The following is a 53,740-nucleotide window of genomic DNA, read 5'->3' as shown; positions in this document are numbered from 1 at the left end:
TTCCAGCTTGTTTTCGCTAGTAGCCGAATACAGCGCGATCGGGATATGCAAGAGGCCAAAGCTGACGGACCCCTTCCACAGTGAACGAGTGGAAGTAGGCGCCATGCCTTTGACAGCCACGGTGACACCTATTTGCCATTGGCAAGGAATTTACGCACTGCCTCGGCTGAGTTGCCCACGGCTTTCACAGCCGCGCGCAGTTGCTCTTCCGTGCAGCCCAGGCTCTTGGCCCAGTCGCGCACTTCGTAGTCGTCACTGAGGGAGATCAGCTTTCGATCCTGGCCGGTTTGGGATTTGTCGTCTGCCATGATGCCTCCTACGGGTAGCGTCATCGTAGGCAGACGCGCTGGGCGGCGGTGTAGGACGGCAGCGAATCGCGTAGGGCCTAGGTTTCAGGCATCGCCCCTTCTGCCAGCACGGCGCGCCCCTTTTCCGTGATCGAAAGGACGCGCGCGAAAGGGGCTGGACTGTCATTGCTGGACATCATCACTACAACGAGATCCGCAGCTCTGAGCACGCGCAGCTTGTCGATGTTGGCTGGGTCACTCTCGGTCAACGGGAGTTGAGTGTTGGCGATTTCTCGTAAGTATTCCCACGGCATACCAGGCTCCATTTCGGTGGAAAAGCGGATTGTGAACAATGTGTCAAATGGTGCATCTTTAAACGTAACACCCCTGGGCATTTCCCGGGAAACCCGGGGGCCCGGCCAGCACGTTGTGATTGTCAAAATTTGCAACGCTGCTTCTTGAAAACCATGCGGTTGCTTCCAGTTCAGGAACCGGAAGCGCTGGAGACTGGAACACCACCGCCTTCGGCGCTCCGTTTGTTGAACCACTTACGGAGGTTTCGCCATGTACCGATCCCTATTCCCACGCGACATATTCGCCGAGATGGATCGCCTGCAACGCGAGATGCAGCAGGCCTACGATCTGTCGCCCAGCATCCGGGGACTTGCCCGCAACGGTTTCCCCGCCATCAATGTGGGCGGAACGCCCCAGAGCATCGAGATCTACGCCTTTGCGCCTGGTGTCGATCCGGCCACGCTGGAGGTCAACCTCGAGCGTGGCCTGTTGAGCATAGCCGGCGAGCGCAAGAGTCCCCTGGGCAGCGCCGATGCTAAGGCCTCGGTGCACATCAACGAACGCTTCGACGGCCGGTTCAGGCGCGCGATCACCTTGCCCGACGATGCCGATCCCGATGCGGTGAATGCCCAGCTGCGTGACGGTGTGCTGCGTATCACCGTACAGCGCCGCGCTTCCGCGCAGCCCCGGCGCATTGCCGTGCAGTGAGCGCGGTAGCGCGCAACTCCCTCGCGGAAGTTCGAGAAAGAGAGAACTTGCAAACCGAAAGAACCAGGAAAGGAAAACGTCATGTCCAACGATGTACAGACTTCCAGTGCCGCCCCTCAACGCAATGCCGCACGGCCGGGTGCTTCGCGCTACAGCGATGCAGCTCTCACCCCGCCAGTGGATGTCGTCGAGGACGCCAGCGGTATCACGCTGTATGCCGACCTGCCGGGTGTAAGCCGTGAAAAGCTCAACCTGCATGTGGAGTCCGACACGCTGACCATCGAGGCCGAGTCGGACCTCAGCGTGCCCGAGGGCCTGAGCTCCAGCCACACCGAGGTGGGCCTTGCGCGCTTTCGTCGTGTGTTCACGCTGAGCAAGGAGCTCGACACGGAGCGGGTGTCCGCCGAGCTGGCGCAGGGCGTGCTGACACTGCGCATTCCCAAGGCACAGCACGCTCAACCCCGGCGCATCGAAGTGCAGGCGGCCTGACCCGCCTGACGCTGGTGCGTACCCCGACAGGATGAGGAACTGCGCCTGTTCCCATCCTGCCGGCCGCCGATACTTCGACGGAAACGCCGCCTATGCCGCGTGAGCGCGCAGCCAAGCCACGCTATCGGCAGTCACCTCGCCGCGGCTGGTCTCATGAGGATTTCGTGGCGAGCTTTGTGGGGCAACATCGACAGTTGAATAAAGTCTCACCGTGGGGCAACCAGCCTGGGCGGAATCACTGGCCAGGCTTCCCGATGGGTTCGGACATCACTTGCGTGCCCATCAGCTTTTTCGACCATCCCTCCATACGCGGCGCGGCAGTCGTTGAATACGGCTCCGAGGGCAGTGGCGTACTCAAGGACGGCGGCGGGGGGAGCTGCAGCGAGTCGGCGGGCGGCTTCGGCGGATTGGTCCCGCAGGCCGTCAGAGACAAGGCGCAGATGGTCAATTTCAGTGCGCAATAGCGCTTCACGGGAACGGGCAGCATTTAGGGCCTCCTGATAGGTTTTGTTGACGGCGTGTTCTTCGTTCCGCGCGGTGGTCACTGCCTTGCGCTTGTCCTCGGAGGCCTCAAGGCGTACCTCGGCCAGCTCGGCGGTGTAGCGGTTGTCCTGGAAGAACCAGGCGGCCAGGGCCGCGACAATCGCGGCGATCAGATGGGTGTAGATCACTGACTTCTCCCGTTGAGCCAGTCGCGCAGCGCACTGCGACGCCACTTCCCGCGCACGCGCAGACCGGCTTCCCACACGATGAACAGCAAGGTGCCGGCCCACTTCAGGGCCCAGTCTCTCACCGCACACCCCCGGTGTTCCAGCGCACGGTGCCTTCGATGCACAGCTGGTATTCCTTCCAGCGGCGGTTGAAAAGGCCCTGGCTGTAGGCGCCCCCGGCCCTCACCCACTGCAGCATGGCCAGGCATGCCCCGCCCTCGTCGCCCACGTTGAAGCGGCGCACCAGGGTCGACTTGCGGCCGGACTTGAGCCAGCACCAGCCATCGGCCTTGCCCGGAGCGCCCAGGCCGGTGTTCACGGCCATGAGCGTCCAGCCGTCGTACTGGCCCTGCGTGGGCTCCCGGTCCAGGCAATCGAGCACGCCCTGGCCGAAGACCTCGGTGTGTCGCTTGAGCGTGGCGCGGGCCTCGGGCTCGGTGACCGCCTTGCCGGGCACCACGCCATGGGTGTTGCCGTAGCCATCGGTCCAAACCCCCGCGATGTCCTTGTACGGGAAGGCCATGAAGCCCTCCAAGGCCATCAACAACACCAACGCCCCCGCACTCAGTGAGCGGCGGGGGTTGTCGCGGATGTATCGGCCGACCGTCACTCGTCAGCTCCCAAGGTGCCCAGATCGGTGTCACTGTCCATGCCCCGGCGCAGGCGGACCATGCGCAACTGGTGCTCGTCGGCGTGGCGCTTGTTGGCCTCACGCTTGTAGTACCAGGTGACCACCAGGCCGCCGACGGCAACCAGTGCGCCCACCAAGCCCAGGAACTCATTCGAGGCGAGCCAGCCCCAGCCCGTCATGCCCGCCCCGGCCAGCGTCACCTTGTTGGCGGCGCCGCTGACCTGTTCAATCGTTTCTGTTTTCATGCTTTCCCTTCGGGCAAAGAAAAACCCGCCGAAGCGGGTTGTTGGGGGTACATGCTGAGCAGCAGCGCAGCCAGGCCGTTGGGGCCCAGTCGCCAAGGCTCCAAGAGCCCCAGCGCCGCACCTAGGGCCTCGCTGCAGAACCAGCCCTCGGGCGCCTCGCGCACCATCCAGCACACAAAGTGCAGGTTGCCCGGCAGGTCGTAGCGCTCACCCCGATGCCGATCAAACCATTGGCGGGCCGGCCCCTCAAGGACCGGCGGCAGGTCAATGAAATCCCAGTGGTCGGGGTTGTAGTCAATGGCCTTGATACGCACCCCGCCATCGATGAACGATGCGGAGCCGCTGAGGCCATCTGAAAACAGCAGTTCACAGTGGCTGTAGGGGCCACGGTCCACCACGCGCACGGCGTGGCTGTAGATACCCTGCCAGCCTGGGCGCGTGGCCTTGTAGAACGCGGCTTGCATTGCGCTCAGGAAAAGTAGAGCTTGCGCAACGCAAGGTTTTCAACCGGCAGCACGGGCGCGGTCAGGATGTCCTCCTGCAGCGCGGCGGTGACCGCGGGCACCACGCTGCCCACGTACTGCAAGCCCAGGAACACATCCTCCCGCTGCAGGTCAATCCATTTGCGCACCTGCAGGTCAGCGAGGATGGCGCGCACACCCGGGTCGTCGCTGGTCAGCACCGACATCTTCGCCAGCTCAAAGCGGTCAAAGAAGGGGCCGATATCAATCAACCACTCCCATGCCGGCGGAACGTAGGGAGTGGGAGGCGGATCCACGAACACGGGCTGGCCCGCCGCTGCGCTGGCGCTTGCGTCGTAGATCTTGCCGAGCACAGACTCGTGCAAGCCAGAGATCTCGATGATGTTCGGCCCTTCAATAGCGCCGGTGGTTTCGGACACAGAGGTGACAAATCCCGCATCATTGGTTTGTGCGTAGAAGGGCATCAGTAAAACTCCACGAGTTGATAGCGACCGCGCACACCACTGGCGGAAGCGGCGGTGTGTATGGATGCCGTGATGGTTGTTGCGTTCGTCAGATCCAGCTCGGGGATCACAGCGATAGAGCCGGTTGCAATGCCAAGGCCGCCGGCCCAAAGCAAGAGGTATCGGCTTGTGTTGACCGCCGAGACGGTGACAACCGCCGAGGTAGACCCGTTCGGGATCGTGATCGCACCCTTTTGGATCGACTTGATCCCCCGGCCTCCGAAAGGCGCGTAGTTTGTCGTGTCGGATGAGGGATCTGTTGCCCCTGATCCGGCCGCTGCAATGCGCACGTACTGCTGGTATCTATCGGCCGGGCTAAGAACAACGGTACCCGGCTGGTACACGCGGCCGGACACCCAGGGTTTTGCAGCGCCGCTCCCCAAGATTTGCGAGAGTGAGTTCATTGGACGGCCCTCCAGATGCCGTTGAGCAGTTGAAAACCCATAGAGCCAGTCGAGAAGTCGAGCAAGGTGGGGCCCGTTGAGCCCTCAAGCTGTCTGCCATTGGGGTCGATGACGTTGTAGTCAATGCCGTTGCCGACATGGACGGACACGAACGAGTTCTCGACACTTGTGTCGGGGAAGATCAGACGTTGAGCAGGGATCTGTCCCGCAGCTCTGGTGCCTTGTGCTGCCAGGGATTGGATGTAGCTTGTAGGCGCCGCGCCCGATTCAATTTGCGCGCCCCACGCAAAGATGGACTGCCCCACTACCCCGCTGTTTGGTGTGAGGAGCATGATCATCGTGGTCTTGCTTGCCGAGGCGTCGCGAAGCACCTTGTAGCCCAGTCGCCACCACCCGGCACCGTAGTATTCGGCGATGTACTGCCCAGCGTATGCGCCCCCTGAGATCACCTGCGTGTCAAAGTCAAAAAGCAATGGGGACTGGGTGTTACCTGGGTAGTAAAGGTCAATCTTGGCCTTGCTCGATGTCCCCTTCTTCAAAAACACACTGCAGTAGTAGTCAGCCACCGCACTGGCGGCAACCGCTATGGATGTATACACACCCGCCGACGCGCCGGTAGTTGTGATCGTGTCGGCGAGCAAATCGCCATCCGGGCCAATGGCCGTATTGGCAGCGACGGTCGCATTGCTCTTCGTCCAGGCTGCGTTGTCGAACTGCTCCGAATACAACAGCAGATTGGTCCCTGCCCCCTCCGTGGCGGTCTTCTGGAGGCTATAGCGGCCGCCATTCTGCGCAAGCTGCGTGGCGGTGATCACCGGCTCGAAGGGCACCATGGCATTCACAAGCGTCCAGTTCGCGGGGTCCGCGCCCGGGTCGATCACCGTGGCGCTGCTTGCCGTGGTCTTGCGGTACAGCCTTTGATTGACAGGGCTGAAAACCACCACATCCTTGGCATACACACCGGCGACCCACGGGGCAGCGCCGGCGTAGTTGGCAACCAGGGCGGTGTTGGCATCCACCACAAGCTTGTTAGCTTCCACAGCGGCGGCCGCCGCCTCTACTTCGCCAGCATAGGTTTCGACGGCAGCGCCCAGTGCGTTGGCCTGGTCGGTCCAGACGGGCAACGCGGCGTAGTGCGCAAACGTCCGGGCGGTGAAAGTCGCCCGGTCATTCTCGGGCGTGGGCGCTACGGGTAGCGACCCGATGGGGACTACAAACATCAGGGGGCTCCTAGTAGGTCCAGTTGCAAAATGGAGTGGTCCAGGTGCTTGAGCAGCACCTCGGTGTCACGGTAGACGCCGTAGACCACGGTGGATTCAAACCCCGCAGGGCCAATGAAAAGACACACGGTGGCGTCGATGTCGTCCAGGTAGTCCATCAGTGGATCTACCTCTTCGTTACGGATGAGCACCTCGAAACTGGTGCGCTTCGATGCCGGGCGCTTTAGAAGTACCAAATCACCAAAGTCGTTTTCTTCATTGCGGCTGTTTCGCTTGCGGCCCACGCGGCCGCCACGCTCGATTCCCAGGCCCCACTCCCTGAGCTGGCCGTACATGAGCAGCCCCAGCGCAAGATCCGGGCCGCCCACCAGTTCAACATGCAAGGCCGCGTTGGGATAGGACTTGAGGCCGTCAAAGATTGCCAGCTTCTTGCCCCCCGCCCATTCGCCAAAGGCGAACTCCCACGGGTCAGCCTTTACAGGCAATGGCCCAGGGAAAAACCAACGATCAGTCACGGTGCCGAAGACTGGATCGATCTGGCGCACGCGAATGCTGTTGCAGTTGCGCAGGTTGAGGGCCGCCACCGTGGTAACGGCCGTGCCGGGCGCGAAAACATAGCCGATACCACCGGCCTGTTCCGTGCGGCTGCTGTTGGTGCCGTCAAAACATCGCCAGCGGTTGGTGGCACGGATGCGGGTCCACTTGTCCGGATGCAAGTCCGGGCTGTTGCCCACGTTTGCCGCCAGCGCGCTTTCGTACACGCTGTGCGTGGATACCAGCCGCACCTGGTCACCCACCGCATAGCTGGTGCCAGCGGCCCAGGCCGGAGGGTCAGTCTCGGGCACCGTACTGGACACCAGCGTGGCGTCCGTCACGGGCAATGGCTGCATGATGAGTACGCCTTGGCTCATGTTGTAGTGCCCTCCTTTCTTGGTTGCGGCATGCCGCCGTCTTCCCACTCTTCAAGCACCTTCACGCCCCGCACCGCCACGCGCTGTTGCGAAAGCGCGTTGGCATTGGCGTCGGCGCGCAGGGCTTGCACTTCGGCCCGCAAGGCTTGCAGTTCGCGCGCGGTGTCGTCCGCTCCACCACCGAACGCGGCGGGGTTGAATGCCTTGGGCACGATGGCTTCACCCTCGTGCACCATGGCCAGCATGTCGCGCGGCACACGATTGGTACCCACGTCGAACTTGGGAACATCCAGCTTGAGCACCTTGAGGGTGTCGGTGAGGCTACCCGCCAGCCAGCCACGCATGCGCGCAAGTTCCACGGAACTGACAGCGCTGAGCGTGGTGGCTTTTTCGATGGCCTTGCTCAGCTCTGGCAGGAGTTTCATCGCATCCTGATCGCCCGCGCGGGCCTGCGCGGTGGCAACGCCGAAGCGCGCGAGCAGCACATCGCGGCTTTGTTCCGAGTCGTCCACCATCAAACCCCGCAGGCGCTTGACTTCGTCCTCCAACGTGTTGCCCAGTGACTTCAACGCCGAGGCAAGGTCATTCGCGCCGTCGGCTGGGCCCGAGAACGAACCCGGGCTTTTGAAATCGCTGCCGCCGCCGCTGGCCGAAGCGCCGCCGCCATAAGCCACCCCAGCGACACCACCGACCAGGCCCGAGATGTCCCCGATCAATCCCTGGATTTCCGGGTCGGCAAGGATCTGCGAGTAGGCGGCCACAAAGGCCCGCGCCTGGTCCAGCACGCTGCTGACCATTCCCCCCACGCCGGCACCGCCCGCCAACATCGCATTGGCAGCCGCACCACCGCCCGCCGCCATTTGCCCTGCGGCCGCAGCGCCGCCAGATGCGTTGGCCGATGCACTGATGGCTCCGCCAGCGGCCAGGCTGCTCGCAGCCGCAGCGCCGCCGGCCGCAAGTGCTGCGCTGGATGCGGCAGCACCGGCAATCATCTGATCGACCATCCCCGAAATGGCGCCCATCAACATGTTCGACAACCCTGTGGTCATCGAGTCGTTGATGTTGTCGTACACCATGTCCTCGAACGCGGTGCTGGCCATGCGGGCCGCCTCCTCGGCGCTGCTGGCGTTTTCGATGGCGTTGTCGAGGATGCCCTTGATGCTGTCGGCAGTGATGCCGAATGCGGAGGTCATGTTCTCGACCGTGACATCCAGAGCGTCTTGCATGAGCGCAGCAGCGCCCGTGATGCTGGAAAAGGCGACATTCACGCTGAGCAGGGCGGCCACAGCCTCCGTGCCCGCTTCGCCCAGCGCAAGCTGCTCCTCGACCAGCGCCTTGAATTCGTCGCGGGTCTTGGGCATCTGCAGGCCCACTTCTGCGAGCGCCTCCTCGACCATGCGCGTGGTGTTCGCGGTCTTTTCGGCCTCGGTGTAGTAGTTGTCGTAGTAGCTCGCCAGGTTGGACTGCAGGTTGTCGAAACCGCCCGAGGCGGCAGCAAGGCCTGCGGCCACGTCAAACGACATGTCGGAAAACTGCCCCAGGCCCATAGCGTCCAGCGAGGCACGAAACTGCGTCACGCCCGCGATCTGGGCGTTGATCGAGGTGAGCAGCGAGTTGGCAGCTTCGTCGGTCAACGCCTCGGCGTCCACATCCTTGATCTGGTCCTTGATGGACTGTGGGATGTCCTTGGCAGCCTGCAGGGCCTGGATGGTGGTTTGCTTCAAGTCGAGCGTGAACTCTTTCACCGCTGTCTCGAAGTCCGGGCTGTTGGAGCTGAACTTCTCATACAGCGTGCCCGCATAGTTGTCGCCCTTGCCGCTTTCGCCAAAGGCCGTGCCATCAGAGAGCATGCCGCCCGCGAACACGCCACCACGGCCTTTTCCCGAGGTCTCCAGGCCCGCGCTGAAGCCGGTCAGGGTTGCAGCACTGCCCAGTGCCTTGAGCATGTCGTTGATGCCCGTTGCGGTGCCCGCAACGGCGTCGCGGATGGCTTGCTCGTTGTCAACCTTGTCGCCTTCCAGGCGGTAGGCTTGGCCGTCCACCAGCGCTTCGCGCCGCCTCCCTGAAAAGTCACGGTCGTACTGTTGGCCCTGGTAGTCGTACGTCTGGCCCCGGCGGTTGTTTTCGACTTGGCCATTGAAAGCCACCCCAAACTGCCCCCCCGTGCGTGTCTCGCCCTTGCCCAGGCCTGCCAGCAACGCCACACCCGCCAACGCCCACCCCCACCCCGGAATCGCTGCCAGCGCCCCACCAATGCCCGCACCGCCCGCAGCTGCGCCGGTGCCCAGGCCTGCGCCCAGCGAGCCCGCCCCCAGACTGCCCGCCGTCATGCCAAGGCCCCCGCCCGTGGTGGCAAGGCCCAGGCCGCTGCCTACACCTGCGCTCAAGCCCAGGCCCGTGCCGGCTCCTGCCAGCGACAGGCCCGCGCCCGTGCCGGCCGCCAAGCCCAAGCCCGATGTGGCAGCGCTGCCCAAGCCCAGCCAGCCACCCACGGTGCTCAGCGCGTTGCTGCCCAGGTTCGCCAAACTTCCCAGGCTTCCAAGGTTGCCCAAGCTGCCCGCACCGCCCAGCAACGACGAGATGCCGGTGTTGATCACGCCGGATATCGCTTGCGAGATCGGGTTGACGATGAAGCTGATGACAGGCCTCAGTACCAGCGTCTTGAACATGTTGACCACGGTGTCGCGGAAGTTGCGCGCAAAGTCCTTGCCGCTTTCAAACCCGCGCAGCAGCGCATCGGTCAGACTGCCCTGGATGGATTCCGCCATCCGGCGGTTTTCCTCCATAGCCACACGCGTGGCGGCGTCCACCTTGGCCTGGGCGGCAGCGGCACGCGCCAGCGCGCGCTGCTCCTCGCGGTCGGCCTCGTTAAAGCCGCTGTTCTTGTCGATGGCGTCCAGCTGCTTCTTGAGATCCAGCTCGATGCGGTACTGCTCAATGGCTGTCTTGCGCGCTTCTTCGCTCAGGCCCATCGTGGAGACTTCGAGCTGCAGGGCTCGGTTGCCCTCCTCGATGCCGCGCACGTAGTCGCCCACGGCCGCGCGCCCCACCTCGCGGGCTTTGCTGTCGGCCACGTAGGCGGCATTGAGCTCGTCCTGGATGGCGACCTGTTCCTGGTACACAGCCACGAGGTGCTTGCGCACCTCGGCCTCTGCCTTTGCCGTGGCGGCCACAATGGGCTGCTTCGTGAGCAGTTCCGCCTGGGCGACAGTGAGCGCCTGGACGTTCACCACACCCGAGCTGTCGGTGAACACCTTGGTGAGCCGGGCCCAGTCCTCCGCAAAAGAGCCGGTCAGGCCCGACAGCTCAGCCATCAGCTTGGCCTGTTCCGCCAGCTCCTTGCGCTGCTCCTCGGCCGCCGTCTTCGCGGCGTCGGCCTGGGCTTTGATGGCGGCGGTATTGGGGAGCTCGCCCACGCTCTCGCGTGGCACGTCCGCCACCGGCGGATTCACGACACCCCGGCCACCACCAGAAGACGGGTTGAACTTGTAATACGCCTGCTGGGCGGCCTGCAGCTGGGCGTTCAGGCTGTTAATCCTGTTCTCCAGACCGCCACGGACGCCAAACACATCAACGGTGATTGCGCCCGCTTCTTCATTCAGCGAAGCAATGTCCTGCTTGAGGTTCTCGATTCGCTTGCGTTGCGCGTTGCCACCCCAGTCCAGCAGTCGATCTCCAAATTCGTCAATGGCTCCGCGCGCACCGCCTTCTCGCATCTTGGCAAGAATGGCGTTCATCGCCGGGAGCATTTCGGACAACAGCGAGCGCGCCGCATCGGTGGAGTTCTTACGCAGTTCGGCGAGCTGCTTGTTGAATTTTTCTGCTTCGGCGGCTTGCTCGGCGGTGACCTTTCCAACAAGCGCGCCCTTTTCTGCCAGGTCGTTCAAGAAGGGGGCCACCTCCTTCAGGGACTTTCCGAACAGTTCCTGTACCAGGCGAGCCTTGTTGCCATCGTCAGCGAACCGGGACAGGGCGACTGCTGTTTGGCGCAGGGCCTCGGCCGGGTCCAGCTCGCGCAGTTCCTTGGCGCTCAGGCCGATAGCCTTCAGGGCCAACTCTTGCGCACTTCCCGGCTTGGCATCCCCCAGCACCTGGTTGAACTTGACCATGGCGGTGCTGACCACATCAATGCTCGCACCCGTGCGCAGCGCGACATCTTCCAGAGCGCTGATGTTCTCAATGCTTGCGCCCGTGGCGTCCTTGATGTCATTGAGGGCGTCCACGCCGTCTGCAATGTTGCGAACAAATGCCGATACAGCACCAACGCTCAAGCCTGCCAGTGCCGAGGCCACGGCCGTCCGTACGAGGCCAGCCGCTGCCCCGATGCCGCCGAAGGAGCCTTCCAGGACTTTGTTTGCACCAGCCGCCTCCTGCGCCTTGCGCTTGGCGGCATCGAGCTGGTCGAGGTAAGGCTTGAGGGCGCCCAGGTCCGCGCCCCGCATCCGCGCGATGGACTCCTGGTACTCGCGGGTAGCGGTGCCGCCCGACTCCAGCGCGACAATCTGACGCTGCAAGCTGGACACCATGTTCTTGGTGACCGAGTCCAGTTTGCGAGCGGCTGCCTCGCCACCGGCGCCTATCTTGTTCAAGCCAGCCGCGCCAGCCTCTCCCGCTTTTTCAGCAGCCGGCCCGATGGAGCCCAGCTCGCGCTTGATCTCGCTGACCCCTGCCTTGACACCACTGGCGTCTGCCGAGAACTTGATTTCCTGGTTGAGATCGTCGGACACGGCAAGGCCTGCTAAAAAAACAAGCGCCAGTGCATACGTGTGCACTAGCGCTTTGTGGGTGGATAGAACTCTGTGTGGGCCGCAAGGGCTGCGGATTCCATCACTTCGAGCTGGTAGCGAAGCTCCTCCCAGTCATCAGGGTCGGGGGCCGCGCGATCCAGCAGGGGATATAGAGCCTCCCAGCGAAAGCCGAGAGGCCGGCCCGTTGGGCCGTAAAGCCAGCGTGTCCCTACGCCGAGGAAGAAGTGCCATGCGCGCTCGTTGTCGTGCCAGACATGGAGGATGTCCGTGTCGTAGTCTTCCAGCTCGAAGCCCGCTTCGCGAGCCTCTGCTTCCGTGACTGGTGGCTCGATCAGCGCTCGCGCGATGGCTCGGAGTTTCCCAACTGGCCTTGGTACACCGCGCGCTCGTAGCCTTCCATCAGCTTGCTGAGTGCGCCGCCGAAGTCGTCTTCGAGTTGGGCGAGACCTTCTGCGTCACAGTCTTCCGGGAGGGTCCAGGACTCGGCGACCCGGGCCAGCAGCATGGAGTCGCGCTGGATGCCACGGTCAAGGATCTCGTCCAGCTTGGGAATGACGCGGCGGGGTGCTGGGTCTTCCAGCGTCGGTGGCGATGCCGCAGCGCGCTCGGCCTTGTCGGCGGCTTCTTCTTCGGCTTGGACAAATTCCATGTGCTCGCGGCGCATCTTGGCCCAGGCTTTCTTACCCTTGGTCTTGCACGTGACGGTGACGCGAACCATCTGTCCGTCCAGGCGCTGCAGGTCCAGGTGCACGGGGAAGGTTGCCGCCTGACCGCCCAGGCTGGCGAGCATGGTGACGGGCACGGTTTTCTTGGGATCAGACATGGTTGAATTGCTTTCTTTCGCTAGGTGAGTGAACGCCCGTGCCCCACCCCGCCGCCCCAGCGAAAGGGCGAACGAGGCAGGGTCGGTGCTGGGTTTGGGCTCGGGGCCCGGGGATCAAACGACGGCAGGCGTGGCGTAGCGCGTGCTGCGCGCGTTGCCGGACACGGCCACTTTGCAGACCACGATCTGGCCTTCGGTCTCGACTTCTTCTTCGTTCAAGTTCACGGTGCACGGCAGGTAGCTGGTGGCACCGCTCTTGGCCACCTTGCGCATCACGGTGTCGATCTGCACCTCGGTCAGCTTGCGCAGCGCCAGGTAGCCGGGCGTGGTGATAGCGTCCGCGTCCATGTCGAAGCCACGGTCAACGGCGCTGAAACCGTCATTGATCGAAAACTCCTGGTCGGATTCCTGGAACTTGTAGGTGACCTTCTTGGCCTCGCCGCCCGAGCTGCTGGGGTTGAGCGTGCTGGTGAGCTGCACCCAGGTGTTGATCTTGACCAGGCTGCCCGCGCCGCCGCCGGGGGGGTACAGGGTGAGGCTGGTGGTGTCCGCTTGTTCCAGCACCAGGGTATCCGCCGTGGGTGCGGACTTGACGCGGAAGGCACGGCGGCTGATCCGCGCCCAGCCGGACTGGATCACGACGATGTCGTTGGGGTTGCAGCCATGGGCTACACACTGGACAACGGCTTCTGCCGCATTGGAGATTGCCAAGACGACTTTGCTGAGAGCGAATTCGGTGGCGACGGCAGAGATGGTGCCGGATGGGGTACGAGCCATGGTTGGGGCCTTTCAGAAGTGAAAAAACCCACGCGAGGTGGGCAATGGGAAAACGCCCTCGCGGGCACAAAAAAGCCCTTCGGGCGGATGCCTGCAGGGCTTGCGGGGTGGGCCTTGCGGCCCTGCTCAATGGCTGGGTGCTACCGTGGCGACCAAATGGAAAAATCCTGCCGGCAACCGCGCAAGCCGGTGCTTTCTTCGACCACCGAGTTGCGGGCGCCCTGGGGTTCTGCCTGCAGCACCGGGTGCTCGACCAGGATTACTTCCACCTCCTGCGCTAGGGAGATCGCCTCCAGGCGCGTGGCGGCCCAGCACGCCAGCTGGTACCGGCCGTTTTCAATGACAGGCAGCTCACCTTCGGCATACACGGGGGACACGCCGCCGACCTGCTGGTAGACGATGCGCGGCAACCCAGACTCTGGTGGCGCCACGTCGGGATATACCCGGTTGGCGACCAGGCCGCCCAGGGCCGCAAGGAAGGTGGTATCGGCGCTCATGACTTCAGTACCTTCTTCACATCGGCCAGCATGCGGCGGCGGGCGGCCTGGGCCGCCCTGCCCCGCGCCGCGTCGAATGCGGGCCGCAGGAAGGGTTGCGCGGCCATCCTGCTGGTTCCGTTCTCCACAAACGTTCCGTAGAACGCCTTCCTCTTGTTCCAGCTGGTGCGGTAGACCGACCGGGCCCGAGTGCTTTCGTCGTCGGCGTAGGCCTGGTAGATCGAATCGCGCAGGTTGCCGGGTGCGAACTGTTGACCGCCCTTGCGCCCGTGCGCGGCATCGGACACCGGGCACCGGGCGCGGGCCTCGTTGTAGAACTCCTGAATACCGGCCTGCGCCGCAGGGCGGGTGCTTTCTTCGGCCGCCCTCGCGATCCTGTCCAGGCTGGCGTCCAGCTTGGAGAAGTCGTAGCTGGCGGACATGCTGGTGCGGCTCATGTGATCACCTCGCAGGCCAGGTCCACGTATTTCTTGCCCATCAGGTCAGGCATCACGGCCTGGATGCCGTAGATGACGCCGCCACTGACCACGCGCATGGCGTTCGTGATGTCGAGGCGGTACCTGGTGCGGATGGAGACCTGCCGGGTGGAGGTGACGGCGCCGGCCTTGATGGTCTCCAGGCCCGTACCGCCTCGAATGTCCGCCCAAATGATCGTCATATCGGTCCACACGTCCAGCGGCTGGCCGCCGGCGTCCTGCGTTCGCGTCTGCTGCTGGATGGTGATGCGGTTTCGCAAAGACCCAGCTTGCATGTCAAAACCCCCCGCCCGTGTTGATGTACGGGGTCAGCAGCCACTGCGCTCCCATGGGCACCTCCACTGCCTGCGTGGCCGTTGTGGCTTCGCGATTGGCGTACAAGTGACCCAGGATAAGCAGCGCCGCCGCGTTGATCGCCTCGTTCGTCACGATGCCCGTGGTGTCCTCCGGAGGAATATCGCCCGCGGCGCCGTACACCTTGCGGAAGACAACGCCCTCAGCGGCCAGATATGCCGCCGCCAGCCAGCCGGTGATCACCGAGTCTTCCGCGTTGTCGTCCACCCGCAGGTGGAGCTTTGCGTCCGCGACGCTGACCTTCGGCATGACGTCAGGCCTCGGTGAACTGCAGCACGCGTGCGCCGGCGACGATGGCGTGCGCCACGGCCTCCGGGTGCGGATCCACGGAGCCGACGTACTGCTCCGCCAAGGAGATCGGCAGGCCGTCGATCACGACGCCTGCCGGGTAGTTCGTTCCGGCGATGTGCGTGTCCACCTGCACCAGGGCGCTGATGGTCGAACCGGGTTCGGCCGGGGGCGGAGCGCCGGTAGCTCCGGGATCGCTCCCGGGCGCTGCCGGAGCGTCGCCTGCTGAAGCGGTCGCATCGTGCACGCCCTCAGCCCCATCGGCCAGTGGCGCGTCCGCGGCGGGCGCTGTGGGGGCGGGCGCATCGGACGCAGCCGCCTTGGGTGGGTTCTTTGCCATGTTGGTATCTCCAGAAGCGGCCCTGGACGCTGCCGGGGCCTGGGGTCGTCAGGTGGCGGAGTTGGCGTAGTGCTTCACGGCACCACCCACGTCGATCAGGCGCCCGCCCTGGCGGTTGAACGCCACGAAACCGATCTGGCCGTTCAGGATGAAGTTGCTGTCGGCCATGCGGAACAGCGTCAGGTCCATCACTTCGCGGATCAGGTACTTGCTGAAGTCGCCAAACAAGATGGACTTGGCGCTGGCGGCCATCACCGGCATCTCCTGGGAGATGAAGATGGGGCGGTTCAGCAGACGGTCAGGAGCGCCGCCGGGGTTGCCCTGCTCATAGCCGGGCACGAAGATCGGGCGGCCCTGGGTGTCCTTGATCTTGCGCACCACCTTGAGCGAGCTGTCGTGCAGCATGTAGCCGACCTTGGAGCCCACGCGGTAGATTGGATCTACAGAGTGCTCGAGATCAACCAGGTCGTCGTAGGTGACGCTGGTGGTCTGGCCCGTGGTGCCCGTCTTGCCCACGGATGCGCCCGTGACTACGCCATGCGGCTGGCTGGTGCCTGTGCCGATTGTGAAGTGCTTGGCGGTGATGCGGCCGATGCGCAGGGCCAGCAGCGAGTTGATGTAGGCCTCGATGTCGAACATCGAGTCTTGGATCAGCTCGAAAGGCACGGCAATTTTCTTGGACGAATACTTGTACACGTCCATCGACAGGTTGCCGAAGGTAGTTTCACCAAGGGTGACAGCGGCATTCTGCCCAACGATCTCCCCTTCTTCCGACGTAGCGTCGGCCGTGGGGAAGTTCATCTGGGCGCCTGTGCCGGTCTGGATCACCGAGGCTGCCGCGCGGATGCCGCCGAATTGCTTCATGGCCTCGGTGAGTTGGCGGAAGTATTCCGTCGCCACGGTGTAGCCACCCTCTGCCGGGGTCGTGGTGGACATCGCCGCCTGCGGCAGCGCCATGGCCTGGGCGATCTCGCCAGCCTGCCGGGCGCGCACGCGCTGCAGGTCTTCCTGCCCCAGGTTTGCCATACCGCCCACCAGGTAGGCACGCAGCGCCCGGGATTCGGTGGCGTTGTGCTGGGCGCCCGGTGTACGCGTGAACTGGTCGCGGGCATCGTCGGTCACCTGCCCACGCTGGGCAGATTCCAGTGCACCCGCAGCAATGGCGTTCATCGCGTCGTTGTGCCGCTTGATCTGCGAGTCAATGTCGCCGATCTCGGCCATAGCGGTGTCGTACTGGGTTTGGTGCTCCGGCTTCCACTCGGGAGTCTTGTCCTTGTCCACGAGGTTTTGCAGGTTCTGGGCGAGTGCGTCGCGACGCTCCCGCAGGGCGTGAATGCCTTTGGTCATGGCTTTCTCTTTCTCAGGTGCGGCCTGTCGGCCTGGGTTAAGCCCACCGCGGGAGCGAGGGGCGGAAACGAAAAAGCCGCCTCGGTGGGCGGCTTGGGTTGCTCGAGTGGGGTTGCGTCAGGCCGGGATCAGGGCCTTGAGCACATCGCGGCGCATGGCCTCGCGATCCGGCTGGGGTCGGGTGGCCGCAGACGGGGGGCGAGGCGCTGGCGCCGGGCTGGTGGCCTTCGCTGGCGCCGCCTTGAATGCCGATAGGTCCCATGTGATCTGATAGCGCGGCGCGTCTTCCTCCACGGCGTCGGCGAATTTGAGCTCCATCGCGCGAGCAGACTCTATCCACGTCTCGGCAGCGAGCATGTTGGTCAGTTCGCCTTCGTCCATGCCGGTGCGCTTGGCGTAGGTCTTGATCAGCGATGCGTCGATCTGGCCCAGCAAATCGGCTTGCTTGCGGAAGTCGTCCTCGTTGCCCATGGCGATAGACCACGCCTTGTGAATCATGATGAAGGAGCCCGGCGCCATGCGGATCTCGGCGGCCGGCATGATGAGGAACGATGCGGCGCTGGCCGCCAGACCGTCGACGTGCACGATGGTCTTTGCCGAGTGCTGGCGGATGGCCTGCTCCATGGATCGCCCCCCGAACACCGAGCCGCCCGGCGAGTTGACGCGCAGATGGATCGTCTCCGCCTTGATCGCGGCGTACTGCTGCACGAACGACTCAGCGGACACGCCACCCCACCACTCCGCGTCAGCATCGCTGTCGACGATCATGTCGTACAGGTAGACCGTGGCCTCTTTCTCATCGGCCTTGGCTGCGATCTCAAAACGGCCGCGACGCCGGTTGCTCGCGAACAGTTTCGCCAGTGGTGTCATCGTCGGATTCATCTTCGTCCTTCTCCGGTTTTGCCGGTTCAGTTGCACCTTGCTCGGCGCCCTTGCCGGCCCACACCAGCTTGTCGCCACCCTCAATGGGCGGCAGGTTCTTGAGGCGGCGCACCTCGTTCACGGTCATGTAGCCCTGTGCGCCGGGTCCGCCGAGCGCCTTGCTCAGGAACTCGGCTTGCGCCTTGGCATCGCCTTCCAGCAGCGCGTCGGTGTTGTGCTCTGCAAAGAAGAGCCGCGACTTTGGCCAGACCTTGCGGTTCACCTCCTGGCGCATGCTGTCCAGATAGCGCCGTAGGGTGTATCGCACGAAGCCGATCGACATCTGCTCGACGCCGGTCCCCCAACTGGTGGTCTTTTCGGTGTAGCCGATCATGTGCGGCGGCACGCCGAAGATCCGGGCGATGTCTTCGACCTGGAACTTCCGTGTCGCCAGCAGTTGGGCGTCCTCGGCGCTCATGGTCAGCTTCTCCACCGTGAGGCCGCCGGTCAGGATGGCTGGCAGATGGGAATTTGACGGGCCCTGGTGCCGCGACATCCACGTCGTGCGCAGCAACTCCGCCTGCTCCTTGTTGAGCGACTTGTCCGTCTTGAGCGCAAAGTCGGGGCGGGCGCCGTTCTTGAAGAACGCCCCGGCGAACTCGTCTGCCGCCAGCGCGATTCCCGCCCCATTGCGCAGTGCCGAGCGGATCGGCGTCAGGCTGCGCAGCCCGTCGAAGCCGATGCCTGGGAAGTGCAGCATGTCGGCCTGATCCACTGTGACCATGGTGCCGTCTTCTTCCACCACCAGATACACCGTGCGGCCGTTCTCGCGCCGCGGCGTGCAACACCCCGGGTGCAGAGGCTCGAAGCCCTGAATCTGGTTGCTGTAGGGGGTCACGCGATGGATGCGCCAGAACCCGTCGCCGCGCAGGGCGATGGACTGCGCGGCCCACGACCAGGCACTGGCCGCTGTCCAGTTCTCCCAAGGCTGCTCGTTGAACAGATACCAAAGGTCGCTGTCGTAACGCTCCCGCCCCTCGGGCAGGCGCTTGAAGATGTGGAACGGCAACGCCGCAATGGCCCCACCGATCAGGCCCACGCTGGCGTAGACCGCCGAGGATGTCATGGCCGTGTGCTCATTCACAGGCACCCCGGCGCTACCGGGCATGTACCCGGTGAGGATGTTGAACATCTCCGTGCTTGGCGTGATCTCCGAGACCGGAGTGACGGCGTTGCTCGCGCGCTGCGCCTGGCGGTCAGCCCTCCATGCCGTGAGGATGGAGCTGCCCGGCTGGCTCACGCGGTCCGCGTTGTACCAAGTGCTCATAGGACGACGATTCCGGGTTCGGCTTTCGCTTCAGGGTTGAGTGCCATCAGGTAGACAGCATCGAAAAGAGCCATCAGCAGATCAATCTTTCCGACGCCGCTGGCCTGTTTGGTGATCGTGATTGCGTTGCCCTGCATCACGGTCTTGGCGTTCCCCACACACCATGCCAGCAGGGCACTCCCGCCATGCACAAGCTTCTTGGCGGCAACATGGCGTTCGGCCGTCTTGATCGCCCCGTTGAGCTGGTATCCCTGCGGAATGCCCACCACCTGGTCCGACGTCACGGGCCCAGGCTCGTCCTCCGTGCCCACCAGCGCGTCGTAGATGGCACCAAGGCCCAGGCGGTCGACACCCACTTTGTCGAGCAGGCCGGAGACCACGATCTGCCAGACGAGCACCACGACCTCCTCAACATCCTGGCCGACGCGCTTCACCAGCACCAGGTCGCCAGCCTTGATGAAGTCCAGGTACTTGGCGGCCTCCGACTTGCGCCGCTCAAGCGCAATCGGGTGGATCCAACCCCTGCCCCAAGACAGCCAGCGGCCAGTTTCGATCTCGCGCCCCACCACCGACAGCCCGAGCAGGTCATCCAACCCGCCGCCATCGACTCCCACGTCCACAACCTCGCTGCGCGTGAGAAGTTCCTCAAGCGTGAATACCGGGATGGCAGCAGCCTCCCAGAAGTCCGCGCCGGCCCAGCGGTCGCTGCGCAGGTTCAGGCCAACCTCAACGTTTCCGTACTTGGCCAGGAAACCCTTCAGAGACGCCTCGCCCTCAGCCTCGGCCTTCCGGTACTCACGCTCAAGATAGGCCCGGTCCACCGAATACCCGAGGTTCGGGTTCACCATCGGCAGGTTTTGGAGTTGCCTGGCTTCGCCGCTCTTGACCATCTCTAGCGGGTGCTCGAAGAGGATCGGTTGAAACTGCGGATCGATGATCTTGCCGTCGCGCACATCGCGTGCGTACTGCAGTTTCTCTTTGAAGACACCCTCCGGCGGCTCATCACTCTGCGTGGTGATGTAGATGACGAAACCCTCGGGCCGCGACGCCAGACCGCCGGTAGCCTCGCGCAGCATGTCTTTTGCGTTCGCCTGCTTCCCGAACAGCCACAGTTCCTCGATCAGGGTGCCGACGGATTTTTTTCCCGCCGCGGTGTTGGCGTCTGCCGCGATCACCTTCAGCGTCGAGTTCATTCCCCGGTGCGTCAGGGTCTTGACGTGCGTTTGAACATGCACGAGATCGGCAAGCTCACTGTAGGCGTCTTCGCCCTCACTTGCCTCCTCGTAGAGCACCATGTCCTTTGCGGGACCGAAGCTGTTGTTCGCCACCTCCAGGGTGGGCGCAAGGATCGTGAACTCCGCCGACTTCCGCCAGTTGCGGATGAGCATTGTCAGCATGATCGAGGCGGCCAGCCCCGACTTGAAATTCTTCTTGGGCAGCATCACGAACCACTCCGTGATAAGCCGCCGCCCACTTTCCGCGTCATAAGCCCCGAAAATCGACGCCGCCAAGTCGAACACCCATTGCCCGCTGGCATCACCAATTCTCGGGCTGCCCGGCGCATCCACAATGCGCAGCTCACGCATCACGGCCAGGCCCGCCTCCGCTTCCTCAGGGAAGATCGGTGGCGGGATGATTGAGCGACCCGAGCGCAGCCTATCCGCCCAATCTGGGCACGCTGTAGACCACTCGGGCATCAGACTTTCCTACCGCCAGCAGCTACTAGCTTTGGCGGAGCGGCAGATGCGAACTTCCCAGCACCCGCAGTTTTGGCTGCTGCAGTCTTGGCCTCCTTCTTGCCCCCGTTTTCAGCACGGCGCACCTCAGCAGACAGCAGCGCCTTCGCCGCATCGATCCGCAGCTTGTCGGCCACCATGTTGTCGTTCATCACGGTTGCAAGAAACTCGGCCGGTGTCTGCTTGCCGCTGGTGGCAATCGTCAGATCGTCGGCAGGGTCTTTTTTTGGACGGCCAGCCCCAGGACGGGCGCCGCCGCTCCGTCCTTTCACTCCGGGCATGACCTACTCCATTTGAATAATTTGAATGCGGGAGAAATTTTCCGCGCGTGGGGAACAGCGGGGTTTCCAGCCAAAAGGCTTCAGAGATCGACCTACCCCCTACCCCTTCGCCCTCTCAGCTGCCTCCCGCGCCGTCTTTGCTGCGTGGTGCGGCTTGCACAGGGTTTGGTAGTTGGTCTCCTCATCCTCTCCACCTTTCCAGAGCGGAACGACGTGATCCACATCCCGGCCTGCGACCACTCTGCCCTCCGCTTCGCACGCAGAACACAGCGGGTTCGCCATCAGCCAGCGCTCGCGGCGAGTCATCCACCTACGGCCGCGTGTGCGTGGCGTAGCGGCGATGCGTGGGGCCCGGGCAATCTGCTTGCTCTGCACCATCTGGATCCGCTGGGGGGCGGCGGCGATGCGCGGGCGGGTTCCCATGTCTACAGCCCTTTCCAATCGAATGGCCCTTCGGACTGCCCTTGCGGACAGGGCCTGCCGTTCGCTTCCCAGCACCGAGCTCTCGTAGGAGTCTCCCTTCACGGTGAGCCTTGTGCCAGTTTCCCTTGGTCATTGAAGACGCCTAGTCGTGCGGGCACGCTCAGTCAAGCTAGCATTTCCCCCCGCTACGGAAAAAAAGCGCCAGCCAATACTAGACGCCAAAATTTTCAAAGGAGAGAGTTAATGCAGTATGACTACATGAACGTCAAATCTGTTGACGCTGAAACATTCACCAAAACCGCTGCGGCCCACGACTTCAACGACCCAACGAAATACACCAAATCAGATATGGACGATTTGGAAAAAATCGAGCGATTGCTTGATGCACGGCAAGGTACTCTTTCTCACGAAGAGTTCTATCTTGAAAAGGAAGTTTGCGAGTGTGGACGGAACCTTACTTTCTATGACTTCGTATTCACCGCATTGATAGATGCTCAACATCCAAAATCGTTTGTGCTTCACACATTGATAGGCTCGAAGAAAATTATTAATCAAGCTCGCTCGATGCGATGCTCGGCTTGCTCCAGGGTTACTGGTCGAAAAATAATGTATGGGATGCCAAGTAGCTATCTCTGTCGCGACCCAATTTCTATTTAGTAGATAAATCCACTCGCCATGCGCCCACATGGGGGACTCGAACTCTAGTCCTGCCTGACTTAGCAGGAAATACATTTTCTGAAGCCAAGCAAAAAGCCCCGGGCAGAACTGCTTCGGGGCTTTGCTTTGGTCGCACCTGCGGCTGCCGTTGGGCAACCGAGGCGCACGACACAGTGTCGCGGAATATGGCGCGATTGTGCACTACTTTGTCAAGCTGCGCAAGTAGGCAGACCAAAATCTTCTAAGACCTTCAATACGCGACTGCTCCCAAGTTCCAGCGCTGATCTTCAACCCGCGGCGCACTGCATGGTGGGGACGACGTTGGGGGATGTAGTAGGCCTGCAGTACACGGCGGTACTGCATGGGCACAACAACCAGGGCATGCTGGACTTTCATCGCGCTCCAGTCCGCCATGAACGGCTGCATTGGCTCATCGTCCTGTCCGCGCTTCGGCGGTGGGACGTATTGACCCTCTGCACTGGCGCAGCGGCGCTTCTGGTAGCGGTCTTGGGCCCATCGGCCATAACGCTCTAGCAGCTCATCGGCATCGCGCAGTTCTAGCGGCATCGCCTGTTTGCGCCCGCTCATGAGCTTCGGCGCCTTGAATACGGGGCGCTCCTCCACAAAACCTTCCATCGTGTCGCATCTGCTCATGTAGCTCCTTCTATCGCGGCGCCCTGCGCCTGGTTCCCGTTCATCGCGTCGGTCAGTTGCTGCGGCAGATCCGCCAGCACTCCCTCCGACTCCGCTGCGTACCGCTTCGCCGCCCACCACGCGTAGGCCTTGTCCACCTGGGCCAACTTCACGCAGTGGGCGAGCATCACGCGCCTGTGCTCCTCCAAATTCACCGCTGGCTCTGTCTGCACATCAACCCCCTGTATCTCTCTACGGCAAGGCTGAAGACCCGGTGGACTGCGCATACCACCCCTTACCCAGGGGAACCTGGGAGGCGTGGCTTGCGCTATCGGCAGTGGCAGTTAGCCCAGCGTTTCAGCGCCCCGTGGTGGCCGATGCGCCCCAGCGGGTAACCCAGACTTACAGCCCCTGCATCGGGACCCTGCGCACGCTCTAGGTAATCCACCCACGTTTCGGCTTTGCACATTCCGGGTAGCCGTTTTCTTGGCCCATGCCCCCGCGTATCCAGCCGCTGGCATGGGTTGCAAAGGTGGGTGCTACACAGCGGCCTCCTGGCGTGTTTGGATGCTGCTTAGCCACTTGCGCAGCGTCTGCGAGGTGCGAAAGACGCCTTGCGCCTTGTGCATGTCGTTCAGGTCCCCTGGTGGTGGCAGGAAGTACGGAAGGCCTGTAGCCTTGGCGGCCTCCTCGCCGGTCTTCTTCTCGTCGTTGTCGGCCACCACCACCCCCACGGTGGCCATGCGCTTCAGATTCCCAGCGCTGAAACAGATGTGGATGCGGTAGCGCATGCGCAGCGCGTGCAAGCAGTCGCGCAGACTAAGACCCGTGGCGTAGCCCTCGACCCACCAGTCCAGAGCCCAGTGGCCGGGATTACTGATGCAGTATTCGGCGCCGCTCGTGCGCTGGCCCTTCAGGTACTTCTTTTCGCCGCGACGGTCGATGAGCTGCACGCCCACCAAGTCGCGGCCCACACGCATCGGAATGCAAAGCAGGTTCTGCTCCTCGGACGGCCACCACACGCTACCGGTGGCCTCGGGCCAGCCCTTCGAATGCAGATAAGCGTGCTGCTCGTGCTTGCACTGGTGAAGGATCCATCCAGCCTTACGGGCGGCCTGGGCCTGATCCTGGGCGCGCTGCGCCTGCTCGGCGGCTAGGCGAGCGTCGCGGGCCTGCTGCTGGGCCTGCAATTGCGCTTCGGTGGGCGGGGTATAGCTGTCGTCCTCGGCGGACTTCCAGCCGGCCGCCTGGGCCTCGTGGAACAGCGAGCCGATGGTGACCCCGGAGCCCCGGAAGCTGCGCCAGGACACGCGGGCCGCCTTGGACTCGTAGGAGTCGGAACGCTGGCTCCATGTGTCCCAGATGTCAAAGCCATCCTCACCCAGCTCGTGCTTGATGGCCATGCCCGCCATGATCCAGACCTCGCGGTCGTCATGGGCCAGGTACTGCAGTGCGTCGCGGATGCGGTCGGTCATGCTGCAACCGCCCTCCCCTTTGCGCGCCGGATGTTGCGGCTCACCAGCCATCGGCGTACCTCATCGCCCATAGGCTCGGGATCAGGCTTCGGACCAGCCGGGCCAACGCCGAATTTCTCGATATAGCGGTGGTAGGCGCTGCCGGGGTTGTGGCCCTTCTCAAGCGCGTGCCCCAGAAGTTGGGCGTAGAACGACCGCTTGTAGTCGGCGCTGTACTTCTCAGCTGTGGCAGGCTTCGTGCTGCCCACCTCGATCATTTCCCCGGCGACAGCCTGCACGTCGTTGCCGCGCGCGCGAACATGCCCGCAGTGGGCGCAGGTGTCGGTCTTGGGTGGCCACAGCGCGGAGCAATTCGGGCACTTTGCAGCCTCCTTCTGCGCTTCGCTTGGCTCCTTCTTCGGCTTTGTGTCCGTGCCTGGGCCCAGGGCCTCAACGCCGTGGTGGTAGAGCTTGTCCCAGTCGTCTTGAAAGCGCAGCCAGTTGCCGCTGTTGTCTTGGATCACGCACAGCTTCTTGCCGTCGTGCATGCGGGCACCTCGGCCCACCATCTGCACATGCTCGCTGAAGGACTTCTTCAACGGGCGGGCCAGGATGACGTGATCAATGTCGGACTGGTCGAAGCCCCGGCTCAGAATGGCGACGCTGATCACGACCTTGATGTCGGTATCCGGGCGCGCGAACTCTTCGAGCACCTGATCCCGGTAGTCGTCCTCGTCGTTGGAGCTGATCTGAACCGCGTTGATCCCGGCCTCGTTGAACCGCTGGGCCAGTTCCGCGCCGTGCTGAACCCCGCAACTGAAGCAAATGGTCTTGCGGTACTCGCCGAAGACCTCGTGCGAGATCCGCACGTAGTCGGCCACCACATCGCCGACGATCCTGCGGCCACGCTCTTCGAGTTCGTCCTTCTTCCATTCGCCGGCCACCAGTGGCACGCCGCTGGTATCCACCTCGCGTGCGACGAAGACGCGGAAAGGGACAAGGTGGCCGTCACGAACCAGCGCCGCCATGGTGGTGACGCTCACGACGTTGGTGAAGTGCGTGCCGATGGCGGGATGAAACGGTGTCGCCGTTGCCCCGACGATGCGCAGGTTCGGCTGGCTCACCATCATGTTGATGATGCTTTTGCGCAGGCACGCGTGAAGCTCATCGATGAACACGAGGTCCACGAGCGGCAGCGTCTCCATGCGCTCCAGCGTCTGCGCGCTGGCGATCTGCACAGGCAGGTGCGGGCGAAACCGCCAATGTTTTGCCATCAACACGCCGTGTTCGATGCCAGCACGGTCCAGGTGCTTTGAGAATTGCTCCACCAGCACACGGCGCTCGCACACAAACATGATCCGAGTGCGCTTCTCCTGCACACACTTGATCATGTGCTCCATGATCCGGCTCTTGCCGGCCCCGGTGGGCGCGGCCAGCACCTGGCGCACATGCCGCGCGCGGAAGCCATCACGCAGGCGCTCCACGCTGTCGGATTGGTAGCGGCGAAGTTGCAAGGGTTGCATAGGGGACTCCTGACGGTCACCATCAAAGGCCGGTGACGTGGCCTGCTCCATCACGCAGCCACCGCCTTCAGACGGTCGATCTCGCGGCGCTGGGCGGCGAGCTGCTGCTTCATCTGCGTGTTCTCCTGCATGAGGAAATCGCGGCTGCTGGTGACAGTGCGCAGCTGCGCGCTGAGCCCCTTCACCTCGCACTGCAGGTGCTCGATCAGCTCGGCGGCCTGGTTTCGGTCAGCCTCGGGCATATCGCCAAGGTTCGCCAGCGCCAGAGCTGCCTGCAGGTCGGCGATTTGGTCGCGCGCGGCGTCCAGTTCGGTGTATTCGGGCGGCGGAGGCTCTTGTGCCGAAGATGCGGGCGAAACCTCTGGCTGCGGGGCTGGCGCCGGGTCGATGCCTCGGCGGTCGTCCATGTCCACGGCCGCGCCGTGCGCGTCGGATGCTGGCGGCGCAGTATTGGTGCGTCCAGCATCTGCCGGTGCGGGCGCTGGCATTCGGCCGATCTTGGCAGTGTTCTGCTGGTACGTTGTGCCGTTGCGAGTTACCGTACGCTCAGCCGATGCCGCATCTTCGGAATTTCCGCAGATAGCCGCACGGGCAGCCGCCACCGTCTTGTCTGAAACGTGGCAGTGCTGGGCGATCTTGCGGTCGCTCCAGTGCTTGGATGCAGGGTGGATCAAGGCGCCACGAATGGCCTTCTGTTTGTCCGCAGTGGTGCGACGTAGCCCGTGATTTGGATTGGCCCCGAAGCTGTAGAGTTGAGCATCCTCACGGGTGCCGGGTGTGATGTCTTCGTAGATCTTGGTCAGACCCGCCAGACGGGCGCCGTGATAGCGGTGGAATCCGTCAGCCAGCCAACGGTCCACGCCATCGAAAAAGATCTTCACGGGCGGGAACTGCGCACCTGCCTTGAAGGCCTCGGCGTACTCGGCCACCACGGCCTCGTCGATCATTTCGCGCGACTGGGTGTCGCCATCGATGCGGATCAGATCCAAATCAAGCACGGGCAGCCCTTTCGGTTGCCGCCTGAGCCAACTCGGCCGCATAGCGAGGGGTATCAGTTCGAATAATGCGCTTGTGTTGATTGCTCCCGCGCTTCAACCAGTGGAACCACGTCACCACATACATGGCGCGCTGAGACTTCTTGAGCCCCTTGAACCATTCGCTTTCGAGCATGGCGCGAAGGACCACCGGAGGCGCTGGTACGACACCATCCCGAAACCGCTCAAAGACGTGGACCGGCATGGATGGCCAGACATTCGATAGTGGGTGTTGGTGGTACATGGTCAAAACTTCGGTTCGTGCGCGTCGTACTGGTCAACCCACAGCGCCAGGCGGATCGAGCGCAGGCGGATGCAGGACTTGATGAATCGGACAACGCGGTTCATGCCGGTACTCTTTGGGAAACGGCCAGATCAAAGGGCACCCCCGCGCTGGCCGCAGACATCGGGATCTGTGCAGCGGATGCAGGCTCGTCGCGCATACCGCGTACTGGCAGGGCCAGGTGATCGGCCTTTGGCTTGCCCGCAGCGTTGACCGCGCGAGCGGCTTGGCGCAGCTTTCTCAGCGCCTCTTCGGCTTCGCTGATCTCGCGCTCGATCACGGCCATCTCGTTGTCGCTGATCACGCCGTCTCCCATCGCATCAATCACGATGGATGTGACATCAGAGGTCTCGCGCACCAGACCAGAGATGCGATGAACAGGGTTCGTCTCGGGCTCCCGGCCTTCTCCGAGAACACGGAACTCACCACCGCACTCCCGCGCCACGTAGGCAGCGTAGTCATGGCAATGGGGCGTCCCCGCTTCGCAGCACATCACGGCTGCTGCGAGGGCATCCACGGCGCCCAGCTTGTGCGACGTAGCACCAGAGAGTTCTTTACGAAAGACCTCATCCGACTTGCTCGGGTCAACACGCGGGCGCAGCGACGCGCGGCCGCCGGGATAGTTGTCAATGCCGCGGCGGAGTGCATCAAGCAAGCTCATGTCCGCCCTTCCAAATCTTGGACGTTGAACAGACCGGCAGGTGCTGGGAGACTTGCGGCATGACCTTCACCCGAGCACTTCCACTGCATAGCAGCACCCGTACCGCCGTCTCCATGAACACGGATCCCGACACGGGCGTGCGAACACAAGTGCTCAACACATCGCGGCTGGAGCTGGAGTGGAACGGCGCAGAGTTGCGCATCAGGTTCGCTGGTAGCCGGGTACTGCTTGATGCGTACCGGCAGGCTCGGACACGCATTGGGCGAGCCAGGGACCGAGGCTGAAGGTCAGTCATGGCGCGCCTGTTCCGCTTGCTCTTGCTCGGCGCGTGCCCGGATCTTTTCCAGTGCGCCAAGAAGGAACTCCTCACTCAGAAGCAAGTCGGGGTGAGCCAGCTTCAAGGCAGCGGGAATACCCCGTGTCTTCCAGTAGTGAAGGCGCTGTGGCAGCCACTTCTCAGTGATCCCCATCTTCTTGACGAGGGCCAGGGCACCTCCGTGCTTGGCGATGATCATTTCGGCTTCAGTCATGTGTAGCGATACTACACGTAAATCATCTGAAATGGAACATCCGTTTAGCAACGTTTGGTATCCGGCGGGCATAATGCGGACCATGAATGACCGCCTTCGCCACGAATCGTTGACGCGCCTGCTGGACGTCGCTTCCGAGCACCAGATCATTGGCCCAGCCGCTCTGGCGCGCGCACTGAATGAATCGGACCAAGTCGTGACCAACTGGGGACGCCGTGGGGTCTCCAAGATTGGAGCGCTAAATGCTCAACGTTTGTTTGGTGTTTCTCAGGCTTGGATACTCAACGGAACGGAGCCGAAGATCGTGGCGGCGCCCGAGTTCAGCGCTCTGCCAGAGCCTTCGCTGGATGCCGCGATAGCCCGCATTGCACGGGCCTTGGATGAACTTCCGGATGGTGTCCGGCAACAGGCTGGCGAACTGCTTCAGGCACTCTCCCTGGCCCCGGACAGCAGACGGCTTCAGTCCAGCCTCTCGGCGCTACTCACTGCCGGTAAGCCCTAGTCGAGCGGCGGGAGCTTCCGGTCGGCTGCGAGCCCCATCAAGCGCGTTCGGGGAATGGTTCGGAAGCCCAGGGTCGCGTAGTAGCTGCGTAACTTGGCCAGGGCCTTGTCGTACCCGATGCCGAATTGATCGAGCCCGAGGCGAGAGCGCGCCTCGCGGTCTGCCTCTCTATGGGGTTCCGCTTCAAATTGCAGCGGAAAAGGCGTCATCACGACCAGCCCTATCCCCATCCGGAATCGCTCAATCAAGCCCCGGATGGCGAGCAGCCCTGCCCCGTTTCCACGATGCTCGGGAAAGAGCACAACGCGATCCAGGATCAACAAGTTGGGCCGCCACGGCTCGTCATCCCCGTATACGGCCTGAAGGACTGGCTTTCTGAAGTCAGCCCCTGACCAGGACTGCTGGCGGAACAACGGACCATAGTAGGGAGCAGTCTTGCTGTCCGAGTCGAACACGTCGAACGGATGAACGCCCTCGTTGATTGCGCTCTCGACATCCACCACCATGGCAGAGAAGAGCCCAATTGGCAGGGACTCATCGCTCACAGAGATTTCGATGCGGCCATCCAGGTTATGGATGAAGCGAGAGGGCTCCATGTCCCCGACAAAGACTTCTGACTCGGCAATACGCAGCGAGCAATACAGGTAGTCCTCAAGGGACGGACTGGGGATGGCTAGGTCCATCAGATCACTCTATCCAGCCGCCGCGCCCCGTGCCACTACACGTGCGCTGTAAACGCTCAAAGCTTGAAATTCGCGAATACTGTATATTCATACAGCAACCCAATCACCGGAGTCAACGCATGAAGACCGTTGTGTTCTCTACCCTGCCCCGTTGGATCTACACCGGCGCAACGGCACCCCTTCTGCTGGGGCTGTTCGCCATCGCCCTCTTGCTGCGCAAGATCTGGAAGTGGGCGTAACAGGATCATGTAGTTCGGCTCTTATCCCTCGTCCACTGGCTTTCAGTTGGTGCTGGCCAAGCCATGGGCAGGCCAAAAATGACTGCGCACCTGCGGCGACACATAGGGCAGCACAACCACAATGCCCCACAGCATGGAGCCTAGCGACATGGCCGCGAAATTTATGCCGGACTGCACCGTTACACCAGTGAACGGAATAAGCACATAGCAGACGACGGTGAACCAAACTGCCAAACTCGGCCCCCACTGCCTAAAGCGCAGTAGACCGTAGAGCTGGAAAGGGACAGCAGCAAGAACAGCTACGCAAAGCACGCCAAGGAGAAACGCTCCGGTGGAGTCGCCTTCCAGTTGAGCAGCGTCATAAATCGCCTGCGCCTCCTTGAACTCCGAAGGGATGAGATGCGAGAGGAACGTTAAGTCCCCGATTGCAAAGACGGTCGGAATTACGTACGAGACAACGATCAACCATCTGAAGGCGGATTTACTCATAGGCTCACTCCCTTGATTTTGAAGGACTCCATCCTAGTGGCGGACTGCGGCGGCTTGGGCGACTGCAGGGGCACAGGCGTTAAAAAGCCCGCACGGGGCGGGCTGCAAAAGGGAGGGCGTCGGCTGTGTTCAGTAGCCGACAGGGGAATGTCGGCGGGTTTTGGGCATGAAAAAGCCACCCGAAGGTGGCTTTGGCGAGGTGCTGACTAAACTTAATGCGCAGCCTCTGCTGCTCTGGAATGAGAGCGGCTTAGAACCACGTGTTTAATCAATGGCTTGTCATGATCCGATACATTGATCATCTGTATGCGGCGCTTGAATTCTGGAAGGCCAAATTTGGACACTAGGCCTCCCACACACTGATCTGCGAAGGATGGAGTGGGCGATCTATTTGCAAAATTTATGACTACTCGTTCATTGTGCTCGAGAGCGTCAAGCACACGCTCTAGGAACCACTGCCCATTAGGGCGAGTAGCCATTTTGGTGTCGAGAACGCTTAGATCAAATTCAAAAATCGAAGTCATCATCTTCGTATCCCCTAACAGGAGGCCAGTTTTGATAGACGGCTTGCGTACTCAATGGGTTAGCCGTGTTGAACTCGGCAACAACCATCGTGCCATTCCATACTACCCCATCAGCTCCTTCATTGCATTGCCCATTTGAAGAGTGGACCCACTCAGACCCGGAGTAGACGGTAATTGTTCCCCTATTCTGTTCCGCCAGTTGCCTGGCAAGCGCTAGTCCGTAGCCTGCGTGGCCGTTGTCGAGTTTGCTGCTGGCTCCAAGCTCTGTTGCTAGAGCGCAACAATTCGTCGTCTTGACCCGTTCCCTGTATTCCTCGCGGTCAGCCTGTGTGAAGGTGCTTCGTATGCCTATGCCCATGTCGGCAATGGCAATTTGCATAAGCTGACCTTTTGGCCAGTACTGAGCGCATGCGAGCCCGTGGAGTCCATCACGCTCGACGTTCGCGTGAGAGAAACAGTTATCGATCAGTTCGCTCACAGCAATAGATAGAGAGGTGCAACTCTCAGCGGATGCATTGGCCAATCTAGTGATGGCCGCGAGTCGATCAGAGCAGTCTTGAACGTCGGCTCTTGATCGAAGAGGCTCTATAGGAAGAAATCTCCCGTTCGCATCGTGCTCTTTACGTCCCATGCGAGGCGGCTGGATGCCAATGGCTTCCCAAAGGTGCATACGAGCTGCGTAGTTACGCAAAGCGTTTGGAAGTGTGATGTCAAGAGCACGCTCTGATTTAAGGACTAGCGCCAAAGTGATGAAGTGAAAGGGGCGAAAGAATTCAGGTGCTTGACATGTTTTCTCGGAAGCAAGGACGTTTAGCTGTTCCAGCCACTTATGTATCTCCGTAATTGATGTGTGATTCATTTTTTTTGAGAGGTCTCCAACTCTTTTGTGCGACCCGCGACTTCATTGTGGGCTAGATTTTCTCCTCCATTCCCACGGCGCCACAGCCTCATTGCACCGGCTGATCCGCCGCCCGCTCCATCTGCCTGCACTCCCTCACATCCACCAGCGTCTTAAATCGGTGGTCTTCCTTCGTGATCCACTGCATGTTCCAGGGCCTATCCTCGCCTCCGGAACACAGGTCAATCACATAATCCACATGCCAGCCACGGCAAGCTTTACGCTTTAGTCAAGTGGCGGGGCAGGGTTTCTCAGCTCGGAAGGCACGGACCTGGGCACAGCCCCGTTCCGTGCGGACCGGGGCGAGGTCGGCGGCAAGCGCCCCGGCGAGCAGCAGCTTCACAAGGGCCGCGCCACGCATCAAAGTCTCTGGTCCTTGGTGGACTTTTTCGAGTTGTTCTCAAAGTAGATGCGCTTCGCCGTGTCTATGCGACTTATGGCGGCATCCACTCCCGTCGTATTGAATCGTGTCACCGTATAGCTGACATCCTGCATGGGTGTGGCTATAGCGATCCGCTTTTGGCCCTGCAATGCTGTTCTTACAGTGTCAAAAGGTGAAAGCACCAGCCGGTGATAGAGCTTGCCCCCAAGGACGGTGCTGGACAAGCACTTGAGGGTAATGGACACCGCTCCATTCTCAGCGTTTAGGATGCCCGGCACATCAATGCCGTTGTCGCAGCTGCGTTGTGTAGCAAGCATCCAAAAGCAAGCATCCGCGTCCTTGTTGCACCATTGGCCAAGCATGTTCCCGCTGTCGTTAACGGTATACGTGTACGGAAGACCGTCATCATCCTTGCCGCTGAACCACTCGGCCATGGCCGGGGTGACAGCGAAGATCGACAAAAACATTCCACCCAGCATTCGCCCGCACACGGCTATCGCCAGCGTCCAACGTATCCTTTTCATCCCCCTCTCCTTGTCCTAGCCACGCATCTATCGGTTCATGTCCTCAGTTCAAACGCCTTTGCATCTTGCCAATGCGATCTGCGGTGCCCGCCGAAGGCCTCTGCAGATTGAGGGTCCCCCTACCATTTGCAGTCTTTGCGGATGTCCGCTAAGGCCTCGTTCGCTCCTTGGAGCTCGAATATGGCGGTTATTGGACTCTCGCTGTAAGGAGTGAGGTTTACAACGTAGGTGGACGCACCTTCAAACTTCTTCAAAGTGGCCGGAGGATTCGGCATGAAAGACGCTTTGTGGTCTGTGGAGAGTGACCATGAAGAACTCACAGCCTTTTCTTTTTCAATCCTGCTAGTGACGAGGATGCTGTCGCTTCCCAGAAAAGTTTGCCAGTTGACGAAGGCATCGGTTCTCCCGCTCTTACACCGCACAACCAATACGATCTTGTCACCATAACGCCCTTGGCCCTCACTGGCGGTAAGCATAGCGAAACGAACCGACTTGTCAGTAAGCGGATCTGTGTCTGTAGAGGTTCGCCATTCGCCCTTCGAGCCCTCAGATGTAGAGACACTCGTTGGGGCTTGGCCGTGGCGCGTCGCGACTTCATCAAAACATGCGAGCCGCTTAACGGTGTTCACTTCTCCCGCACATACCGCTACCTCTTTAAGAGGGATGCCGTTTTGGATAGACGTCTGTGCTTGGGTTGCCTGTACAGAAGGCGGTGCGGTACTTGCGGGCTCCTGGATAGGCTGAGCAGTTACTGCAGGTGTTTGCTTCCCAGCAGGGGCTGCGTTTGGTTCACCGGGCTTATCGCACCCAGCAAGAACGAGCAGCAAGGTCCACGTAGCTATGACCCGTCCCATCATCCCTCTCTCCTTGATTTGTTGTACTTGGATGGCCCAAGCCGCACCGTGCCCCAACGCCGCCGACACCCCGAATCAGAGGATCAGGCGAGGGCCGTGTCTTAGTTGCAGCCGTATGCGTTGCAAGTTCGGAAGTACGAATTCCCCTGGCTGTCGATGCCTTGATAGGTTGTTGTACCGCCGTAAGTAGAGCTAGAGCCAGACCACGAATTTCCATTGGCAGCTGTGCCATTGTGATAAGTGGTGTTCCCGTAGGTAGAGCTGTTCTGGCTCCAGTTGCTCCCTGTACCCGCGTTGTAGCCCTGCGTATATGTGGTGTTTCCATACCGCTGGACGTTGTACGAATTGCCAGAACTGTCCGTACACGTCTGGAAACTACCGCTGCCAAAACAGGATGCGCTGGCAATCATCGGAAGTGCCAGAACTGCGCTGAGAAGGATTGATTTCATCTGTCACTCCTGATACTTGAGGGCGAGTTCGCCGGGATGCTTCAAGATGTTACACACAGAGCACCGAAATAGGGAAGCAATAAATCGCCAACTATTTCCGAGGCGCTCCAACCGCGACATAGGGTTGATGGCGGTCAAGAAGAATTGCCCATGCAGTCAAGGCGGGGCAGTTTTCTCTTGCCTCCACACTGCCGCGCAGTAGCATGATCAACATGCACCCCACCATCATCGAAGCCATCAAGCAGCGCCGCGTCCTGAACGTGGTCTATGACGGCTACAGCCGGACGGTTGAGCCCCATGTGTACGGCATCAACTCCGCAGGCCATGAGGCGGCGAGCTGCTACCAGGTCGGTGGCGGGAGCAGCTCGGGGAAGGCGGAAGGGTGGAAGATGCTGCTGATCTCCAAGCTGGGCACAGTGACGATGAACGACCAGAAGTTCACTCCCAGGACAACGCGCTCCCCTTGGGCTGACAACCCGATGAGGCAGGTATTCGCGCAGGTATGAGACATGCTCAAGATTTACGTTGATACCGGCGGCAATACCAAGCAACTGCGGCCGCTGTTCGCTGCCGGGAAAATTATCCTTATCGGCGCAGATATCGACAGTCATCCGTACACCCACAAGCGTGGCACCGAGGTTCGGTCGACCCTCGAGACTTGGGAAAAGGACAAGGGCACATGGGACGAAGATGAAGAAACTTGGGACGACGAAGACAACGCGTCAGAAATTTATCCTGCTTTAGTGCAGATTGTTGGACGTAACAAAGATTCGCGCCACCTTGATACCGCCTTCCGCAACGGCTGTCACTTTTTCCTCACAAGCGACAAAGGCGACATCTCAGACCGCCGAGAAGCAATCGTTCACTTGACCGGTATCCGGGTCGTTCACAACGATGAAATGGGCGAACTGCTCGCCCTCTGTAGTGCGCAATCGAATCCTCGAACCGCCTAGCCCAGGCGATCTTTGATCAGGCAACTAGTGTTTTTTGGAGAGATCTGTGGACGAAGAGTTGTACCGGCTACATGAGGAAAACAGAGAAGGCTCGCGGAAAGATGCCATGCAATCGCTCGAGGCGATGAAACTGTCGATGGCGCTGGAATTGCCGTCAGCCATTCATGGCCTTCATGGCCGAGCGAATGACCAATATGCGCGCACTCATGAACAATTGAAAGAAGCCTACCCCGCTATCCACCAATTTTTCGCCTACTCTCAGTGGGTTCTATGGGCTTCATGTTGGGAAGGGGCTCACTGGTTCCGGAGATCTATCGACACGGGCGTAATCAGAAACACCGACAGGATGCGTGCCCTGTGCACACCCAAGGGGTATGCAGAGTCCGAAGGGTGGGCATACTCAGCCTACAACAAGATGTCAGAGATCGAGTTTGGAAGGCAGTTCTCAGTGGTGACCGAGCGTTTCGGGTACAGCACGCAGCCAAGCGATATTTCCGTATTAACGGCCATGGAGTTGCACTGGCTTTGGCGCGCTAGTAACTGCAACCTTACTCATCCTGAATTTCTTGAAGCCATCCACGAAGCCTCAGAAGCGTCATCGCTCGCAAACGGGCTTCATATGTGGAACCAAAGCGAAAAGCTAGTCTTAGAGTCGATTCACGACCCCGCTGACAGCCAAGCAGCGGCAGTAGCAAGGACAGTGTTTGCAAAAAAAGCGGCGGCTGCAAGGCATTCGGAAAACCGCGCAATGAAGCAGCAGGTCTTTGAATGGTGCGATACCAACATGGCTGACACACCAAGCATGGATACAGCAGCCAGCCAAGTTGCTGGAGTTGTCGTCCCAGTCGCATGGCGCACGGTGCGTGACTGGATGACCGAGTGGAAAAAACTCCGCTCTGCGGGCACAGCGTAGGCTCTGCCCGCAGAGCGTACGGGCTACGGGCATAGAGACTTAACTCAACCCGGCGCCTCTAAGAAACTCATCCCATACCGCAAACGCGGGACCTACTGGGATGACAAGTGACACCACCCTCCCCCGCGCAATCACTGCGCTCTAAAGATGCTGCCGAGCTGCTCGGCATAGGCCTTGCCACGTTCTGGCGATGGGCTAAAGAACGTCCTGACTTCCCAAAGCCTCGGAAGCTCTCCGCCAGGTGCACGGTCTTTGATCGGGATGAGTTGTTGGCGTGGAGAGATGCGGCATCGCGGGAGACACCCGCAGGGTGTGCTACCACACGAAGCGCGGAAAACTAAGGCCGACATATGTCGGCCTTAGGAAAGAAACCTGCTCATGCGCCAATAAGCGCTAGTTCAAAAAGAGGCCCATGCCATGCAAAGCATGTCAATTCACGACCAGCGGATTGCAGTCGTCAACGTCGACCGGACACTAAGCCCACCACACGCCACGCCAAAGGCACAGTCATTCAAAATGAATTTCTAAAACGTTTTACTTAGTGCCCAACGGGCGCCAACGAGACACTGAATCCATGAAGTACGAACTCACAGGCAACGAAACCGAACGGGTACTGGGGCGAGCACCGGCTGATGGAGCGCCTGGCAGGGAGGGCGGTGTGATGACGGCCATAGCCCGACAAAATCGGCACGGCGCCGGTTTTGGAGATGGTCCAGAACTGGGCCATCTCGTTGTGGCGGGGTCAAGGCTCCACCGCGTACTGCGAGCGTCCGTTATGCGTGCTGTCGCAGTTGAAAACTCAGTTCTTCGATCTGCTTACCCAGTTGGTCAAGCTCATGCACTTCATCATGGTACTCAACAGAAGCAGCCTCAATTGCTTCAATTTCAGCATCCTCGCGCGCGAGCCGGTCAACCTTGTCCGCAAGCCGGTCTACATGGATGCGCTCAGCGGCATAGCGTGAGCGCATTGAGTCCAAGCGCTGCTGAAGCAGGGCTTTCTCGAACTTGGCTTCCGCGCTTTGCCCTCCCCGATAAGACTGCTCAAGCCGCGCGACGATTTCCGCATTCAGGCTCCGTCCCGCTTCCGCAGCTGACGCATCAATGCGCGCCTTCAGCTCTTCAGGGAGGCGGATCTTCATCTGGGGGTCTTCGCGGCTCATGGCCGAATCATAGACCACGGTGGTGCAAAAACCCCGCATCCCTATCAACCATTTGCAGAATGGACCACGGTGGTTTACATTGCAATCAATGGACCACGGTGGTTCAGAAGGGCGCCAAGTGATCGAGTCGAAATCTGAAGTCTGCCAGTTCAAGGTGCGGCTGCAGAAGCCGCTCAAGGACTGGCTTCAGCAACAGGCAGCCGCAGCAAAGCGCAGTCTCACAGCTGAGATTGAGCTCCGGCTCGAAGAGAGCTGCGCGCAGCAGCAGAAAGGACAGTAGCAATGAGCAACATCACTCCGTACAACTTCGAAGGGTCACACGTTCGAGCCGTCGAAGTCGAAGGCGAACCCTGGTTCGTTGGCAAGGATGTGGCCGAAGTACTCGGCTACAGGGACACGAACAACGCTATCAAGCAGCACTGCCGTGGGGTGGCGAAGCACCACCCCATCCAAGATGCCTTGGGTCGCCGACAAGAAACACGCCTAATCAGCGAACCCGACATGCTCCGTTTGGTAGTGAACAGCACCCTACCCTCCGCAGAGCGTTTCGAGCGCTGGGTGTTCGAAGAGGTGCTGCCTTCGATCCGCAAGACCGGCACGTACACCGCCAAGAGCGCGATCACCCCGCTCAAGGCAACTGCGGAAGCAGCCAAGGCATTTGCCCCACTGGTCCGCGTTGCCCGCCTCCTGGGCTGCGACAAGAACGCGGCGGCGATCTCTGCGAATCAAGCCATCTACTCGATCACCAACATCAACCTGATGCAGCAGCTGGGGCACACGCACCTTGAGGCTGAAAAGCAGGATCACTGGTACACGCCGACCGAGTTGGGCAAGCAGATGACGCCCGCAATTTCTGCACGCCAAGTCAACTTGCTGCTGGCTGAAGCTGGGCTGCAGTTCAAACGCGGTGATGTATGGGAAGCGACCGAGGCGGGGAAAGACTTCGCACGGATCTACGACACAGGCAAGCGCCATGGGAGCGGTGTGCCGGTCACCCAGATGAAGTGGTCGGCCACCGTGATCGCGGTGCTGCAGGCCCTTCCCGCAGAGCACAAGGAAGCTGCATGAGCGCCCAGCAGATTCGGAGTAACGCAAAAAGCACTTTTGAGTGCCTCGCTTTTTCGTTCACGGTTGCGCAAACTTTGGGCGGAGACAGCAGAAAAGCGAAACGTCACGTTTTTGCGTGCTTTTCGAGGGTGTTTTAGCACCTTGCGCCACATAGGATCACTACATGACTTTCGCCACACCACCCCCAAAAACAAAAAGCCAGTGATTACCACTGGCTCCTTGCCCGAAACCGCAGAGCAGGTCGAAGCGCTCTTCGGTTTCTAGACCAACACCCCGTTGAAAAAGGATCGGATCTATGTCTGAGGTTATCACGCGCCCTTCCGCTGGCGCAACTAAACACCGGCACACGGCAAAGCTGCCGGGTTCCAAGCGCCCGGTTGTGCCCCTGCGGACCATTGCACCCGACATCAGCTTCGCATCGACAGCCCTGACCCGCGCTAATGAGGCCGAGGCCGTCCTGCGCACGGTCGCAGAGGACGGCACAGGCGACGCGAGAAACGATGCCATCTGGGGCGTGATGACCATTGTGGGCATCCTGCTCAATGATCTGGAGCGCATCCACAGCCAGCCCTCGCTGGACGATTGCCAGTATGTCCTGTGCCACCTGGAGCAGGCCATTGGCATGCTGAGCCTCTTCAAGGACGACGTGATACTGAACGCCACCAGCACCTTGCTTCAGGCTTCGCTGATCAGTCTCGCCTCGGACATGGAGGCGCACGCATGACCACCCTTCCCTCCTTCCTCAAAGCTGGTGAGGCGAAGGCCGCCTGCCAGGATGCAATCCAGCTCGCAAACGCTGCGCGCAAAGCCCAGGGCGCCCTTCAATGGGAGCTGGCTGCTAGCCTGTGGACCCAAGCTGCCGACGCCCTGCAGCGCGACTCGCATACGGGCAAGGAGACCTTGCAGGCGCAGGCCCATCGCCGGAGCGCCACAACCTGCCAAGCGATGGCCCGCACAAGAGTGCCCAGCCAGTTGATCAAGGACAACCCCGACTACCGGCACATGACACGTGCCGCCATTGCCGAGCTTGAGGCCGAGTGGCGGGGGTACTGCTCATGAAAACCGCTGCCCTCCTCTATCGCTTGGCAAGCATGCGCCGCTCCGCCGGTGCCGGGCCTATCGAGTCCGTCACCTGGGCCGCCGGTTTGCTCTGGCGCTCCCGCTCGAGAGCCTGAACGGCCCTCCCCTTCGTCTTTTTTCCACCGTCAAGAAAAGGATCAGATCATGTCTGAGGTCATCACTCGCCCGCGCGCCAGCGCACCCAAGGCCCCTACCCGCATCAGCGAGGCGCCCGCCCCTGCCCCCGCGCAGAATCCACCAGCATCAGAAAGCGAGCGCAAGGTCGCGGCGACCGGGGCCACCCTGCTCGGCCAAGCGGTCGCGCTCATTGGCGAAGAAGACGGCCCCGCCTACGCAGCGGCCCTTCTGGAGCTTGGGCAAAAGATCCTGCTCCAAGCCGCCGAGGGGCTGACCACGCTAGGGAAGCCACAAGATGTGTTCTATTTCGCGGCCGGGGCCTGCAGCGGCGCATTGGCCATCGAGCGGCAGGATTGCCCTGGATCGGTTCACCGCCATGAGTTGATCACGACCGCGTTCAATTTGCTGAACAACACTTGCCTTAGCTACGACTGCGATCTGCCTCCATGCGAGGAGGCTGCGGCGGCTATCGAAGCTGGCGCCCACCGTTTTCGTGACCGGCCATTGCCGCCCATCCGCCGCCTGGGTGCCGCACCCGTGGAGGGGCGCTACAACCAGGCCCAGATGGAGCGTGTGCTCGAGTTCGTTGCAGGCTCTGCACACACCCTGCACCATGTTTTGCTGATGGCGCAGGTCGCGGAAAATGGTGAAGACCTCTCGCGGCTGGTGGATTCGGCCGAGCTCATGACTCGCCACATCGGCGCATCTGCAGACGCGGCCGTGAGCGGAATGGTCATCGGAGGTTTCGAGCGCTGGAGCTATGGGCCCAACTTCCCACGCACAGGGGGTGCAGCATGAGCGCCGTCATCGACCGCCCGCCCAAGGTGGCCAAGCCAAAGGCTGCCCCGAAAACTCGCGAAAAGGACACGCCCGAACCGCAGGAACTTGATATCCAGGCGCAGTGCAACTTGATCCAGGAGGGGATTTATCGGATTGAGTGCGCCGCCCACACGGTAGGGCTTGGCCTGGGTGAGAGCGATGAAAGCGAGTTGCGGGCAGTCCACATCCTCATTGATGACCTGGTGCACCGGTTCGCAGGTATCGCGGATCTGTTTCCTGCGCCCGTATGCGATGTGCACGAATCCGCCAGAGAGTTCTCCTGCGCGCTGTCGATAGTGATTCCCACCATCAAGCGCCTGAATGAAAACAACCTGGAGAGCAGCGTGCTCTATACCGCAACCTATTTGCTGGAAGACGCCAGGCGCATGGTGGACGAGGCGCAAGCCCTGCGGGCCGAGTGCAGCACCCCCGAAAGGGCTGGACCATGACAGCGCGATACGTTCGCATCCCCAAATTCTGCGAGGAGACGGGCTACACCGCCCGGGCCGTGGAAACGAAGATCCATCGCGGCGTATGGGCTGAAGGCAAGCAGTACCGCAGAGCCCCAGATGGCTGCATTTTTATCGACATGAAAGGGTTTGGAAAATGGGTCGAAGGCCAGGAACCGGGGGAGTCCGACCGAACCGGGATCGCATAGAGGTGCGCTTCATGTGGGAGAGCAAGCAGATTGCACCGACGCTGGATCTCAAGCCCACGGCCTCGAACCTGAAGCACGCTGCGCGGGTCCGCGACAAGGTGCTGCAGGAGATCGAGCGCGGAACGTTCAGGTTCAAGGACCACTTCCCAGACTACCGCCACGCAGACAAACTGCAGCCGCCCAGCGAGGCGGAGAAGCGCACGCTGACGGCGTGGGCAGAAACCTGGTATCTGCTGGCGGCCCGGTCGGTGGAGTTCTCCACTCTGGCGATCTACAAGCGCCACATGAAGGCCTATTGGCTATCCGCCTTCGGCCACTTACGCCCCGAGCAGGTCACCCACCGTATGGTGCTGGAGCGCCTGGCGTTGCTGGCCCAGGATCGTTTCGACGAGGAAACCGGCAGGGTGCACAAGGGCCTGGGCCGCAAGACGCAGAACAACATCATGATCCCCTTGCGCGGCGTGTTCGATCTGGTGTGCAAGCCGCCCAGCGCCATCGCGAATCCCACGGAGGGGATCGACAACCTGAAGACGCAGAAGGCCAAGCCCGACCCCTTCAGCCCGCACGAAGTCGAAGAGATCCTGGCAACGATCCGCCGCCAGTGGGGGGATGAGTTCCATGACTATTTCGAGTTCAGCATGTTCGCCGGCCTGCGGGCTAGCGAGCAGATTGCGTTGCGGTGGCAGGATGTGGAACTGCACACGGGCCGCGTGCTGGTGCACCGATCCCGGGTAATGGGTCAAGACAAGGAGCGCACGAAAACGCACGTCGAGCGGGAGGTGGAGCTGAACGCCCGCGCACTTGGCGCGCTTGAGCGGCAACGGGCCAGGACGCAGGCCATTGGCAAGGAGGTGTTCTACAACCCCTCGACCAGCCGTGCATACGCTGATGAACAGAAGCAGCTTCAGGTATGGACGCGGAGCTTGCAAGCATGCCAGGTCCGATACAGGCCGCCGAAGGAATGCAGGGACACCAGCGTGACCCTCGCCTTAATGGCTGGCGCCAATCCTGTGTGGGTTGCAAACCAGCACGGCCATAGCGTTCAGGTGATGATGCGCGACTATGCCAAGTGGATTCCGAACGCAGACAAAGGCTCCAACCTCGCGGCCGTAAACCTGTCGCTTGGGATGACCGGGCAGCAGGTCAAACATGCGATTTAGGTTCAATTTAGGTTCGCCGCGCCGCTGATCGGAGCCACAAAGAGAAAAGCCCTAAGTGAATCAATCACTTAGGGCTTTTGCGTCTGGCGGAAACGGAGGGATTCGAACCCTCGATGAGGCTCTACACCCCATACTCCCTTAGCAGGGGAGCACCTTCGGCCACTCGGTCACGTTTCCAATCCCGCTATTATGCCCCATTTCCGGGGCGCTTCTGGCGGGTGAGGCGGCTTGCTGGTCCAGCTCGAACGCCTTGTGCAGGCTGCGCACGGCCAGTTCGACGTACTCCTCGTCGATCACGACGGAGGTCTTGATCTCGGAGGTAGAGATCATCTGGATGTTGATGCCCTCCTCGCGCAGCGTGCGGAACATCTTGCTCGCCACGCCCACGTGGCTGCGCATGCCGCTGCCGACGATGCTCACCTTGCAGCAGCTGGTGTCGCCCACGACCTCCTGCGCGCCCAGCACGGACACCACTTTCTCCTTGAGCAGCTCGACGGTGCGCGCGCAATCGTTGCGGTGCACGGTGAAGCTGAAGGTGGTCTTGCCGTCCTTGCCCACGTTCTGGATGATCACGTCGACCTCGATGTTGGCATCGGCCACGGCGCCCAGGATCTGGTGGGCGATGCCCGGCTTGTCGGGCACGCCCAGCACGGAGATCTTGGCTTCGTCGCGGTTGAATGTGATGCCGGATACGACGGCTTGTTCCATTTTTTGTCTTTCTCAAAAGTGATCCGCGTGCGGACCTGCCTTCTTCGTTGACGTCGATGCACCAGGGCGTGAAGCTGGACAGCCCGCGCATGGACATCACTTTTGTTGTATTTGCCCGCGAGCTCCACCGAGCGGATCTTCGGCAACTTGCTGCCCAGGCTGGCCATCTCGCGCTTTTCCTCGAAGCTCACCGCCGCAGACTTCGGATTTCGGGCCTCAGACACCATGCTGAAGGACACTGCCTCGGCGCGCCGCCGTGGTTCGTGCGATCAGGGGGCCAACACCTCTGGACTGTACCAATCGAGTTCCGGCCCGGACCGGACGGCATAACCGTGCCCGACCTTGATGTGGATGCGGTGGCCGCGTGTGGTGCACGACTGCACCTGGTCGAGCAGTTCATTCAATTGCGCCGCGGCCGCCGTGGTGTGGTGCTCGACGCGCAGCCAGTGGCGCAGCACATTGGCCTGCCGGGCGCGGCTCAGGCCCTGCAAGGCCCGGATGCGCGGCGGTGCGCCCACGATGGCCAGGTCCTGCAGTGCAAGTTCTTCCAGCAGTTCGTCCGCCTGCGCCGCATGCAGGGCGGACCGCGCAAAGGTGTCGCGAAACGCAGGGAATGCGGCCTCCAGCACGGGCAAGATCCTCGCGCGGATGCGGTTGCGCGTGAAGCGCTCATCGGCATTGGTCGGGTCTTCCACCCACCCCTGCCCCTGTGCCCGCAGCCACTGGCGCACGTCAGCCCCGGCCACCCGCAGCAGGGGGCGGTGCCAGTCAATGCCCGCGCGGCGCCAGCGGGCGGGCATCGCCGCCAGCCCGGCCACACCAGCCCCGCGCGACAGGGCCAGCACGAGCGTTTCGACCTGGTCATCCGCGTGTTGCGCGATTGCTATTGATTTAATAGCATTATGCGTTTGACTGACAAGCGCTACCGCCTCAAATGCATTGTACCTTGCCTGCCGTGCAGCGTCTTCCGGGCTTTGCCCCGGCGCGTGGCGGGCGTCCGGGCGCTGCACCGCCAGCGGCACATCCAGGGCTTGGCACAGGTCTTCGCAGTGCCGCGCAAAACCGTCAGCCGCTGGCTGCAAGCCATGGTGCACGTGGATCGCCCGCACCTGGCCAGGCCAGCGCCGGGCGCATGCCAGCAGCAGCGCCGTGGAATCCGCACCGCCGCTGAATCCGACCGCCAGGGGCAGCGCAGGCTCGAAGGCCTGCATGGCCGCGTCGAAGGACAAGGTCATGTCCATGCCTCCCCGTGGCGCCAGGGCAAGGGCCAGGAACCTGTGGCGGCGTCAACAACAACAAGGGCAACAAGGGGGCGGCGGCACATGGCGGCCGATTATCGGCGCCTCCCGGCCACGGCAACGGCGGAGAACCCTGGCCAGAAGCACCAACGGCCCCGCAGGGCCGTTGGTGGTGGGCAGGAAAGCGTCCCCGGAACCGTCAGCGGCTCTCCGCCTTGGTGTCGCTGAACCGGCCGTAGCTTTGCAGGCGGTCATAGCGGCGGTCCAGCAGGTCCTTCGTCTTCAGGTCCGCCACCTGGCGGAACGCATCGCCCAGCGCGCGCTTGAGGAAGGCCGCCATCTGCTTGTGGTCGCGGTGGGCGCCGCCCACGGGCTCGCTGACGATCTTGTCCACCAGGCCCAGCGCTTTCAGGCGGTGGGCGGTGATGCCCAGGGCATCGGCGGCTTCCTGCGCTTTTTCGCTGGTTTTCCAGAGGATGGAGGCGCAGCCTTCGGGGCTGATCACGGAGTAGATGGCGTACTGCAGCATCACCACCTGGTCAGCCACGCTGATCGCCAGCGCGCCGCCGGAGCCGCCCTCGCCGATGATGGTGGTGATGATGGGCACTTCGAGTTGCGCCATCTCGAAGATGTTCCGGCCGATGGCCTCGGACTGGCCGCGTTCCTCGGCATCGATGCCAGGGTAGGCGCCGGGCGTGTCCACAAAGGTGAACACGGGCAGCTTGAATTTCTCGGCCGTCTTCATGAGGCGTAGGGCCTTGCGGTAGCCCTCGGGCTTGCTCATGCCGAAGTTGCGCATCGCGCGCTCCTTGGTGTCGCGCCCCTTCTGGTGGCCCAGCACCATGCAGGCATGGCCGTTGAAGCGTGCCAGCCCCCCCACGATGGACAGGTCGTCCGCGTAGTGGCGGTCGCCGTGCAGCTCCACGAAGTCGGTGAAGATGTCGCGCACGTAGTCGAGCGTGTAGGGGCGCTCGGGGTGGCGGGCGATCTTGGTGATCTGCCAGGGCGACAGCTCGCTGTAGATGTCCTTGGTGAGCTGCTGGCTTTTCTTGCTCAGCTGGTCGATCTCTTCCGAGATATCGACGGCACTCTCGGTCTGCACGTAGCGCAGTTCTTCGATTTTGGATTCGAGTTCGGCAATCGGCTGCTCGAAATCCAGAAAGGTCTTTTTCGCCAACGTTGTTCTCCTTGGGGCGCGCCGGGGTGCGGGCGCCACGAATGGCACGCACTGTAACCGACGCGTTACGAGTTTGGTATGACGCTTGTCCAACAAATAAAAAGTCCGCTGTCCCGGGCGCTGCGCACCACCTACAGCCCACGAAACGGGCGCGCCCCACGAGGAGGGCCGCCGCGCTCGCGGCGCTCCCGGGCACGCGGCGCACGGGGACCCAGGGGCATCTCGCTCAGTACGCCACGGGAAGCGGATCCAGCGATCGCCAAATATACCAAGTCGCCACGCTGCACCAGGGCTTCCAGGCCTCGGCCACTTCGCGGGCATCGCTGCGGCTGACCGGATCGCCCGAAAAGTAATTCTGGCTGATGCCGGTGATCAGCCCCACGTCGTCCAGCGGCAGCACGTTGGGGCGCATCATGTAGAAGATGAGGAACATCTCGGCCGTCCAGCGACCGATGCCGCGGATGGCCACCAGTTCGGCAATGATGGCCTCGTCATCCATCGCGGCCCAGTCCTTCACGTGCAGCTTGCCGCCCTCGAAGTGCATCGCCAGGTCCACCAGGTAGTCGACCTTGCGCGCAGACAGGCCCGCGGCCCGCATGTCGTCGATCTTGAGCTTGAGCACGCTGGCGGGCTTCATGCTGCGGGGCATCGCGGCAAAGCGCTCCCACACGGTCTGCGCGGCCTTCACCGAGATCTGCTGGCCCACAATGGAGCGCGCAAGCGTGGTGAACGCATCGCCGCGTGTCTGCAGCGCTGCGTCGCCAAACTGGGGAATCAGGCGCTTCATCACCCGGTCCTTCTTGACCAGGTGCTTGCAGGCCTCCGCCCAGTAGTCGGGCGTGGCCAGCGCCGGCTCGGCCACGAGCACTTCGGATGCTATCTTTTTAGAAGCTGCCACCGGGCGTCCCATCTGCCCAGCAGGCGTTTTCCATGACAAACACAACGATCACTGCGCGGCTTCCCAGGTGGTGCCAGCGGCGGAGTCCTTGAGCACGATGCCCTGGGCCAGCAATGCATTGCGGATGCGGTCGGCCTCGGCGAAATCCTTGCCCGCCTTGGCAGCGGCGCGCGCGGCGATCTGGGCGCCAATGAATTCCTTGGAAGGCGGTCCTAAAACGACCGAAGGAGTGCCCATCTCCATCACATATGCTCCACCTGCCACAGTAAATTGAGGAGGCATCCATTGCAGGAACTTTTGGGGGTCGCCCTGCAGAATGCCCAGGGAGCCTCCCAGTGCGCGCAGCAGCCCGGCGAGATCCGCCGAGCGGGTCTTGTTGACCTCGCCCGCCAGATCGAACAGCACGGCCATGGCTTCGGGGGTGCCGAAGTCCTCGTCCATCGCGGCCTTGAAGCGCGCGGCATAAGGGCCAGTCCAGTCGATGTCCTGCACGGACGAGGGCGCCACGAGGCTCAGAGCGGTGTACAGGCGCTTCAAGGCCTGGCGCGCGTCGTCCAGGTGGGCATCGCTGTAGTTCAGGGCGCTGCGGTAGTGGGCCCGCACGATGAAAAACCGCACCGTCTCGGCGTCGTACTTCGCCAGCACGTCGCGGATGGTGAAGAAGTTGCCCAGCGACTTGCTCATCTTCTCGTTGTCCACGCGCACGAAGCCGTTGTGCACCCAGAAGCGCGCCAGGGGCTTGCCATTGGCGCCTTCGCTCTGGGCGATCTCGTTCTCGTGGTGCGGGAACTGCAGGTCCATGCCGCCGCCGTGGATGTCGAAGGTTTCGCCCAGCGTGGCGCCGCACATGGCCGAGCACTCGATGTGCCAGCCAGGGCGGCCCGAGCCGAATTCGCTGTCCCACTTGGCCTCGGGTGGCTCCTCGGGCTTGGAGGATTTCCACAGCACGAAATCGAGCGGGTCTTCCTTGCCATCGAGCACGGCCACGCGCTCACCCGCGCGCAATTCGTCGAGCGACTTGCCCGAGAGCTTGCCGTAGCCGTCGAACTTGCGCACGGAGTAGTTCACGTCGCCATTGCCGGCGCGGTAGGCCAGGCCCTTGCCTTCCAGCGTGCCGATCAGCGAAAGCATCTGGGGCACGTATTCGGTGGCGCGCGGCTCCAGCGACGGGGGCTCGATGCCCAGCGCCGCGATGTCGGTGTGCATGGCGGCGATCATCTCGTCCGTGAGGGCACGGATGGTGATGCCCCGCTCCAGCGCGCGCTTGATGATCTTGTCGTCAATGTCCGTGATGTTGCGCACATAGGTGACGCGGTAGCCACTGCTTTTCAGCCAGCGCTGCACGACATCGAACGCCATCATCATGCGGGCGTGGCCGATGTGGCACAGGTCATAGATGGTCATGCCGCACACGTACATGCGCACATGGCCAGGTTCGAGCGGGGAAAACTCCTCCAATGCACGCGACAGCGTGTTGTAGATGCGCAAACTCATGGGATTTCAGTCACGGGGGATGGGGTGGTTGGGTGAAAAAGGTTCACCCGGCAGCAGGGGGCAAAGGCCCCTGGAGGGAGTTGGCCCAGCAAGGGGCCTCCAGCGAAATCACCCGCGGCAACAGCGCACCGTCATGACAACCCCCTCAGCTACAATCCGCCGCAGTATAAGCCCCCGCCCGGGACAGACGCTGCCCAACACCCTTGAATCCCCCATGAAGCAAGTCCGACGCACCCTTCCCCACCTGCTGCGCCTGCTGGCACTGACCGCGCTGCTGGGCACCGGTGCGGCCCATGCGGACGACTATGCGGAAATCACCCAGCTGATCAAGGCCGGCAAGCCGGCCGAAGCCCTGGTGAAGGCCGACCAGCGCCTTGCCGCCGCCCCGCGCGACCCGCAGCTGCGCTTCTTGCGCGGCGTGGCGCAGGCGGACTCGGGCAAGCCCGGCGATGCGATCACCACGTTCACCAAGCTCACGGAAGAGTATCCCGAGCTGCCCGAGCCCTACAACAATCTGGCGGTGCTGTATGCCAGCCAGAACCAGCTGGACAAGGCCCGCACGGCGCTCGAAATGGCGATCCGCACCAACCCGAGCTACGCCACCGCCCATGAGAACCTGGGCGACATCTATGCCAAGCTGGCCAGCCAGGCCTACAACAAGGCGCTGCAGCTGGATGCGGCCAACGCCAGCTCCGTCAAGCCCAAGCTGGCGCTGATCCGCGAGCTGTTCACCGCGGAAGCCGCCGCCGGCAAGCCCGCCCGCCCCGGGGCCGCGGCGCCCGCGCCGGCACCAGCCGTGGCGGCCACGCAGCGGCCCGCCGCAACGGCACCCGCCGCCGCAGCGCCCGTGGCAGCCCCTTCACCGGCGCCAGCCCCCGCACCCGCTGCCGCGGCATCCCCCGCTCCGGCCGTTGCCGCGGCGCCTGCCGCCGCTGCCGGCGATGCGTCCCTGCAGGCCGCCGTTACCGCGGCCGTGCAGGCCTGGGCCGCCGCCTGGTCCGCCAAGGACATGGCCGCCTACCTCGGCGCCTACGACAAGTCATTCGATCCTCCCGGCCGCCAGACCCGTGCCGCCTGGGAAAAGGAGCGTGAAGCGCGCATCGTCGGAAAATCCAGGATCAGCGTGCAGATCTCCGACATCTCGGTCGCGGTCAACGGCGACAAGGCCACGGCCCGTTTCCGCCAGGCCTACACGGCCGATGCGCTCAATGTCGCCAGCCGCAAGACGCTGGACATGGTGAACCACAACGGCCGCTGGACCATCGTTCGCGAATCCACCGGCGGCTGACCGTGACGAAGCGCGGCGCAGCCGGCCCTGCGATGGCGGCGGCGCGCGCTTTTTCTGCCTCCCTGCCCTGACCTGAAACGATTTCGCACATGCTTGTGGCGTTGTCCGCACGAAGCCGCCCGGCCGTGGCGGGCGCCCTTTGCCTGGCGGCGCTCCTGCACGCAGCCCCGGTGCTGCCCCAGAGCGCCAAGTCCCGGGGCGCGGCGGCCACCACCTCGGTCCGGCCCATGCAAGCCGCGGGCTCCACGGCACCCGCCCTGCGCGATGGCCAGGCGGAGGCGCGCCTCATGGGGGTGTACCAGCTCATCGCCGAGGGCCGCCACCGCGAGGCGCTGGCGCAGGCCGAGGCCCTGGCGCGCGACTATCCCAACTTCCAGCTGGCGCAACTGGTGGTGGGCGACCTGCTGATGGCGCGCACGCGGCCGATCCGCCGCCTGGGCGATGTGCCCGAGCCCGACTCGGCCCGCAGCATCCAGACGGCTGCCACGCTGGAAGAACTGCGCAACGAATCGCGCCAGCGCGTGGATGCCCAGCGCAGCCGCCCCCCGGCGCACACCATCCCGGCGCAGTTCCTGGAGCTCTCGCCCCGCTCCCGCCATGCCATCGCGGTGGATGCCTCGCGTTCGCGCCTGTACCTGTTCGAGAACACCCCCAAGGGCCTGCAGCTGGTCGCCGACTACTACGCTTCTGTCGGCAAGCTGGGCATCGAGAAGAACCTGGAAGGCGACCAGCGCACCCCGCTGGGCGTCTACTTCATCACCAGCCGGCTGGACCCCGCCACGCTCAAGGACTTCTACGGCGCGGGCGCGCTGCCCATCAACTACCCCAACCCCCTGGACCAGAGCCGGGGCAAGACCGGTGGCGGCATCTGGCTGCACGGCACGCCGCCCGACCAGTTTGCCCGCGCGCCCCTGGCCACCGATGGCTGCCTGGTGCTGGCCAATCCCGACCTCGAACGCATCCTGCGCACGGTGGAGCCCCGCTCCACGCCCGTGGTCATCGCGCGCCAGCTGCAGTGGGTGGCACCGCACGCGGTACAGGCGGACCGCAAATCCTTCGACGCGGTGCTCAACGCCTGGCGCAGCGCCAAGACCGAGGGCGACATGAGCCGCCTGATGGGTTTCTACGCGCCGGACTTCCAGAGCTACCGCAAGAAACCGCTGCAAGAGTGGTCCCAGGTGCTCCAGGCCGAGACCCGCGCATTGCGGGGCAGGGAACTACACCTCAAGGACAAGTCCTACCTGCGCTGGACAGATTCCGCCGACACCATGGTGGTAACGTTCGGCGAAGTCGCCGCAGGCGCCCGCACGGGCCCCGTCAAACGCCAGTACTGGGCGCGGCGGGGTCAACAATGGCAGATATTTTTCGAAGGAGTGATTGGATGATTTCCAGAAGAAATTCGACCCTGGCGCTTGCCAGCATTGCGCTGACAGCTATTTTTTCAGTAGCGTCCGTACAGGCGCAAGACGCCCCCAAGGTCAAGCTGTCCACCTCGATGGGCGACATCGTGGTGCAACTCGACCCGGCCAAGGCGCCCAAGACAGTGGAAAACTTCCTGGGCTACGTCAAGGACAAGACCTATGACGGCACCGTGTTCCACCGCGTGATCGATGGTTTCATGATCCAGGGCGGCGGCTACACCGCCGACCTGATTCCCAAGCCCACCAAGGCCCCGATTCCGCTGGAAGCCGGCAACGGCCTCAAGAACGACAACTACACCATCGCCATGGCGCGCACGGGCAACCCCAACTCGGCCACGTCGCAGTTCTTCATCAACGTGAAGGACAACGCGATGCTCAATGCTCCCAGCCCCGACGGCCATGGCTATGCCGTGTTCGGCAAGGTGGTGAGCGGCACCGAGGTGGTCGACAAGATCAAGGCCGTGGCCACCGGCAACAAGGGCCCGCACCAGAACGTGCCCACCGCCCCCGTCACCATCAACTCCGCCACCCTGGTGAAGTAACCCATTTTTGATTGACTGATTGAAAGAACCCTTGCCATGAGCAACCCCCAAGTCGAACTGCACATCGCCGGCTACGGCGTCATCACCCTCGAACTCGACGCCGCCAAGGCGCCCAAGTCGGTCGAGAACTTCCTGGCCTACGTGAACAAGGGCCACTACAACAACACCATCTTCCACCGTGTGATCCCCGGCTTCATGGTGCAAGGCGGCGGCTTCGAGCCCGGCATGACACAAAAGGGCACCGATGCGCCCATCGAGAATGAAGCCAACAACGGCCTGAAGAACGCCAACTACACCGTGGCCATGGCCCGCACCAGCGACCCGCACTCGGCCACCGCCCAGTTCTTCATCAACGTGGCCGACAACGGCTTCCTGAACCACACCGCCCCCTCGGCCCAGGGCTGGGGCTATGCCGTGTTCGGCAAGGTGGTTGGCGGCGCCGACGTGGTCGACAAGATCAAGGCCGTGAAGACGGGCCGCAAGGGCTTCCACGACGATGTGCCGAAGGAAGACGTGATCATCGAGAAGGCTGTCGCACTCTGATCTCGCGTTGATCTGACCTCCGTCTCCGTGACGACCACCGTGCCCCGGTTCGAGGAGCTTGCCGCTCCCGCGCACTGGCGCACGGTCGATTTCATTTCCGACCTGCACCTGCAGGCCAGCGAGCCTGCCACCGTGGCCGCCTGGCAGGACTACCTGGCCAGCACCGAAGCGGATGCCCTCTTCATCCTGGGCGATCTGTTCGAGGTCTGGGTGGGGGACGACGCCATCGGCGAAACCGGCAGCTTCGAGGCCCAGGGCTGCACGGCCCTGCGCGCGGCGTCGCAGCGCCTGCCCGTGTACTTCATGCACGGCAACCGCGACTTCCTGGCGGGCCCTGCGTTCCTTGCGCAGTGTGGCATCACCGGCCTGGCGGACCCGACGGTCCTGGTGTTTGACGGCCAGCGCTTCGTGCTGAGCCATGGCGACCTGCTGTGCCTGGACGATGTGGACTACCAGCGCTTTCGCGTGCAGGCCCGCAGTGCCGGGTGGCAGCAGCAGTTTCTGGCGCAGCCCCTGGCGACGCGCCGCGCGCAGGCACGCGGCATCCGCCAGGAGAGCGAGGCGCGCAAACAATCGGGCGCCATCTATGCCGACGTGGACGGCCCGGCTGCCATCGCCTGGCTGCAGGCGGCCCAGGCACATACGCTCATTCACGGCCACACCCACCGTCCCGCCGACCACGCACTGGCCCCCGGCTTGCGGCGTGTGGTGCTCAGCGACTGGGACGCGGCCGCATTGCCGCCCCGCGCGGAAATACTGCGTTTGTCCCGCGCGGGCTTGGAACGGCTGCCCCTGGCCCCCAAGTACCAGCGATCCTGAACTGCGCGGGGCTTCACCTCCCGCCGCCTGATCGCCATGCCCCCTCTCCTCCACCGGCTCTGGAGCCGTGTCCGCGCCACCGTGTCCCCCGTGCCCGACATCTCGGCCACGCTGTGGCTCCAGACCCTGCAGCGCTACCCGTTCCTGGCGGCGCTCTCGCTGCACGACCAGTCCAAGCTGCGCGCGCTCAGCGCCCTCTTCCTGCACCACAAGGAATTCCACGGCGCGCACGGCCTGGTGGTGACCGATGCCATGGCCATCGACATCGCGGCCCAGGCCTGCCTGCCCCTGCTGCACTGGGGCGACCCGGCCCGGGCGCTGGACTGGTACGACGATTTCGTGGGCATCGTGCTGCACCCCGGCGAGGCCGTGGCGCGCCGCAAGACGGTGGACGAAGCCGGTGTGGTGCATGAACACACGCAGGTGCTGCTGGGCGAGGCCATGGACCGCGGCCCCATCATGCTCAGCTGGGCACACGCCTCCAACGGGCGTGAGAACACTGAGCGCGGCCACAACGTGGTGGTGCACGAGTTCGTTCACAAGCTCGACATGCGCAGCGGCGAGCCCAACGGCTGCCCGCCATTGCCCGCAGGCTTCATGGGCACGCGCACAGGGCGCGCGGCCTACGAAGCCTGGTGGGCCGCCTGGGAGCCCGCGTACGAACAGTTCCGAGAACGCGTGATCCTGGCCGAGCGCTTCGGCGCGGAACGCCCCTGGCTGGACGCCTACGGGGCCACATCGCAGTCCGAATTCTTTGCCGTGGCCTGCGAGGCCTACTTTGTGAATCGGGACCGGTTCGCGCAGGAGTTTCCGGGGCTGATGCCGGTGCTGGACGCGTTTTTTTGCCCGCCCATCCGCTGAGCCAACAGCCGTCTCAAATGAGGAGAGCAGGTGTGTCGACACATGTCAGTCCGCCGCAGCCAAAGTTACGTTGCCACAGCAATACACGCCAAACAGGCTTATCCCATCACGTGTCGTTGCCCAAACCTCACCGATATTTGCGATAGGGGAGTTTCATGTCCGACACCGCATGCAGGGATCGACTGCGACGTATTGGCCTGCTTGCCGCTTGGTAACCCCGATGCTCACCACGTGTTGGGGGCGGCTCTTCCGACACCCCCGCTTCACCGCCATCATCCACCGATGCACATGGCGCGGCGGGACAAAGAGTTTCCCAGAAACTGGGGCACACCGGGCCGTAACCAACCGTTACTTCGCGGGGTGCAACTCACGCATATAGACTCATCGCGTCACGCCCCGTGCACAACCACCAATCTTCACCCCGGGAGCTTCATGTCATACATTGCATCCAACGAGCGACTGCGCCGCGTCAGCCTGCTTGCCGCGCTGATTGTCCCTGTGCTCACCGCCTGCGGGGGTGGCTCTGGTGGCTCCGCCGAAACACCGGCCACGCCGACACCAATCCCGACAACCGGCCTGTCCCTCCTTGTCGGCAATACCAATGGCGCCGGCAATCAGGATGGTGCAGCACTCACCGCCGCCCGCTTCGGGGTCAATCTGCGCGGGATGGCCGTGACCGGGTCAGGCGAGATCGTCATCGCGGACAGCGATCACAACCAGATCCGCAAACTCAGCGCCAACCATGAGCAAGTCAGCACCTTGGCGGGTGACGGAGGCACAGTGTCCTATGGCTCCACCAACTATGTCGACGGCAGTAGCTCTGTCGCGCGGTTTCACAATCCGCAGGCGGTTGCAGTGGACGCTGCAGGAAATATCTATGTAGCAGACACCCAAAACCACCTGGTGCGCAAAATCAACGCGTCGGGAACAGTCACAACCCTGGCCGGCAAAGCCAAGGTATGCGGCCACCAGGATGGCGCGGCCAGCACCGCGACCCTTTGCAACCCCTCCAGCATTGCTGTGGACAAAGCGGGTGTCGTGTACGTTTCACAAGGCTCCATCGGGAGCGACCCCAACCCCATCCGCAAGATCACTGCGAGCGGCGAGGTGAGTACCTTTGTCGGCAAAGCCAGCGTGTACCCTACGGTGGTGCCCGGTCCTTGGGGCTCGACCTTCTACTCTCCCGTGCATTTGGCTATGGACTCGATGGGAACGCTTTATGCAGCAGACTCCAATGACCACGTGATCCGCAGGTACACAGCCGACGGCCAGGCCATGGTAGTGTCTGGCACACTCTCTCAAAACAATGAAGGTGATTCGGATGGCCCTGCCACTGCCGCGA

68 protein-coding genes, 1 tRNA gene and 1 pseudogene (2 of these 70 running past the window's edge) are annotated in these 53,740 nt (G+C 62.4%); 23 read left to right on the top strand and 47 right to left on the bottom strand.

Translation table 11 applies throughout. From position 1 onward, the window contains the following. The 3 genes from ku to AC07OC_RS06260 form a co-directional block, all read right to left on the bottom strand. On the bottom strand, nt 1-105 hold the start of the coding sequence (gene ku, locus AC07OC_RS06270; RefSeq protein ID WP_494600999.1) for a non-homologous end joining protein Ku. The gene continues 807 nt to the left of window position 1, outside the view; the window shows 105 of its 912 coding nt (coding positions 1-105); it begins with the start codon at nt 103-105; the stop codon falls past the left edge of the window. 23 nt (nt 106-128) lie between these two features. Beyond that, nucleotides 129-308, bottom strand: a complete 180-nt coding sequence (locus AC07OC_RS06265; protein ID WP_494600587.1) for a DUF3606 domain-containing protein — start codon at nt 306-308, stop codon at nt 129-131. Between the two features lie 77 nt (nt 309-385). Continuing rightward, complete coding sequence (locus AC07OC_RS06260) at nt 386-640, bottom strand: hypothetical protein (protein WP_494600585.1); 255 nt, start codon at nt 638-640, stop codon at nt 386-388. 211 nt (nt 641-851) lie between these two features. Here AC07OC_RS06260 and AC07OC_RS06255 point away from each other — a divergent pair, with 211 nt between their 5' ends. Both AC07OC_RS06255 and AC07OC_RS06250 read left to right on the top strand, forming a co-directional pair. Continuing rightward, nucleotides 852-1,289 (top strand): Hsp20/alpha crystallin family protein, encoded by a 438-nt coding sequence (locus tag AC07OC_RS06255; RefSeq protein WP_494600583.1) that lies wholly within the window; start codon nt 852-854, stop codon nt 1,287-1,289. Nucleotides 1,290-1,370: 81 nt separating this feature from the next. Beyond that, the gene (locus tag AC07OC_RS06250; RefSeq protein ID WP_494600581.1) at nt 1,371-1,778 is read left to right on the top strand and encodes an Hsp20/alpha crystallin family protein; all 408 of its coding nucleotides are present in this window, start codon (nt 1,371-1,373) and stop codon (nt 1,776-1,778) included. Between the two features lie 206 nt (nt 1,779-1,984). Here AC07OC_RS06250 and AC07OC_RS06245 read toward each other — a convergent pair whose 3' ends face one another. The 23 genes from AC07OC_RS06245 to AC07OC_RS06135 form a co-directional block, all read right to left on the bottom strand. Continuing rightward, the gene (locus AC07OC_RS06245; protein ID WP_494600579.1) at nt 1,985-2,449 is read right to left on the bottom strand and encodes a hypothetical protein; all 465 of its coding nucleotides are present in this window, start codon (nt 2,447-2,449) and stop codon (nt 1,985-1,987) included. A 118-nt stretch (nt 2,450-2,567) separates the two neighbouring features. Further along, nucleotides 2,568-3,098, bottom strand: a complete 531-nt coding sequence (locus tag AC07OC_RS06240; protein WP_494600577.1) for a lysozyme — start codon at nt 3,096-3,098, stop codon at nt 2,568-2,570. Then, nucleotides 3,095-3,364, bottom strand: coding sequence for a holin (locus AC07OC_RS06235; RefSeq protein WP_494600575.1), 270 nt, complete (start codon nt 3,362-3,364; stop codon nt 3,095-3,097). The genes AC07OC_RS06240 and AC07OC_RS06235 overlap by 4 nt, the downstream gene beginning before the upstream one ends. Continuing rightward, nucleotides 3,361-3,828: a hypothetical protein gene (locus AC07OC_RS06230; protein ID WP_494600573.1), complete on the bottom strand. Its 468-nt coding sequence runs from the start codon at nt 3,826-3,828 to the stop codon at nt 3,361-3,363. Before AC07OC_RS06230 ends, AC07OC_RS06235 begins: the two co-directional genes overlap by 4 nt. Nucleotides 3,829-3,833: 5 nt before the next feature. Then, nucleotides 3,834-4,310: a hypothetical protein gene (locus AC07OC_RS06225; protein WP_218294527.1), complete on the bottom strand. Its 477-nt coding sequence runs from the start codon at nt 4,308-4,310 to the stop codon at nt 3,834-3,836. After that, nucleotides 4,310-4,753: a hypothetical protein gene (locus AC07OC_RS06220; protein WP_494600571.1), complete on the bottom strand. Its 444-nt coding sequence runs from the start codon at nt 4,751-4,753 to the stop codon at nt 4,310-4,312. The genes AC07OC_RS06225 and AC07OC_RS06220 overlap by 1 nt, the downstream gene beginning before the upstream one ends. Next, a complete protein-coding gene (locus AC07OC_RS06215) occupies nt 4,750-5,973 on the bottom strand; it encodes a phage head spike fiber domain-containing protein (RefSeq protein WP_494600569.1) in 1,224 nt (407 codons plus the stop codon). The genes AC07OC_RS06220 and AC07OC_RS06215 overlap by 4 nt, the downstream gene beginning before the upstream one ends. Then, complete coding sequence (locus AC07OC_RS06210) at nt 5,973-6,884, bottom strand: carbohydrate-binding protein (RefSeq protein ID WP_494600567.1); 912 nt, start codon at nt 6,882-6,884, stop codon at nt 5,973-5,975. The genes AC07OC_RS06215 and AC07OC_RS06210 overlap by 1 nt, the downstream gene beginning before the upstream one ends. Further along, entirely contained in the window at nt 6,881-11,611 is a 4,731-nt protein-coding gene (locus AC07OC_RS06205; RefSeq protein WP_494600565.1) for a hypothetical protein, read from the bottom strand. The genes AC07OC_RS06210 and AC07OC_RS06205 overlap by 4 nt, the downstream gene beginning before the upstream one ends. 44 nt (nt 11,612-11,655) lie before the next feature. Then, nucleotides 11,656-11,916, bottom strand: coding sequence for a DUF1799 domain-containing protein (locus AC07OC_RS06200; protein WP_494600997.1), 261 nt, complete (start codon nt 11,914-11,916; stop codon nt 11,656-11,658). Between the two features lie 47 nt (nt 11,917-11,963). Beyond that, entirely contained in the window at nt 11,964-12,455 is a 492-nt protein-coding gene (locus AC07OC_RS06195; protein ID WP_494600563.1) for a phage tail assembly chaperone, read from the bottom strand. A 114-nt stretch (nt 12,456-12,569) separates the two neighbouring features. Next, nucleotides 12,570-13,232: a phage tail tube protein gene (locus tag AC07OC_RS06190; protein WP_494600561.1), complete on the bottom strand. Its 663-nt coding sequence runs from the start codon at nt 13,230-13,232 to the stop codon at nt 12,570-12,572. A 140-nt stretch (nt 13,233-13,372) separates the two neighbouring features. Then, nucleotides 13,373-13,729: a tail completion protein gp17 gene (gene gp17, locus AC07OC_RS06185; protein ID WP_494600559.1), complete on the bottom strand. Its 357-nt coding sequence runs from the start codon at nt 13,727-13,729 to the stop codon at nt 13,373-13,375. Further along, nucleotides 13,726-14,166: an HK97-gp10 family putative phage morphogenesis protein gene (locus tag AC07OC_RS06180; protein ID WP_494600557.1), complete on the bottom strand. Its 441-nt coding sequence runs from the start codon at nt 14,164-14,166 to the stop codon at nt 13,726-13,728. Before AC07OC_RS06180 ends, gp17 begins: the two co-directional genes overlap by 4 nt. Then, nucleotides 14,163-14,480: a phage head closure protein gene (locus AC07OC_RS06175; RefSeq protein WP_494600555.1), complete on the bottom strand. Its 318-nt coding sequence runs from the start codon at nt 14,478-14,480 to the stop codon at nt 14,163-14,165. The genes AC07OC_RS06180 and AC07OC_RS06175 overlap by 4 nt, the downstream gene beginning before the upstream one ends. Before the next feature lies 1 nt (nt 14,481). Beyond that, nucleotides 14,482-14,808, bottom strand: a complete 327-nt coding sequence (locus tag AC07OC_RS06170) for a head-tail connector protein (protein WP_494600553.1) — start codon at nt 14,806-14,808, stop codon at nt 14,482-14,484. Between the two features lie 4 nt (nt 14,809-14,812). After that, entirely contained in the window at nt 14,813-15,187 is a 375-nt protein-coding gene (locus AC07OC_RS06165) for a hypothetical protein (RefSeq protein ID WP_494600551.1), read from the bottom strand. A 48-nt stretch (nt 15,188-15,235) separates the two neighbouring features. Next, on the bottom strand, nt 15,236-16,534 hold the full coding sequence (locus tag AC07OC_RS06160) for a phage major capsid protein (RefSeq protein WP_494600549.1): 1,299 nt from the start codon (nt 16,532-16,534) through the stop codon (nt 15,236-15,238). A 117-nt stretch (nt 16,535-16,651) separates the two neighbouring features. Continuing rightward, the gene (locus tag AC07OC_RS06155) at nt 16,652-17,416 is read right to left on the bottom strand and encodes a head maturation protease, ClpP-related (protein WP_494600547.1); all 765 of its coding nucleotides are present in this window, start codon (nt 17,414-17,416) and stop codon (nt 16,652-16,654) included. Further along, complete coding sequence (locus tag AC07OC_RS06150; protein ID WP_494600545.1) at nt 17,352-18,722, bottom strand: phage portal protein; 1,371 nt, start codon at nt 18,720-18,722, stop codon at nt 17,352-17,354. The genes AC07OC_RS06155 and AC07OC_RS06150 overlap by 65 nt, the downstream gene beginning before the upstream one ends. After that, a complete protein-coding gene (locus AC07OC_RS06145; protein ID WP_494600543.1) occupies nt 18,719-20,419 on the bottom strand; it encodes a terminase large subunit in 1,701 nt (566 codons plus the stop codon). The genes AC07OC_RS06150 and AC07OC_RS06145 overlap by 4 nt, the downstream gene beginning before the upstream one ends. Further along, nucleotides 20,419-20,739, bottom strand: coding sequence for a hypothetical protein (locus tag AC07OC_RS06140; protein WP_494600541.1), 321 nt, complete (start codon nt 20,737-20,739; stop codon nt 20,419-20,421). Before AC07OC_RS06140 ends, AC07OC_RS06145 begins: the two co-directional genes overlap by 1 nt. A gap of 99 nt (nt 20,740-20,838) precedes the next feature. Continuing rightward, nucleotides 20,839-21,021 carry an HNH endonuclease gene (locus AC07OC_RS06135; protein WP_494600995.1) on the bottom strand — a complete coding sequence of 61 codons (183 nt, stop codon included), beginning with the start codon at nt 21,019-21,021 and terminating at the stop codon, nt 20,839-20,841. 384 nt (nt 21,022-21,405) lie between these two features. Here AC07OC_RS06135 and AC07OC_RS06130 point away from each other — a divergent pair, with 384 nt between their 5' ends. Beyond that, nucleotides 21,406-21,819: a DUF8243 domain-containing protein gene (locus AC07OC_RS06130; RefSeq protein WP_494600539.1), complete on the top strand. Its 414-nt coding sequence runs from the start codon at nt 21,406-21,408 to the stop codon at nt 21,817-21,819. 201 nt (nt 21,820-22,020) lie between these two features. Here AC07OC_RS06130 and AC07OC_RS06125 read toward each other — a convergent pair whose 3' ends face one another. From AC07OC_RS06125 to AC07OC_RS06090, 8 genes are all read right to left on the bottom strand, one after another. Continuing rightward, the gene (locus AC07OC_RS06125; protein WP_494600537.1) at nt 22,021-22,473 is read right to left on the bottom strand and encodes a hypothetical protein; all 453 of its coding nucleotides are present in this window, start codon (nt 22,471-22,473) and stop codon (nt 22,021-22,023) included. Further along, entirely contained in the window at nt 22,470-22,643 is a 174-nt protein-coding gene (locus AC07OC_RS06120; protein WP_494600535.1) for a hypothetical protein, read from the bottom strand. The genes AC07OC_RS06125 and AC07OC_RS06120 overlap by 4 nt, the downstream gene beginning before the upstream one ends. Before the next feature lie 348 nt (nt 22,644-22,991). Further along, on the bottom strand, nt 22,992-23,927 hold the full coding sequence (locus AC07OC_RS06115; RefSeq protein ID WP_494600533.1) for a PriCT-2 domain-containing protein: 936 nt from the start codon (nt 23,925-23,927) through the stop codon (nt 22,992-22,994). Then, nucleotides 23,924-25,429, bottom strand: coding sequence for a DEAD/DEAH box helicase (locus AC07OC_RS06110; protein ID WP_494600531.1), 1,506 nt, complete (start codon nt 25,427-25,429; stop codon nt 23,924-23,926). Before AC07OC_RS06110 ends, AC07OC_RS06115 begins: the two co-directional genes overlap by 4 nt. 50 nt (nt 25,430-25,479) lie before the next feature. After that, complete coding sequence (locus AC07OC_RS06105; RefSeq protein WP_494600529.1) at nt 25,480-26,427, bottom strand: hypothetical protein; 948 nt, start codon at nt 26,425-26,427, stop codon at nt 25,480-25,482. After that, a complete protein-coding gene (locus tag AC07OC_RS06100) occupies nt 26,420-26,707 on the bottom strand; it encodes a hypothetical protein (protein WP_494600528.1) in 288 nt (95 codons plus the stop codon). The genes AC07OC_RS06105 and AC07OC_RS06100 overlap by 8 nt, the downstream gene beginning before the upstream one ends. A 100-nt stretch (nt 26,708-26,807) precedes the next feature. Beyond that, nucleotides 26,808-27,407, bottom strand: coding sequence for a phage regulatory CII family protein (locus tag AC07OC_RS06095; RefSeq protein ID WP_494600526.1), 600 nt, complete (start codon nt 27,405-27,407; stop codon nt 26,808-26,810). A 287-nt stretch (nt 27,408-27,694) separates the two neighbouring features. Then, nucleotides 27,695-28,021 carry a hypothetical protein gene (locus AC07OC_RS06090; protein WP_494600525.1) on the bottom strand — a complete coding sequence of 109 codons (327 nt, stop codon included), beginning with the start codon at nt 28,019-28,021 and terminating at the stop codon, nt 27,695-27,697. Here AC07OC_RS06090 and AC07OC_RS06085 point away from each other — a divergent pair. Continuing rightward, a complete protein-coding gene (locus AC07OC_RS06085; protein WP_494600524.1) occupies nt 28,020-28,439 on the top strand; it encodes a hypothetical protein in 420 nt (139 codons plus the stop codon). The two genes, AC07OC_RS06090 and AC07OC_RS06085, sit on opposite strands and share 2 nt — an antisense overlap. Here AC07OC_RS06085 and AC07OC_RS06080 read toward each other — a convergent pair. From AC07OC_RS06080 to AC07OC_RS06055, 6 genes are all read right to left on the bottom strand, one after another. Then, nucleotides 28,436-29,122 (bottom strand): hypothetical protein, encoded by a 687-nt coding sequence (locus tag AC07OC_RS06080; RefSeq protein WP_494600522.1) that lies wholly within the window; start codon nt 29,120-29,122, stop codon nt 28,436-28,438. The two genes, AC07OC_RS06085 and AC07OC_RS06080, sit on opposite strands and share 4 nt — an antisense overlap. 281 nt (nt 29,123-29,403) lie before the next feature. Continuing rightward, nucleotides 29,404-29,850 carry a hypothetical protein gene (locus AC07OC_RS06075; protein WP_494600520.1) on the bottom strand — a complete coding sequence of 149 codons (447 nt, stop codon included), beginning with the start codon at nt 29,848-29,850 and terminating at the stop codon, nt 29,404-29,406. Between the two features lie 212 nt (nt 29,851-30,062). Continuing rightward, nucleotides 30,063-30,329, bottom strand: a complete 267-nt coding sequence (locus AC07OC_RS06070; RefSeq protein WP_494600993.1) for an STAS-like domain-containing protein — start codon at nt 30,327-30,329, stop codon at nt 30,063-30,065. A gap of 28 nt (nt 30,330-30,357) precedes the next feature. Next, nucleotides 30,358-31,233, bottom strand: coding sequence for an ATP-binding protein (locus AC07OC_RS06065; RefSeq protein ID WP_494600518.1), 876 nt, complete (start codon nt 31,231-31,233; stop codon nt 30,358-30,360). Between the two features lie 399 nt (nt 31,234-31,632). After that, the gene (locus AC07OC_RS06060) at nt 31,633-32,178 is read right to left on the bottom strand and encodes a hypothetical protein (RefSeq protein WP_494600516.1); all 546 of its coding nucleotides are present in this window, start codon (nt 32,176-32,178) and stop codon (nt 31,633-31,635) included. A gap of 119 nt (nt 32,179-32,297) precedes the next feature. After that, nucleotides 32,298-33,035, bottom strand: a complete 738-nt coding sequence (locus AC07OC_RS06055; protein ID WP_494600514.1) for a type VI secretion system-associated protein TagO — start codon at nt 33,033-33,035, stop codon at nt 32,298-32,300. A gap of 658 nt (nt 33,036-33,693) precedes the next feature. Here AC07OC_RS06055 and AC07OC_RS06050 point away from each other — a divergent pair. The 4 genes from AC07OC_RS06050 to AC07OC_RS06035 all read left to right on the top strand — a co-directional run bounded on the left by AC07OC_RS06050 (nt 33,694) and on the right by AC07OC_RS06035 (nt 35,688). Then, entirely contained in the window at nt 33,694-33,987 is a 294-nt protein-coding gene (locus tag AC07OC_RS06050; RefSeq protein ID WP_494600512.1) for a WYL domain-containing protein, read from the top strand. A gap of 3 nt (nt 33,988-33,990) precedes the next feature. After that, nucleotides 33,991-34,434, top strand: coding sequence for a hypothetical protein (locus AC07OC_RS06045; protein WP_494600510.1), 444 nt, complete (start codon nt 33,991-33,993; stop codon nt 34,432-34,434). 46 nt (nt 34,435-34,480) lie between these two features. Further along, on the top strand, nt 34,481-35,347 hold the full coding sequence (locus AC07OC_RS06040; RefSeq protein ID WP_494600508.1) for a hypothetical protein: 867 nt from the start codon (nt 34,481-34,483) through the stop codon (nt 35,345-35,347). A gap of 107 nt (nt 35,348-35,454) precedes the next feature. Then, on the top strand, nt 35,455-35,688 hold the full coding sequence (locus AC07OC_RS06035) for a helix-turn-helix transcriptional regulator (RefSeq protein ID WP_494600506.1): 234 nt from the start codon (nt 35,455-35,457) through the stop codon (nt 35,686-35,688). Nucleotides 35,689-36,120: 432 nt separating this feature from the next. Here AC07OC_RS06035 and AC07OC_RS06030 read toward each other — a convergent pair whose 3' ends face one another. Continuing rightward, the gene (locus tag AC07OC_RS06030) at nt 36,121-36,507 is read right to left on the bottom strand and encodes an Arc family DNA-binding protein (protein ID WP_494600504.1); all 387 of its coding nucleotides are present in this window, start codon (nt 36,505-36,507) and stop codon (nt 36,121-36,123) included. Between the two features lie 118 nt (nt 36,508-36,625). Between AC07OC_RS06030 and AC07OC_RS06025 the strand changes: the two genes are divergently transcribed. The 8 genes from AC07OC_RS06025 (at nt 36,626) to AC07OC_RS05990 (ending at nt 41,409) form a co-directional block, all read left to right on the top strand. Beyond that, the gene (locus AC07OC_RS06025) at nt 36,626-36,787 is read left to right on the top strand and encodes an Arc family DNA-binding protein (RefSeq protein ID WP_494600502.1); all 162 of its coding nucleotides are present in this window, start codon (nt 36,626-36,628) and stop codon (nt 36,785-36,787) included. A 2-nt stretch (nt 36,788-36,789) separates the two neighbouring features. After that, a complete protein-coding gene (locus AC07OC_RS06020) occupies nt 36,790-37,575 on the top strand; it encodes a BRO-N domain-containing protein (protein WP_494600500.1) in 786 nt (261 codons plus the stop codon). Nucleotides 37,576-37,870: 295 nt separating this feature from the next. Further along, the gene (locus AC07OC_RS06015) at nt 37,871-38,299 is read left to right on the top strand and encodes a hypothetical protein (protein ID WP_494600499.1); all 429 of its coding nucleotides are present in this window, start codon (nt 37,871-37,873) and stop codon (nt 38,297-38,299) included. Continuing rightward, on the top strand, nt 38,296-38,634 hold the full coding sequence (locus tag AC07OC_RS06010) for a hypothetical protein (protein WP_494600498.1): 339 nt from the start codon (nt 38,296-38,298) through the stop codon (nt 38,632-38,634). The genes AC07OC_RS06015 and AC07OC_RS06010 overlap by 4 nt, the downstream gene beginning before the upstream one ends. Before the next feature lie 165 nt (nt 38,635-38,799). Continuing rightward, complete coding sequence (locus AC07OC_RS06005; RefSeq protein WP_494600497.1) at nt 38,800-39,570, top strand: hypothetical protein; 771 nt, start codon at nt 38,800-38,802, stop codon at nt 39,568-39,570. Then, complete coding sequence (locus AC07OC_RS06000; protein ID WP_494600496.1) at nt 39,567-40,040, top strand: hypothetical protein; 474 nt, start codon at nt 39,567-39,569, stop codon at nt 40,038-40,040. Before AC07OC_RS06005 ends, AC07OC_RS06000 begins: the two co-directional genes overlap by 4 nt. After that, the gene (xisR, locus tag AC07OC_RS05995; RefSeq protein ID WP_492254937.1) at nt 40,037-40,249 is read left to right on the top strand and encodes an excisionase family protein; all 213 of its coding nucleotides are present in this window, start codon (nt 40,037-40,039) and stop codon (nt 40,247-40,249) included. Before AC07OC_RS06000 ends, xisR begins: the two co-directional genes overlap by 4 nt. Nucleotides 40,250-40,260: 11 nt before the next feature. Then, nucleotides 40,261-41,409, top strand: a complete 1,149-nt coding sequence (locus tag AC07OC_RS05990) for an Arm DNA-binding domain-containing protein (RefSeq protein ID WP_494600495.1) — start codon at nt 40,261-40,263, stop codon at nt 41,407-41,409. An 84-nt stretch (nt 41,410-41,493) separates the two neighbouring features. Here the strand turns inward: AC07OC_RS05990 and AC07OC_RS05985 are convergent. The 6 genes and pseudogenes from AC07OC_RS05985 to cysS all read right to left on the bottom strand — a co-directional run bounded on the left by AC07OC_RS05985 (nt 41,494) and on the right by cysS (nt 46,924). Continuing rightward, a tRNA-Ser gene (locus AC07OC_RS05985) sits at nt 41,494-41,586 on the bottom strand. Between the two features lie 45 nt (nt 41,587-41,631). Beyond that, a pseudogene (locus AC07OC_RS05980) lies at nt 41,632-42,344 on the bottom strand (ACT domain-containing protein); the annotation flags it as partial. Nucleotides 42,345-42,386: 42 nt separating this feature from the next. Continuing rightward, on the bottom strand, nt 42,387-43,352 hold the full coding sequence (tilS, locus tag AC07OC_RS05975; RefSeq protein ID WP_218340743.1) for a tRNA lysidine(34) synthetase TilS: 966 nt from the start codon (nt 43,350-43,352) through the stop codon (nt 42,387-42,389). Nucleotides 43,353-43,554: 202 nt separating this feature from the next. Continuing rightward, nucleotides 43,555-44,532 (bottom strand): acetyl-CoA carboxylase carboxyltransferase subunit alpha, encoded by a 978-nt coding sequence (locus tag AC07OC_RS05970; protein WP_218294027.1) that lies wholly within the window; start codon nt 44,530-44,532, stop codon nt 43,555-43,557. A 226-nt stretch (nt 44,533-44,758) separates the two neighbouring features. Beyond that, a complete protein-coding gene (locus AC07OC_RS05965) occupies nt 44,759-45,430 on the bottom strand; it encodes a DNA-3-methyladenine glycosylase family protein (protein WP_218340742.1) in 672 nt (223 codons plus the stop codon). 48 nt (nt 45,431-45,478) lie between these two features. Further along, nucleotides 45,479-46,924: a cysteine--tRNA ligase gene (gene cysS / locus AC07OC_RS05960; protein WP_218340741.1), complete on the bottom strand. Its 1,446-nt coding sequence runs from the start codon at nt 46,922-46,924 to the stop codon at nt 45,479-45,481. 214 nt (nt 46,925-47,138) lie between these two features. Between cysS and AC07OC_RS05955 the strand changes: the two genes are divergently transcribed. The 7 genes from AC07OC_RS05955 to AC07OC_RS05925 all read left to right on the top strand — a co-directional run. Beyond that, entirely contained in the window at nt 47,139-48,212 is a 1,074-nt protein-coding gene (locus AC07OC_RS05955; protein WP_218340740.1) for a L,D-transpeptidase Cds6 family protein, read from the top strand. An 89-nt stretch (nt 48,213-48,301) separates the two neighbouring features. Then, entirely contained in the window at nt 48,302-49,597 is a 1,296-nt protein-coding gene (locus AC07OC_RS05950) for a L,D-transpeptidase family protein (RefSeq protein WP_218340739.1), read from the top strand. Continuing rightward, nucleotides 49,594-50,175 carry a peptidylprolyl isomerase gene (locus AC07OC_RS05945; protein WP_218294022.1) on the top strand — a complete coding sequence of 194 codons (582 nt, stop codon included), beginning with the start codon at nt 49,594-49,596 and terminating at the stop codon, nt 50,173-50,175. The genes AC07OC_RS05950 and AC07OC_RS05945 overlap by 4 nt, the downstream gene beginning before the upstream one ends. A 36-nt stretch (nt 50,176-50,211) precedes the next feature. Next, nucleotides 50,212-50,718 (top strand): peptidylprolyl isomerase, encoded by a 507-nt coding sequence (locus AC07OC_RS05940; protein WP_218294021.1) that lies wholly within the window; start codon nt 50,212-50,214, stop codon nt 50,716-50,718. 27 nt (nt 50,719-50,745) lie between these two features. Continuing rightward, nucleotides 50,746-51,537 carry a UDP-2,3-diacylglucosamine diphosphatase gene (locus tag AC07OC_RS05935; protein ID WP_218340738.1) on the top strand — a complete coding sequence of 264 codons (792 nt, stop codon included), beginning with the start codon at nt 50,746-50,748 and terminating at the stop codon, nt 51,535-51,537. Nucleotides 51,538-51,573: 36 nt separating this feature from the next. Continuing rightward, nucleotides 51,574-52,398: a M90 family metallopeptidase gene (locus tag AC07OC_RS05930; RefSeq protein WP_218340737.1), complete on the top strand. Its 825-nt coding sequence runs from the start codon at nt 51,574-51,576 to the stop codon at nt 52,396-52,398. A gap of 432 nt (nt 52,399-52,830) precedes the next feature. Further along, a protein-coding gene (locus AC07OC_RS05925; protein ID WP_218340736.1) for an NHL repeat-containing protein crosses the window boundary here: on the top strand, nt 52,831-53,740 show its 5' portion. 1,346 nt of this gene lie beyond the right edge of the window; only the first 910 of its 2,256 coding nucleotides appear in the window; its start codon is at nt 52,831-52,833; the stop codon falls past the right edge of the window.

The sequence above is a fragment of the Acidovorax sp. GW821-FHT10E04 genome (genome assembly GCF_059415185.1).
This window is presented reverse-complemented; position numbering and strand designations above follow the sequence as displayed.

Coding starts and splice junctions, on each gene's coding strand:
- AC07OC_RS06145 (WP_494600543.1), bottom strand. CDS start 20,419: ATGCCCGAGTGGTCTACAGCGTGCCCAGATTGGGCGGATAGGCTGCGC.
- gp17 (WP_494600559.1), bottom strand. CDS start 13,729: ATGAGCGCCGATACCACCTTCCTTGCGGCCCTGGGCGGCCTGGTCGCC.
- AC07OC_RS06150 (WP_494600545.1), bottom strand. CDS start 18,722: ATGAGCACTTGGTACAACGCGGACCGCGTGAGCCAGCCGGGCAGCTCC.
- AC07OC_RS06090 (WP_494600525.1), bottom strand. CDS start 28,021: ATGGTCCGCATTATGCCCGCCGGATACCAAACGTTGCTAAACGGATGT.
- AC07OC_RS06045 (WP_494600510.1), top strand. CDS start 33,991: ATGCTCAAGATTTACGTTGATACCGGCGGCAATACCAAGCAACTGCGG.
- AC07OC_RS05930 (WP_218340737.1), top strand. CDS start 51,574: ATGCCCCCTCTCCTCCACCGGCTCTGGAGCCGTGTCCGCGCCACCGTG.
- AC07OC_RS06015 (WP_494600499.1), top strand. CDS start 37,871: ATGTCTGAGGTTATCACGCGCCCTTCCGCTGGCGCAACTAAACACCGG.
- AC07OC_RS06140 (WP_494600541.1), bottom strand. CDS start 20,739: ATGCCCGGAGTGAAAGGACGGAGCGGCGGCGCCCGTCCTGGGGCTGGC.
- AC07OC_RS06100 (WP_494600528.1), bottom strand. CDS start 26,707: ATGTACCACCAACACCCACTATCGAATGTCTGGCCATCCATGCCGGTC.
- AC07OC_RS06065 (WP_494600518.1), bottom strand. CDS start 31,233: ATGAATCACACATCAATTACGGAGATACATAAGTGGCTGGAACAGCTA.
- AC07OC_RS06115 (WP_494600533.1), bottom strand. CDS start 23,927: ATGACCGACCGCATCCGCGACGCACTGCAGTACCTGGCCCATGACGAC.
- AC07OC_RS05950 (WP_218340739.1), top strand. CDS start 48,302: ATGCTTGTGGCGTTGTCCGCACGAAGCCGCCCGGCCGTGGCGGGCGCC.
- AC07OC_RS06075 (WP_494600520.1), bottom strand. CDS start 29,850: ATGAGTAAATCCGCCTTCAGATGGTTGATCGTTGTCTCGTACGTAATT.
- AC07OC_RS06155 (WP_494600547.1), bottom strand. CDS start 17,416: ATGAATCCGACGATGACACCACTGGCGAAACTGTTCGCGAGCAACCGG.
- AC07OC_RS06125 (WP_494600537.1), bottom strand. CDS start 22,473: ATGAGCAGATGCGACACGATGGAAGGTTTTGTGGAGGAGCGCCCCGTA.
- AC07OC_RS06010 (WP_494600498.1), top strand. CDS start 38,296: ATGACCACCCTTCCCTCCTTCCTCAAAGCTGGTGAGGCGAAGGCCGCC.
- AC07OC_RS06110 (WP_494600531.1), bottom strand. CDS start 25,429: ATGCAACCCTTGCAACTTCGCCGCTACCAATCCGACAGCGTGGAGCGC.
- AC07OC_RS06170 (WP_494600553.1), bottom strand. CDS start 14,808: ATGCCGAAGGTCAGCGTCGCGGACGCAAAGCTCCACCTGCGGGTGGAC.
- AC07OC_RS06050 (WP_494600512.1), top strand. CDS start 33,694: ATGCACCCCACCATCATCGAAGCCATCAAGCAGCGCCGCGTCCTGAAC.
- AC07OC_RS06235 (WP_494600575.1), bottom strand. CDS start 3,364: ATGAAAACAGAAACGATTGAACAGGTCAGCGGCGCCGCCAACAAGGTG.
- AC07OC_RS06130 (WP_494600539.1), top strand. CDS start 21,406: ATGCAGTATGACTACATGAACGTCAAATCTGTTGACGCTGAAACATTC.
- AC07OC_RS06195 (WP_494600563.1), bottom strand. CDS start 12,455: ATGTCTGATCCCAAGAAAACCGTGCCCGTCACCATGCTCGCCAGCCTG.
- AC07OC_RS06165 (WP_494600551.1), bottom strand. CDS start 15,187: ATGGCAAAGAACCCACCCAAGGCGGCTGCGTCCGATGCGCCCGCCCCC.
- AC07OC_RS05945 (WP_218294022.1), top strand. CDS start 49,594: ATGATTTCCAGAAGAAATTCGACCCTGGCGCTTGCCAGCATTGCGCTG.
- AC07OC_RS06225 (WP_218294527.1), bottom strand. CDS start 4,310: ATGCCCTTCTACGCACAAACCAATGATGCGGGATTTGTCACCTCTGTG.
- AC07OC_RS06060 (WP_494600516.1), bottom strand. CDS start 32,178: ATGAAAAGGATACGTTGGACGCTGGCGATAGCCGTGTGCGGGCGAATG.
- AC07OC_RS06030 (WP_494600504.1), bottom strand. CDS start 36,507: ATGAGCCGCGAAGACCCCCAGATGAAGATCCGCCTCCCTGAAGAGCTG.
- AC07OC_RS06210 (WP_494600567.1), bottom strand. CDS start 6,884: ATGAGCCAAGGCGTACTCATCATGCAGCCATTGCCCGTGACGGACGCC.
- tilS (WP_218340743.1), bottom strand. CDS start 43,352: ATGACCTTGTCCTTCGACGCGGCCATGCAGGCCTTCGAGCCTGCGCTG.
- AC07OC_RS06070 (WP_494600993.1), bottom strand. CDS start 30,329: ATGGCTACTCGCCCTAATGGGCAGTGGTTCCTAGAGCGTGTGCTTGAC.
- AC07OC_RS05940 (WP_218294021.1), top strand. CDS start 50,212: ATGAGCAACCCCCAAGTCGAACTGCACATCGCCGGCTACGGCGTCATC.
- AC07OC_RS06220 (WP_494600571.1), bottom strand. CDS start 4,753: ATGAACTCACTCTCGCAAATCTTGGGGAGCGGCGCTGCAAAACCCTGG.
- AC07OC_RS06175 (WP_494600555.1), bottom strand. CDS start 14,480: ATGCAAGCTGGGTCTTTGCGAAACCGCATCACCATCCAGCAGCAGACG.
- AC07OC_RS06255 (WP_494600583.1), top strand. CDS start 852: ATGTACCGATCCCTATTCCCACGCGACATATTCGCCGAGATGGATCGC.
- AC07OC_RS06085 (WP_494600524.1), top strand. CDS start 28,020: ATGAATGACCGCCTTCGCCACGAATCGTTGACGCGCCTGCTGGACGTC.
- AC07OC_RS05990 (WP_494600495.1), top strand. CDS start 40,261: ATGTGGGAGAGCAAGCAGATTGCACCGACGCTGGATCTCAAGCCCACG.
- AC07OC_RS06215 (WP_494600569.1), bottom strand. CDS start 5,973: ATGTTTGTAGTCCCCATCGGGTCGCTACCCGTAGCGCCCACGCCCGAG.
- AC07OC_RS06000 (WP_494600496.1), top strand. CDS start 39,567: ATGAGCGCCGTCATCGACCGCCCGCCCAAGGTGGCCAAGCCAAAGGCT.
- AC07OC_RS06055 (WP_494600514.1), bottom strand. CDS start 33,035: ATGATGGGACGGGTCATAGCTACGTGGACCTTGCTGCTCGTTCTTGCT.
- AC07OC_RS06095 (WP_494600526.1), bottom strand. CDS start 27,407: ATGAGCTTGCTTGATGCACTCCGCCGCGGCATTGACAACTATCCCGGC.
- AC07OC_RS06250 (WP_494600581.1), top strand. CDS start 1,371: ATGTCCAACGATGTACAGACTTCCAGTGCCGCCCCTCAACGCAATGCC.
- cysS (WP_218340741.1), bottom strand. CDS start 46,924: ATGAGTTTGCGCATCTACAACACGCTGTCGCGTGCATTGGAGGAGTTT.
- AC07OC_RS06265 (WP_494600587.1), bottom strand. CDS start 308: ATGGCAGACGACAAATCCCAAACCGGCCAGGATCGAAAGCTGATCTCC.
- AC07OC_RS06180 (WP_494600557.1), bottom strand. CDS start 14,166: ATGAGCCGCACCAGCATGTCCGCCAGCTACGACTTCTCCAAGCTGGAC.
- AC07OC_RS06230 (WP_494600573.1), bottom strand. CDS start 3,828: ATGCAAGCCGCGTTCTACAAGGCCACGCGCCCAGGCTGGCAGGGTATC.
- xisR (WP_492254937.1), top strand. CDS start 40,037: ATGACAGCGCGATACGTTCGCATCCCCAAATTCTGCGAGGAGACGGGC.
- AC07OC_RS06190 (WP_494600561.1), bottom strand. CDS start 13,232: ATGGCTCGTACCCCATCCGGCACCATCTCTGCCGTCGCCACCGAATTC.
- AC07OC_RS06020 (WP_494600500.1), top strand. CDS start 36,790: ATGAGCAACATCACTCCGTACAACTTCGAAGGGTCACACGTTCGAGCC.
- AC07OC_RS06080 (WP_494600522.1), bottom strand. CDS start 29,122: ATGGACCTAGCCATCCCCAGTCCGTCCCTTGAGGACTACCTGTATTGC.
- AC07OC_RS06005 (WP_494600497.1), top strand. CDS start 38,800: ATGTCTGAGGTCATCACTCGCCCGCGCGCCAGCGCACCCAAGGCCCCT.
- AC07OC_RS06135 (WP_494600995.1), bottom strand. CDS start 21,021: ATGGCGAACCCGCTGTGTTCTGCGTGCGAAGCGGAGGGCAGAGTGGTC.
- AC07OC_RS06160 (WP_494600549.1), bottom strand. CDS start 16,534: ATGACCAAAGGCATTCACGCCCTGCGGGAGCGTCGCGACGCACTCGCC.
- AC07OC_RS05955 (WP_218340740.1), top strand. CDS start 47,139: ATGAAGCAAGTCCGACGCACCCTTCCCCACCTGCTGCGCCTGCTGGCA.